Origin of the sequence: Caballeronia sp. INML1 (assembly GCF_023631085.1) — a bacterium.
GTDB lineage: Bacteria > Pseudomonadota > Gammaproteobacteria > Burkholderiales > Burkholderiaceae > Caballeronia > Caballeronia turbans.
The window spans coordinates 622019-679689 of record NZ_JALQDT010000051.1; the positions used below are offsets into that span (position 1 = coordinate 622019).

Below are 57671 nucleotides of genomic sequence, written 5' to 3' on the forward strand. Positions count from 1 at the left end.
CGTCGACTTGCCTGAGCCGCTGCCTCCGACTACGGCGAGCTTCTTGCCTGGATGCGCGCGAAAATCGACGTCGCGCAAAATCTGCCGCGCCGGATCGTAGCCGAACTCGACATGATCGAACTCGATTTCACCCGCCGTCACGACGAGCGGTTGCGCCCCTGCCTCGTCCACATCCTCGCGCACGCGGCCGCGCGACAGAAGAATGTTGAACATGCGCTCGACGTTCACGAACGCGTCGTTGGTCTCGCGAAACACGAAGCCGAGCGTGTTGAGCGGGTTGCAGACTTGCACGATATACGCGTTCACCAGCACGAGGTCGCCGACGCTCATCGTGCCCGCGACGACCTGTTGCGCGGCGCGCAGCATCACCGCCGCGATGCCGACGGCGATGATCGTGCTCTGCCCCACGTGCAGCAGCGTCAGCGCGCGTTGATTGGCGACACGCGCATGCACCCAATCGTCCAGCACGCTCGTGAGCCGGTTCGTTTCGATGCGCTCGCTCGCGAAGAACTTCACGGTTTCATAGTTGAGCAGGCTATCGACGAGCCGGCTGTCGGACTGGGCCTCGAGCTTGTTGACCGCGCGCTGGAAGCGCATGCGATAGCGCGTGAAGATGAGGGTCCATACGGAATACAGCACGAACGTCGCGGCGATGATCGAAATGAATTCGATAGCATAACTGCTCATCATCACGGCGACGACCGTGCCGATTTCGATCACCACCGGCACGATCGTGAAGAATGCGGTGCCGAGCAGAAATCCGACGCCGTCCGCGCCCTTTTGCACGTCCCGCACGACAGCGCCGGTTTCGCGCTGCGCATGAAAGCGCGCGCCCAGGGCATGAAGATGAGCGAACGTTCGCTCTGCAAAGGACGCCACGGTGCGCTGCGTGACGATGCTGAACACCACGTCGCGTGCCTCGTTCAGCACGTCGCCGAGATAGCGCAACAGAACGTAGGCGAGCACGAGAAAGACAGGAAAGACGACGGCCGATGCAGGATGACTGAACTCGTCGATGACGCGCTTGAGCATCAACGGCACGGCTACGACCGCGAGCCGCGCGCCGATCATCAGGACGATGGCGGCGGCGGTCTGATAACGCCACGCCCACACCGCGCGCCACAGGTCGGCAACGATGCGGCGGCGCACCTGGGTACGCGCTGCATCGGTCGATACGCCCGGCGTCACTCCTTCCAGTCCTTGCGCTTGCGGGTGTCGGAAGAAGCCGATGCGCCCTGCGCGTTCTTGTTCTGAACGCGCTGTTCTTCGGTGCGGCTCAACGTGGCGGGGTCCGTTCCCGACTGGCCCGCCGCACCCGCGCCGCCCTCCACGCCGGCGGACTTCCCGGACTCGCCGCGCGTTGACGCATTGCCCGGCGGCCCCCCGTTTTGCTGGGCCCATGCATTGGCGCCACCCCACATGCAGGCGCACGCGAGCGTGACAATCGTTACAAGGCGAAATTTGCGGTTCATCTGCACCTTCCGTTTGCGCGAACACTGCACATGCAGACGCGGTTCGCACGAGTGTTTCGATAGTCGTTCATAGCAATGCACGCGCCAGAATGCGCGACGCGTCGAACCGGAGCGGCTTCGTTGCATGTTAGACGGGTTTGCCCATCGCGCGGTCGATTTCTTCGTGCTATTGGGGGCTTCAGGATGACGCAGCGCCACTTCGCTTCAGATACCGCGCGATGAACGTGCGCGTCACATCGTGAGGAAAACGCACGGCCACGCTTTCGCCGCTGACCATTTCCACGACACCTTCGCCATAGCGCCGCACGAGGACGCGCTCGCCCCGCTCGAATGCGGGCACCGTCCGCTTCGGTCTTGCCCCGCCTTTCAACCGGGCCTGTTCGACAAGCTCGCGCGGGCTTTCGATGACCTCGGGCGGATGCAGGCAGTTGTCGCACTCCCCACAGGTCTTTCCCTCGAGTTCGTCGCCGGGCATGACGTAATGCGCGCCAGAGGCGGAGACCGTTTCGCACGCGCGTGCTTCATCCGTGTCGTGCGCGAAATAATCGAGCAGGATGCGCCATCGACACCGGGCGCTTTGCGCATAGCCGATCATGCTTTCCAGCACCGCGCGGTCGCGCTCCGCTCGCGCCACATAAGCATTCGATGCTTCGTCGAGTCTCGCGGCGGCCTTGCTGCCGTCCTCATCGATCAGCTTCATGCCGCCGTGACGCGTGCGTCGCGTCATGCCGATGTCGTTGAGCAACGTCGCCGCGACGCGGAGCTTGTTCGCGCCCACGTCGGGCAACGCTTCACGCAGGCGCGCAAGCGGCTTCTCGAGCGTCTTGCCGCTGTTCTCGTTGGCGAGCTCACGCACCGTGCGCGCGACGCGTTCGATCGTCTGCGCGCTCGGATAGCGGCCGCTCAGGAAGAACTGCTGCACCTGCTTGTCCTTCAGTTCGAACAGCAGCGTGCAGTTTGCCGGTTTGCCGTCGCGTCCCGCACGGCCTGCTTCCTGATAGTACGCATCGAGACTGCCCGGCATCTGCGCATGGATGACGAAGCGGATATCGGACTTGTCGATGCCCATGCCGAATGCGTTGGTGGCGACCATCACACGCGCCCGGTCTTCCATGAACGCGTCCTGTGACGCGGACCGCGCGTTCGCCGCGAGCTTGCCGTGATACCGCTGCGCCATCACGCCCGCTTCGACCAAAGCCGCATGAAGCGCGTCGCATTCCGCGACTGTCGCGCAATAGATGATGCCGCTGCCCTTCTCGCTGCACGCAAGTTCGACGACGCGCTTGCGCTTGTCCTCGGAGTTCGTCATCTGCTCGACGGCGAAGCGCAGGTTGTCGCGATAGACACCCGTATGAATGATATTGGCCTTGCGCATCGCGAGCTCGCGCACGATATCGACGATGACAGCGGGCGTCGCCGTCGCCGTGAGTGCGAGTACCGGCGGGCGGCCCAGCAGCGCGAGCGCCTGCGTGAGCTCGACATACGCGGGACGAAAGTCGTGTCCCCACTGCGAAATGCAGTGCGCCTCGTCGATCACGACGAGCGCGATCCCGGGGAAGCCCGGCGTCTTGAGTTCGTCGAGGAACTCCGTGCTGACCAGACGCTCCGGCGTGACGAACAGCATGCGCAACGCGTTTTTGGAGAGGGCATCCATTGCGTCGCGCGCTTCGCTCGCGGAGAGTGCGCTGTTCAGGACGGCGGTCGCAATGCCGGCTTGCGTCAACTTCGTCGCCTGATCGCGCATCAGCGAAATCAACGGCGAGACGATGAGCGTCATGCCTTCGAATTGCAGTGCGGGCAACTGGTAACACAGCGACTTCCCCGCGCCGGTGGGCATGACAGCAAGGGTATCGTGCCCGTCCATCACGCTGCGGATGACGTCTTCTTGTCCGGTCCGCAGATGCGGAAAGCCGAATACTCTACGCAGCGCATTTTCCAGTTGTCGGTCGAGCGGCTTGCGCGTGCGTTCTACGGTCGAAGGCATAAGATTCCATCGTTCGGAGCATGCGTTTGATCCGCTCGCGGTTCAACGCTTGCTCCGTTGTCTACAGGGACGTCGGCCGAAGCGGTCGCTTCGGCACTTTGTCAAACGCCCGCCGCGCCGCCTGACGGCACCTCGACGGGAAGCGAACGCTTATGCTCCGTTGCGGTATGGAAGCGCCGAATCGTGAGAAGCACCTCCTCGCTTACTTCCTTTCCCTCGAGAAAATCGTCGATGTCCTCGTAGGTAATGCCGTAGCTCTCCTCATCGGGTCGTTGCGGCGTGAGCGTCTCGAGATCGGCGGTCGGAACCTTCATGACGAGTGAGTCTGCCGCACCCATCGAACGCGCAAGCGCGCGCACGCGACGCTTCGTGAGTCCCGACAGGGGCAGCACGTCCGCGCCGCCATCGCCGTACTTCGTGAAGAAGCCCATGAGGGACTCCGCCGCGTGATCCGTGCCGATGACGACGCCGCGCCGCGCGCCCGCTATCGCGTATTGCGCGATCATCCGCTCGCGTGCCTTTATGTTTCCCAGCACGAAGTCTTCCTGGAAGTCATCGGTGTACTGTGCGCCGCCCTGCTTTAACGATGACAACATTTCGTCCGATGGCCCCTTCACGTTGACGGTCAGCGTCTCGTCGGGACGCACGAACTGAAGCGCGAGCTGCGCGTCTTTCTCGTCGCGCTGCGCGCCATAGGGCAGTCTGACAGCGACGAAGTGAGCCTCATAGCCGCGTGCACGAAGCCGCTCGACGCTCAGTTGCGCAAGACGTCCCGCCGTCGAAGAATCGACGCCGCCGCTGATACCGAGCACGTACGTCTTGAGTCCCTGTGAAAACAGGTAGTCGGCGAGAAAGGAGATGCGACGCTCGCGCTCTGCATCCACATCGAAATCGCCGGCGATGCCGAGTTCGCGGATGACCTGTTGCTGCCATTGTTGCCATTCACTCCTGCTTTCGTGCATGCTCGCCTCCCTGTTCGTTCGCTCAGCCTTGCCGCATCTCGTTGAAATGGTGTTCGATGCGCGATAACGCATACAGCGCGGCAGCTTTTCGGACTTCGTTGCGTTCACCCTCGAAGACCTTGGTCTCACTGAAAGTCTGGATGCGACCGTCGCGCAGCTTGTAAGACCAGGCAAAGCATTGCGTGCCGGCCGGCGGGCCGTCGTTTCCGGGAGGCGCATCGGCGACGCCCGTATTCGACACGGCAACATCCGCACAGCACGCCTCTTGAGCCAGCGCGCCCTCGGCCATTTCTCGCGCGACCGCCTCGCTTGTCAGTCCGTGCTGCTTCATCGTTTCTTCACGTACGCCGAGGAAGCCCGCCTTGCCAGTCGGCGAATAAGTCACGAAGCCAACATCGAGGCAAGCTCCGCTTCCCGGCACCGATGAGATCAGCGAAGCGATAAGGCCCGCAGTGCACGACTCGGCCGTCGCGAGCATCAGGCCGCGAGAGCTGAGAAACGACACGACCTGTCTCGGGATGTCCACTCTGTCTTCTCCGTTCTCGTTGGCGACTACCGGCCGACGCAACGGATCAGCAATCCGTAGACCAAAACGGAACACTGGACCGCCTTGTCGGCGCCGCGTTTTCGAAGCAGCGTGTGCCATAACAAGCGACGCCACGCCTTTTCTTCTGATGAATCAGGAGAGGCGTTTACCGTCCGGTCGCTCGGGCTTGTTCCCCGGCTTCCTGCGCAGCGTCACCGTTCGTGTTCTGGCCGCTCGTAGCGCCTTGCGCATCCTCGGCTTCGATGGATGCTATCGCCTGCTGCCAGAATTCCTCGGCGCGTCCGTCAGGCGAGCCCTCGCGCTCCCAAATCTCATAGGCGCGACGACGAATGCGGTCTTGCTCTTTCTGATCATCCATGACCTTTCTCCTGTTATGCGGCATCGCCGCCGCCGGATTGCGAAGCTTGCACGCTGCTGACGCAACCATCGTGCCGCGGTCATTCGATGCACTACGAGACCGGCAACTCATCGGGCCTCTGCCAATCGGCACGCCGTTGTCGGTAATTGCTTCCCGCTTCGATCGTGACGCTGAACATTTCGCGGCGATCAGCCCGCAAGATTTCCGGCGTTGTTGACGTTAACGCAGATACGTTGAACCGTGCGGTTCGCCCGATCGAACCGACGCACTATTACAGAGACCCCGTCCCACGAATGAACGACGCATTCCGCCCGATGCCGGATGAGAGCGGTGCGAGTGCCACGGACAGAGCCGCGGCGCCGAGCGCTGTCCCGCAGAATCAGCAATTCCTGTCTTTCGTCCTTGCGCGCCACGCCCGGGGCGTGTCGCCGCGCGTTCCCGGTCTCATGCTCATCGCGATGGCGGGCTGCGGCGTCGCGTCGATAATCTTTCAGATGCTCGGCGACCTGTCGCCTGGCGTGCGGCTGTTGCTTGCTGCGGGCGCCGGCGCCGGCGTCCTCGCGCTCGGCTGGCGATACCTGCGAGGTGAAGAGGCGCGTGCGGTCGCCGCGCACGCCCTCGCGAGCGCGCTGCTCGACGCCAATCGCGAGTGCATGAAGCTCCTCGATGTGAACGGCCACATGCTGCGCATTTCGGAGTTCGGCGCCGAGCTGATGCAGGCCCCGTCGCCCGAGGCGCTGGCGGGCGCAAACTGGCTCGGCTTCTGGTCCGGCGAAGACGCCAGCGCCGCCCGTGTTGCGTTCGACGGCGCATTGCGTGGCGCCCGGACCGCGTTCACAGGCGCGTGCGCGACGACGCAGGGACAGCCGAAATGGTGGCATTCGCGCCTCATCCCCATCATGGATGCGCGCAAGCACCGCGTGCTCGCGCTGCTCTGCGCCTCCACCGATGTCACGCTCGAACGGACGCTCAGCATCGACCTGCGCGCCAAGGAGCAGCTGATGTCGGAGATGGAAGCGCACGTCAGCATGGTGTTCTACTCCTATAGCGCGGACTTCACCTACTTTCATCATGTGAGTGCGGGCGCCCGGACCGTGTTCGGCATCGAGCCGGCGGTGCTTCACGCCCATCCCGCCGCCTGGCTCGATCTCGTCCTGCCGGAAGACCTTCCCGCGTTGCAGGCGGAGATGCACCGGATCGTCGCGGAGTCGGCTGAAGGCCGCATCCAGTACCGTATTCGACGCGCGAACGGGCAGGTTCGCTGGATACGCAGCACCGGCTTTCCCATGCGCAGCGAAACGGGTGCCGTGACGCATATCGTCGGCATCAGCGAGGACGTGACCGTCGAGCACGAGCATCTGGCCGAGCTCGACCGTCTCGCCTACTCCGACGCGCTCACGGGCCTCGCGAACCGCTGCGCGCTCGTGCGTCGCATCGAGGCGCTATGCGCTGCCGGGCTGCCGTTCGGGCTGATGTTCATCGACCTGGACCGCTTCAAGGTGCTCAACGATACCCTCGGCCACACCGCTGCAGACCGGCTGCTGCGGGAGGTCGGTCACACCATCAAGGCTGTGCTGCCGCCAGATGCCTATGTCGCCCGTCTGGGAGGCGACGAGTTCGCGGCGCTCGTCGCCGCCCCGGCCGACAAGGACGCTCTGTCGCGCGAGGTAGAGGCCGTGCTGCGGGGAATAGCCGAAAGCGGACAGGCGAGCCGCAGCGGCGCGTGTGTGACGGCATCGATCGGCGTTTCCGTGTTTCCGGACGACGGCGTGGATCACGAAGCGCTGCTGACGAGTGCCGACATCGCCATGTACGCCGCGAAAAAGGCCGGACGCAACGGCTTTTGCTTCGCCGCGAAAGACGCCATGAAGCGCATCGTCGAATTCGAACTCGAACGGGACCTGCCTGCGGCGCTCGCAGAAAACCAGTTCGTCCTTCACTATCAGCCGATTTACGACGCCCGCTCGCTCGGCGTTCATAGCGTCGAGGCGCTCATACGCTGGCGTCACCCGACGCGAGGCCTGATTCCTCCAGGCGCGTTCATCCCGATTCTGGAGGAGAGCGGCTTCATCGTTCCGGTCGGCGATTGGGTCATCGAACAGGCGCTGAGCCAGCTCGCCCGATGGCGGCAAAAGACGGCCACGCCGCTCGGTGTCTCGATCAACGTGTCTGCGCGGCAGTTCGGCGGCCGCCGCATCGTCGATGTCATCCACGACGCGTTGAGCCGTCATGACGTGTCGCCTTCCAGCCTGCACATCGAAATCACCGAAAGCGCGCTAATGGACGATCCCGCGCTCGCGCAGGAGACGCTCAGAGCGCTCAGGCGACTCGGCGTGGGCGTGGCGATCGACGATTTCGGCACCGGTTATTCGAGCCTGCGCTACCTTGCCGACTTCGCGCCCGACATGCTGAAGCTCGACCGGTCGTTTATCGGGCGCATGGCGACCGACGACTCCATCGAGATGATCGTGCGCGGGATGATCGACATATCGCACGGTCTGGGCGTGCGTGTCATCGCCGAGGGCGTCGAGCACGTCACGCAACTCGACGCGTTGCTCGAGGCGCGTTGCGACTTCGTGCAAGGCTATTTTCTGAGTCGGCCGCTCCCGGCAGAGGAGATCCTCGGCGTGAATGCGTTTCCGTCTGCCGTTCTCGAAAGCGAGTGACCGATTCAGGCTGTGCGCCTGCCCGCAGTCTTGTCTTGCGCCCTCGCGAGCCGCCGCGCGATTTCGGCGGCCGCCCCGTCGTCATCCGCGATGTTCAGAGGGCCTCCGTCGCCTTCCGATGCGAGTTTCAGATAGGCGGCGGCGAGCTTGCGCAACTCGTCCTCGGTCGCGTCTTCAATGCCGATCAACTGATTGCTCGCCAGGCGATGGGACGCCAGCAACTCGTTGAGCTTCAGATGAAGCGCGACGCTGTCCTTGTTTGCGCTCTGCTGAATGAGAAAGACCATCAGGAACGTGACGATCGTCGTGCCTGTATTGATGACCAATTGCCAGCCTTCGGAAAAGCGAAACATCGGTCCGGACACGAGCCATATCACGACCGAGATGACGGCGAGCCCGAATGCCACAGGCGAGCCCGCCCATCGCGTGACGGCACTCGCGAACGCGTCGAACGCCCGCGTGATCGGATTGGCTTTCGCGTAGCCCGGACTCGACGTCGTGGGCACGGTGTGCATCGGCTCTGCATCGGGCAGTGGGTTTTGTCGACTCATATTCGGGGCCGCAGAAGTAGTTCGAGCCAGAAATTTATCAACCGGACCTTTCGAAGGACATACGGGCGCCGTTTTTCTCGCTTCTGCCCGCGCCAATGCCGCTCACGGAGACCGGCTCATCGGGCGCTATATTAGGCCAACGCGCCAGCAGTTTCAGCGGGACATGCAACGCTCGCCATGAATCTTTCACCGGACTCGGCCTTTCAAGGCCGGCATCGAACCTGTTCCAGTCCGCGGAAATCCGTCGGGTACAGATCGGCACTCCCGTCCAGGTTTCCAGTCGCTGCGTAGAGCAACGGCTGCCCATCCGGATCGAGCACCGCGCCGTCGACGACCTGGCCCACCACCAGGCGATGATCGCCGGCCTCGATGTCGGTGACCGTCTGACAGTCGAAATAAGCAAGCGCGTCGGGCAATAGCGGCGCCCCCGTACGACCTGCACGCCACTGCACCGACGATAGTTTGTCGACCGCGCGGCCCGATTGCGTTCCGAAGTGCTCGGCCGATGCCTGCTGGTCCGCTCGCAGCACATTGATCGAGAAGACCCGCCCGCTCTTCAGAATCGCATAGGACGCGTGTTCCGGATTGATGCTGAGCGCGACGAGCAGCGGGCGATAGGAGACCATTGAGACCGAACTCGCAGTGAACGCATTTCGCAGATTGCCGTGCGCGACGCCGATTACATGGACGCCTGTGGTCAAGCGCCGGAAGAGGTCCGCCATGCCGTTGGCCATCACACCACCTTTGGTGTCGTTAGCCCTGCGATTCTGTTGATTCGATCATCGCGAAAGCTGTTCGCGCTTCATTCAAGGTTCGTTGCAATTCAGCGGGATGACAGTCCTGTTGCGGCGGGCGTGATAGCGGTATCGAAGTCGCCCAGTGCTTTTTCGAACCACACAGACCTGTCCGCCGAACGATTGCCGGGCTCGACCGACATGCGACGGTACCCACGAGCTTCGCAGGCCCGCGATGCACCCCGCTCGGCCGGCGTAACGCAGAGCCGCAGCACGTGATAGCCCAGCAAGCGTGCTTGTCCTTCGAGATGTGACAGCAAGGTCGCTTCGAGACCGCGATATTGCAGACGAACATATAAAAGCCTCACTTCGGCGACGTTGTAGCTTTGCCGTCGGATCGCTCCGCATCCCATCGCTTCGCCCATCGAGTTTCTCGCCAGCACGAAACGGGCGCGGATGCTCCGCAGGTCGCCATATGCAATGCTCTGCTGTGCGCTCTTCCCCGTCATCGCCGCGAGGTAGGCCGAGCGTTCATCGCATAACATGCGTGCGTCGAGCGAATCCGGCTCTTCGCTGCCGATATAGATGGTTTCGAAGTCGGTCATGCTTGCCTCTGCTTAAACGGAACCGGAAGGTAATGTCCGTTGTCTTGCCTAGCAATGTGCGTTCCGTCTGGTCGGGATTGCCATATCTGGCAGGAATGAGACGAATTAGACCGTGCGTGCCGAATATTTCCGTTGGACGGTTAATCGCCGCGTCGGGCGACGCGTAACGCTATTCCGATGCGGCGAATGTCGGTCCACGCCGCAAACGAATCGGACCACGAATAGTCAGTTCGGGGTTCAGCGTCGCCCGGCCTTGTGCGATGACGATTCTTCCGTCACAAGCCAGATGTGCAGCCACTTTCCGTACCGAGGGCATGAGTGCGCGCCATTCCTCTTCATCGCAAAGAAGCGTGCGCGCAACGTCCGATGGACAAATCGAGCTTGTTTCAGCGCGCCGGCCGAGCAGATCCAGCACGCAACGTTCGATGTCGAGATCCGTTATGGTCATTGCTGATTGCAAGCCTCACGCGTTTGCCGATCTTTCGAATTCTCATGCGAAGCAATATGCAGCGGCCGCCTCCGTCAGAGCGATGCCGCGTAGTTCCTCGGGCGATGCGAAATGCACATCGATGATCTCACGGTTATCGAGCCGTAGTTCGGGCATGGAATCGAGGTGCAGTTCGAAGAAATGCACGGTGTCTCTTCGTCCATCCCAGACACCGCAGGCGCTGCCCGCCGGAATCAGCGCGTGTGACGAGAAGCCGATCTCCTCGTCCAGTTCGCGCAATGCTGCCTCATAAGGCGTCTCACCAGCGCTCACACTGCCGCCGGGCAAATTCCATTCGGGCCTATACGATGACTTCACGAGCAAGAGCGTTCGTCCGACGTAGATCGCCACGAGCGCGCCTTCATGGTGAGGCCGTCGAAGGTGCCACCACACGCGAGCGAGCTGATATCCCGTGCGAAGCAGCATGCGCCATACAGAGTCGATAAGCGTGGCCGGTCGCGCTCGTTCAACGCTCGGCATCGGTGCTCTCCTTTTTCCTTTCAAATATCAGAAGGGGTGGCCAGAGTTCTGTGCGGCTTCGGCAAGACGCGCCCCGCGTATTGGTCGAAGTGATCGATATTGGCTGCGGTATCGCCGATCACACCGGAGCTGGGGTATTCGATTGTCGCACGTGCGCGAAGGTGCACCCGACGAAGACATGGAAGTTCGCCTGCAGCATCATCATGGTGCGTTGGCGCACGTCAAAAAAGCGCGTCGATGATTCGCCGGTTTCGATTCTCCTCGGGCTAGCCGGAGCATTTGGTCGAGAAGCGTTATGGGGAAGCGGTCAAGGCCGGTCCTGCCAAGCTTCTCGACGCTCGGACACGGAAGCCTGGCAACGCGAACCCGGGGCGCAGACAGAGGTTTTGCATCGGACCTTGGAGCCACGGGGCGGTGTTAGCCGACCTACAGACTGCTCTTGGACGCGCGGATCATCCGTGTCGGAAATACGCGTAAACCCCCATCAAGTCCCGTTGAGCGGATGCCGTTATCCCCAACAAGCTACAAGTGGTAACAGCACGCGGAGAAGCTAACGTTTGCGCAAGACTGGACTTTGAGGCCCGCCGTGAACGGCATGTCTGAACGTCACACTCCGCGACGTGTGATCGCAGAAGCAAGTCCGCATCGATGCGCGGGGTGCCCGGCAGAAGGAGATGAGTGTGAATCTTGAAAGCGACATTAAGCAGCTTGAACGGTCGATCAATACGTTGATTTGTCGACCGACGCTGATCCGCCGTGAATACTGGGCAGCCCAGACAGAAAAACTTCTCGTGCTTCCAGGACTATCGGCCCGCGATCGTCATCGCTTGACCGTCCTGCTTGATCTTCTTGGCACAACGACCCGCGAACAGGCGCCTCCGTCAGGCTCGCCAGCCACGATGCTCGGCCTTCCCAAGGGAAACGAATTGCAATGTGCCTAGCACGGATCGCATCCTCACCTTGACCTGCCCCGGGTTCTATTCCGAACTGCGGCTCGAGTCGCCTGTTCTACGCGACTCATAGTGGAGCAACGACCGCGAAGTCCCACCGGCTTGCGGACCGCTTCGGGCGTGCGTCACCCGCAGATGCTCCAGGCGCGAGGCGTACGCGTCGAGCGACCACGCATCCATTCGAAGGCACGACAGTCGTCGACGTGCCATCCTCCCCATCGCTCTTGCCCAGGCGTGACTTCCCGCTCATGCAGGAAGGTAATGCGCCTCATGAAATCTTTTCGATTGTCGTCGCGACGCAGCCGCGTCGAGAATGATTTCGCCCCCGCCGCCGGCGCCGATTCGCGGTCGCCGGACAACTCATCCGCATCGACATCGACGCACACCAGGTCATGCGCGACGTTCATCCGGACGTGGCTATCGTCGGCGACGCGCGCGAGGCGTTGAGCGCCCTGTCGACGCGACTGCATCATCGCGGGCGATTCGACGAGCCCGGTCCATGCGGGCAACTTCCTCTACGACGCGTTGCGCATCAACCGAAGGTCAAGCTCTTCAGCGACTGGATCGTGCGCGATCGGGATACCGTTTCGGCTGTCGGATAGTTCGAGATCGCGTCAGAACAAGAAGGCCGCGGACCATCGCGAGCCGTTATCCCGGCGCCGCCCATGCACACGTGAATGCCGAGGGTTGTATCGAGTTGCCGGGTCTGAACGATGGCCATTACACTCGGACATGCCCTGCCGCGCGAGTCGCCAGCGCGAGCCATCCGACCACGAACCGGACCTCCTGCAAAGCATATGGTCAACGACCTCTGGTACAAGAACGCGATCATCTACTGCTTGTCGGTCGGTACGTTCATGGACGCGAACGCGGATGGCGTCGGCGACTTCCAGGGCCTGCTGCGGCGGCTCGACTATCTGCAGGGGCTCGGCATCACCACCATCTGGCTGATGCCGTTCCAGCCATCGCCGGGTCGCGACAATGGCTATGACATCACCGACTACTACAACGTCGATCCGCGCTACGGCTCGCTTGGCGACTTCACAGAGTTCACACACGCATGCCGTCAACGCGGCCTGCGTGTAATGATCGATCTCGTCGTGAATCACACGTCGGACCAGCATCCGTGGTTCAGGGACGCACGGCGCGACCCGGAGTCGAAGTATCGCGACTGGTATGTCTGGTCGAAGAAGCGGCCGGCGCACGCGAAAGACGGCGTGGTCTTTCCCGGCGTGCAAAGGTCGACGTGGACCTATGACAAGGAAGCGGCCATGTGGTATTTCCATCGCTTCTACGAGTTCCAGCCCGATCTCAACACCGCCAACCCCTATGTGCAGGCGGAGTTGCTCAAGATCATGGGGTTCTGGATCCAGCTCGGCGTCTCGGGGTTTCGCATGGACGCCGTGCCATTCGTCATCGCCACGAAGGGAGCGCAGGTGAAGAGGCCCGTCGAACAGTACGACATGCTGCGTACGTTTCGCGAGTTTCTGCAATGGCGCCAAGGCGACGCGATCATTCTCGCGGAGGCGAACGTGCTGCCCGACACGGACATGCAGTACTTCGGCGACGCCGGCGAGCGGCTGCAAATGATGTTCAACTTCCAGGTGAATCAGAACACGTTCTATGCGCTCGCGACCGCGGATACCGGCCCTCTGAAGAATGCGCTCGAGTCGACGAAATCGCGCGCGGCAGCGGCTCAGTGGGGCGTGTTTCTGCGAAACCATGACGAGCTCGATCTCGGCCGGCTGTCACGTCAGGAGGGTGAAGCCGTTTTCGCTGCGTTCGGCCCCGATCCGGCCATGCAGCTCTACGAACGCGGCATTCGTCGGCGTCTCGCGCCCATGCTCGATGGCGACCGGCGCCGGCTAGAGCTCGCGTACAGCCTGATGTTGACGTTGCCGGGAACGCCCGTCGTGCGTTACGGCGATGAAATCGGCATGGGCGACGATCTGCGTCTTCCCGATCGCGAAAGCGTGCGCACGCCGATGCAATGGTCGAGCGAGCCGCACGCCGGCTTCACGAAGCATCCGCGCCCGGTCTGTCCGGTCATCTCGGACGGACCGTACGGGTATGAACGCGTGAATGTCGCGAGCCAACGTCGGGATCCGAACTCGCTGTTGAACTGGACCGAACGCATGCTTCGCATGCGCAAGGAAGTGCCTGAAATCAGTTGGGGCGATTTCGCGATTCTGCCGGCCTCGCGTGAAGATGTGCTCGCGCTGCGGTACGACTGGCGCAACAACTCAGTGGTCTGCTTGCACAACTTCAGCCCGGCCGCGTGCACGGTGAAGTTCCGGGTCGGCTCAGGAGCCGGCGAGAACGCCATGCTCGTCAACTTGCTCTCGGACGATCACAGCCAGGGCAATTCGAAAGGACATCACACCGTCGTGCTGGAACCGTACGGGTACCGATGGTACCGGGCTGGCGGTCTGGATTACCTCCTGAAGCGCAGTGAAGTGTGACGCGTGGCGTGGTCAACGCATGCGTCCGGACGGTAGCGCCCTGGGGACGCACGGCCTGCGTTATCGACGTGCTCGTGCGCCGGTTCCCTCATCGTCGTGCCGACGCCCATTCCGGGAAATCTCGTAGCGGATTGCCTTCGACAGAATCCAGTTGCAACTGATCCGGCTGCCAGGTCGGGGCAGCGCGTTTTAGATCGCATTTCCCGGGCGGAAACGCAAACGTTTGCCAAGAATTTTTTTCCGCCAAACGTTTTCGTCATTCAAACAGCGGCAATTTGTGCGTGGCACAACAGAGGCCCCACATTTGTACGTCGAATATTCGTCTGCGGCATGAGCAAACCGAAGACAGGGAAAGCGGTCGATGGTCATCGTTTAGATGGACCGAATACCTGAACAAGAAATCAAAAATCAAAAGACCACAATGACTAATACATTAATTAGTAAAACGAACGACCGGCCATTTGTAATGGTAACGGGGGGCGCGGGATTCCTGGGCAGTCACGTGTGCGACCGCCTCGTGCGGGAAGGAAAGCAGGTGGTCTGTGTCGATAATTTCATGACGGGCCGACGCGCCAATGTGGCGCACTTGCGAGCATCGCCCCACTTCACGTTGATCGAAGCCGATATCTCCGTGTCGTTGCCGCAGATCGACGTGTCGGAGATCTGGAACCTGGCCTGCCCCGCCTCGCCGCCGACCTATCAGGTCGATCCCGTCCACACGATGCTCACCAACGTGATGGGCATGAAGAACTGCCTCGATCTCGCCTACGATACCGGCGCACGCGTCTTTCAGGCATCGACGAGCGAAGTGTATGGCGACCCGGAAGTGCATCCGCAAGTGGAGTCGTATCGCGGGAAGGTGAATCCGGTCGGTCCGCGCGCATGCTATGACGAAGGCAAGCGCGCCGCCGAAACGCTGTGCTTCGACTATCGCCGCATGTACGGCACCGACGTGCGTGTCGCGCGCATCTTCAATACCTACGGTCCGCGCATGGACCCTCAGGACGGACGCGTCGTCTCGAACTTCGTCGTGCAGGCACTGCGCGGCGATCCGCTCGAGATCTATGGCGACGGTTCGCAAACGCGTTCGTTCTGTTTCGTCGACGACCTCGTCGAAGGATTCTTCCGCATCATGCGCGCACCCGAAGCGCCGCAAGGTCCGGTCAATCTCGGCAATCCCGGCGAATTCACGATGCGCGAACTGGCGGAGCTGGTGATCGGCATCACGGGCACTTCGTCGACGCTCACGAACAAACCGCTTCCTGTGGACGATCCGAAGCAACGCCGTCCCGATATCGGCATCGCGCAATCGCTGCTCGGCTGGAAGCCGCAGATTCCGCTGCGCGAAGGACTCTCGTCGACGATTGCCTACTTCAGCGCCGAGCTCTGGCTCACGCCGCTCGCGGAGGAATGCTGATCATGAAAGCACTCGTTACCGGCGGCGCCGGGTATATCGGCAGCCATACGTGCAAGATGCTGGCGCGTGCAGGTCATACGCCCATCGTTTTCGACAATCTCTCGACAGGTCACGCGGACGCGGTCAAGTGGGGCCCGCTGTGTATCGGCGATCTGCTCGATGCCGATGCGCTCGACGCCGCATTCGAGACGCATCACCCGGACATCGTGATTCACTTCGCCGCGCTCGCCTATGTGGGCGTGTCGATGCAGCACCCGGCGAGCTATTACCGCGTGAATGTCGGCGGCACGCAATCGCTGCTCGACGCGATGCGCCGTCACGATGTATCGCGCATCGTGCTGTCGTCGAGTTGCGCGACCTACGGCATTCCCGCCGTGTTGCCCATCACCGAGGACACGCCGCAACAACCGGTGAACCCGTATGGCTTCACGAAGCTCATCACGGAACGCATGGCCGCCGACTATGAACACGCATACGGCCTGCGCTGGATCGCACTGCGCTACTTCAACGCGGCGGGCGCCGATCCCGAAGGCGAGCTCGGCGAGCGTCACGATCCGGAAACGCACGCGATTCCGCTCGCGATCGGCGCCGCGCTCGGCACGGCTCCCGCCTTCAAGGTGATGGGCACCGACTACCCGACGCCCGATGGCTCCGCCGTGCGCGACTACGTGCACGTCAACGATCTCGCGGATGCCCATCTGCGCGCGATGGCTCACCTGCTCAAAGGCGGCGACAGCGGCGCATTCAACCTTGCGACGGGACGCGGCACATCGGTGCTCGAATTGCTCGACGCGGTGCACGCCGCAACCGGCAAGCCCGTGAACGCGATGCACGCGCCGCGCCGTGCGGGCGACCCGCCCGCGCTCTGGGCGCAGGCGGACAAAGCGCAGCGCGTGCTCGGATGGAAGCCGCAGTACACGGACATCGGACCGATGGTCGAAACAGCGGCGAAATGGTTCATCGAAACAGATAGCCCGGTCGCCGCCTGAACGCGCGACGCACAACGGGCAGAAGAAGACCAACACAGACCAGAAGCAATCGATCAATCGAATCGGGGAGCAACAAAATGAGCGTACGTATTGCAATCGTGGGGACCGGCTACGTCGGACTTGTGAGTGGCGCGTGCCTGGCCGAACTGGGACATGACGTGATCTGCATCGACAACGATCCGTCCAAGATCGATGCATTGAACAACGGCCGCATTCCGATCTACGAACCGGGCCTCGACGAACTCGTCGGCCGCAACGCCGAGCGCGGCAACCTTCGCTTCAGCCTCGACCTAGCGGCGAGCGTGAAGGGGCGCGAAGCGGTGTTCATCGCGGTCGGCACGCCCTCGCATCCGGGCACGGACCGCGCGGACCTGAGCTATGTGATGGCGGTGGCCGAGCAAGTCGCGCCGAACATCGACCAGTTCACGGTGCTCGTGACCAAGTCGACGGTGCCCGTCGGCACGAATCGCGAAGTGCAGCGCGTGGCCGAGCGCTGCCTCGCGCCGGGACAATCGTTCGCGGTCGCGTCCAACCCCGAGTTCCTGCGTGAAGGCTCGGCGATCGAGGACTTCATGCATCCGGATCGCGTCGTGTTCGGCACCGACAGCGAAGCCGCCGCCGCCATCATGCGCCGCATCTACGCGCCGCTCGCGCAGAACGGCTATGAAGTGCTCGCCACCGAAATCGAAACAGCCGAGGTCATCAAATACGCGGCCAACGCGTTCCTCGCCGTGAAGATCAGCTACATCAACGAGATCGCGGATCTGTGCGAGGTCGTCGGCGCGGACGTCGATCGCGTCGCGGCGGGCATCGGTCTGGACCGGCGTATCGGCGCGGCGTTTCTGAAGGCCGGTCCGGGCTGGGGCGGCTCGTGCTTCCCGAAGGACACGCGCGCGCTCAAGGCGACAGCGTCCGAACATATCGTGCCGATGCGCATCGTCGAGGCAGCGATCGAAGCGAACTCGCGCCGCAAGACGGTCATGTTCGACAAGATCGAAGCGGCGTGCGGCGGTTCGGTCGCGGGCAAGCGGCTCGCCGTGTTCGGCCTCACCTTCAAGGGCCAGACGGACGACATGCGCGAAAGCCCGAGCGTTGGCCTCATCCAGATGCTCGAAGAGCGCGGCGCGAAGGTTCGTGCGTACGATCCGTCCCGCCCGGTCGAAGCCGCGCGCATGCTGCCGAACATCGGCGTGGCGGCGACGCCGGTCGGCGCGGCGCGCAGCGCGGACGCGCTCGTGATCCTGACGGACTGGAAAGACTTCACCGAGTGCGATCTGGGCGAGCTGGCCGACTATATGGCCGACCCGGTGATGGTCGACCTGCGCAATCTGTTCGATGAAGACGCCGTGCGCGAGAGCGGCTTTCGTCAGTACGTGCGCATCGGGCGCAAGTCCGTGAGCAGGCGACGCGCGCCCGCCACCGAACGGCGCGCCCGGCGCACGCCTGCTCCGTTCGTCGTGCCGGCAAAACCTGCGCATCACGAAGCGCGCGGGGACGTTCTTGTCGCTGTCGAAGCAAGCGAGGCCGTATGAGCACGCCGGTCACCCGTCCCGAGCAACTGGAGGCGGAGCGTGGCCGCCCGGCGAGCGAGGCGGACACGCCGAATCTCGCCGCGCCCTACCTCGTGCCCTTGCTGTCCGGAAGGCAACGCATCTCTTTCACCGTGCTGGCGGCATGCTGGCTGCTGAGCCTCCTCGGGTTCTGGGCGTGGTGGCTGCAGCCGCAACACAACGTCGATGCATTTCGCTACCCGGTGAACTGCGCGGTGCTCTTCTGGACCACGGTCATCCCAGGCTACTTCGTGCTGGTGTTCTCGCGCGCCCGCGTGCCGAATCGCGCGCGGGCGGTTCCCGCAGGTCTTCGTGTGGCGATGGTGGTGACGAAGGCGCCGTCGGAACCCTTCGCGATCGTGCAGACGACGCTGCTCGCCATGCTTGCGCAGTCCTATCCGCACGACACCTGGCTCGCCGATGAAGATCCCTTCGACGAGACGATCGACTGGTGCGCGCGCCACGGCGTGCATCTCTCGACGCGCAAGGACGTGGCCGATTACCACAATGCGTCGTGGCCCCGGCGCACGCGCTGCAAGGAGGGCAATCTCGCCTACTTCTACGACCACTTCGGCTATGCGAACTATGATTTCGTCGCGCAGCTCGACGCGGACCACGTGCCGCAGCCGGGCTACCTCGAAGCGATGCTGCGTCCGTTCTCCGATCCGAACGTCGGTTATGTGTCGGCGCCGAGCATCTGCGACAGCAACGCGCCCGAAAGCTGGGCGGCGCGCGGCCGGCTGCACGCGGAAGCGGCGCTGCACGGCGCACTGCAGGCGGGGCATAACGGCGGGCTGGCGCCGCTTTGCATCGGCTCGCACTATGCCGTGCGCACGCGCGCGCTGCGGGATATCGGCGGTCTCGGCCCGGAACTCGCGGAGGACCACTCGACCACGCTGATGATGAACGCTCACGGCTGGAACGGCGTGCACGCACTCGACGCAATCGCGAGCGGCGACGGTCCCCGCACGTTCGCGGACATGGTCACGCAGGAGTTCCAGTGGTCGAAGAGCCTCGCGGTACTTCTGTTCCGCTATACGTCGAGGTACTTCGGCCGCCTGCCGCTGCGCTTGAAGGGGCAGTTTCTGTTCGCGCAGCTCTGGTATCCGCTCTTTTCGCTGACGATGGCGGCGAGTGTCGCGATGCCGGTCATCGCGCTCCTCACGCATCGCGTCTGGGCGGACGTGCCCTACACGGATTACCTGCTGCACGCGGTTCCGGTGACGGCGAGTATTCTGTTGCTGATGGCCTGGGTGAAAACCACGGGCTGTCTGCGCCCGCACAGCGCGAAGGTCGTGTCGTGGGAAGGGCTTGCGTTTCTATTCGCGCGCTGGCCCTGGTCGCTGCTCGGCGTCGTGTCGGCGGCGCTCGACTGCGTGCGAGGACGCGAGTTCGCGTTTCGCGTGACGCCGAAGACCGCGGCCGCCGATCCGGTCGCGCCCATGCGCGTCGTTGCGCCCTATCTCTGGCTCGTGCTGATCTGCGCGCTGCCGGTCCTGCTCGTCGATGATGCCGACAACGCTCGCGGCTTTTACGTGATGTCGATACTCAACGCCTTCGTGTACCTTGGCATCGCGATCGTGATCGTGGTGGCGCATGCGCGCGAAAGCGGGCATCGCAGATCGACGCTCGGACTGCTCTTCGCCGAAGGTCCGCTGGCGCGGCGCGGCCTGTTCATCACGGCAGCGCTCGTATTGCTCGCGGGCGGCTATCTGCGGCTCGGTCAGGGCGTCGAAGCGCTGATGTGGCGCAGCGAAGCGATCACGCCCGCGGTAGCCGCAAAGCCGCCGAAGATCGGCGCTTACGATCCGGACCACGCCTATGCACTCGCCGATACGCTCGACGTCGAGCATATCTTCGTGTCCTGGGCCGACCCCGGCGCGCCCGCTGCGATCCGCGAAGCCGGCAACTACGCGAGCCTGCGCAAGCGCAGCCTGATGGTGACGGTCGAACCGTGGACGGCCCCATCGCGCAATTCGCATACGCTTCTGCGCGACGTGACGCTCGGCGCCTACGACGCGGAGATCGACGGCGTGTGCAGCGCGCTGCGCTCGCTCGAATCGCACGTGCAGGTGCGCTGGGCACAGGAAATGGAAACCGCGACCGGCCGCTATCCGTGGGCCGCGAACGATCCAGCGGGTTATATCGCCGCTTACCGGCATTTCGTCGACCGCTGCCGCGCTGGCTCGAAGCTCCTGAGTTTCGTCTGGTCGCCGCGCGGCGATACGTCGTTGCCCGCGTATTTTCCGGGACGCGGCTATGCCGACGAAGTGGGCCTGTCGGTCTTCGATTGCCCGACGTGCGCGCTGGGTGCGAAGGAAGGCGCACCATCGGCGCGGGCGATCCTGCAAGAGAAGTACGCGCGCGTTCAGAAGTACGGCTTGCCGGTGATCGTCGCGGAACTGGGCGTGGAAGGCACGCCCGAGCGCCAGCATGCGGTACTGACGGCCTTGCGCGACGTGCTGCCGCACATGCCGGCGCTCACGGCCATCGTCTACTTCAACTCGCCGGATTCGCCGGGTGCATGGCCGCTCTTGCACACGCCGGACTGGCGACTGGAACCGACGATGCTCGGCTTGCTCGAGCCGGCGAATTAACGCGTCGTCGGAAAGAGGTGGTGCGAAGCTCGCGGATCATGCGGGCTTCGCAAGGCCCGCTGCCGCCATGCGGACTTGTAGGCAGCGTCCCGAGCGCAACAAGCATGACGCGACCTTGCGTTTCCGCAGTCTTGATGAGCGACGTCTGAGCCAGCTGAAATTCATTCGCGCTTGCGCCGCTGTCCAAACGTTTTTCGAAGCGGACCGCGGCTCTCCGTCATGTGCGACAGCGGCAGTCATTCAGGAAAGACCCGACACGCTGCCGGTCCTTTCCGCCAGCCGGTCTCAGCCTGCAGCTTCCCGTAAAGGCGCGGGAGGAACGACGGTCTCGACGAGGCCCGTTCTGACGTCGTAAACCAGTCCCGACACGATCAGGTCATCGGGAAGGTTGTTGTTCGCCCGGAGTGCTGCGACGTCGAGCGCCACTGCCTCGTATGGTTCGGTGATGGCGAGTTCATCAAGCGTGTCCGTGTCGACACCAAGATGCCTCGCGAGCAACGCGGGTGCATGCTTGTGGCAGCCGATGATCCCGCAATCCGTGTGCTGAAGCAGGACGAGATTGCGCGCACCATCGGGGCGTCCTGCTGCTTTCGCTACGACGCTCAGCACCGCCAGCGTTTCCAGCAACGGCTTGTTGATCCGGCCACCGACGTTGCGAATGACGGCCGCCTCACCCTGCTTCAGGCCGAGCACGCTAGCGGGATCGACGCGAGGATCGACGCAGCCGACGACGACCGTCCCCGTCGACGGCATCATCTTCAGTTCAGGGGCGAACGCGGTGTTTGCGAAGTCGGCATTGCGTTCCAGCATGACATCGTTGAAGTCCATTTTGCTTGCTCGTTCGGAATCGGCTCGAAGCAGCCTGGTTGAATTTCATGCGTTTGTCGCATCGCACTCGCGCGATGCGCACTCGACGACGGTATCGCTGATTACACACGCAGGCTCAGGCGAGCTCTTCGAGATCGCTCGCGGGCTCTTCAACCGGTGCGCGCACCGACCGCTCGATGACGTGCAGCTTCGGCGTGCGGTCGATCACAAGCCCGAGCACATCGGGACGGCTGTAATGACCACGCGAGTCCATCATGCGTTTGCGCTTGTCGATCTGCCAGAAATCCAGATCGGCGATGATCTCGCCCTCCCCTTCACGCAGCGGCGCGCCACCCATGTACTCGCCTTCCGGCGACACGATCGCGGTGAAACAGCCGCTGGAAATCGGGCCGAGCTGGGTTGTGTTGGTATCCCGCAGAATCTGCTGTTGCTGCTCGGGAGTCAGCCAGGCGGTCGCATTGACCACGAAGGCGCCCGCCTCCAGCGCGTGCTGGCGGATGTTCACGGAGATCTGCTCGGAGAAAAGATCACCGGCGAACGAACCCGGGTACATGGCCGAATGGATTTCTTCACCATCTGCCATCAGCGCGTACCGTGCGAGCGGGTTGTAGTGCTCCCAGCAGGCCAGTTGCCCGACCCGTCCCACGGCAGTATCGACCGCGCGCAAGCCGGAACCATCGCCCATTCCCCAGACCATTCGCTCGTGGTAAGTCGGCGAGAGCTTCCGGCGCCGCTGCACGAGCGTGCCATCGGCATCGAATAGCAGTTGCGTGTTGTAGATCGTCCCGCCGTCGCGTTCATTGACGCCGATCGACACCACCATTCCGGCCTGTCGTGCCGCTTCGCCGATTGCCCGAGTCGTGTCCGACGGTACTGTCACCGCCTGCTCGAGCAGTTTGTAGTGCTCGGCGCCCATCGCGAACGGCGATTCGATGAACGAGAAGTACGGATAGTAGGGAACGACGGTCTCGGGGAACGTCGCGAACTGGACGCCTTGCTTGCCGAGCGCCAGAATCTTTCTGACGACTTTATCGACAGTGCCTTCCCGGCTATAGAGAACAGGCGCGATCTGAACGGCTGCGGCCCGGATGATTTTCGACATGATGGTGTTCCTTTCGTTGCTGCGAAGCGGTGAGAGAAGTGCTTGTACCTTAACGTCGCGAGCCATTACGATCCATGTCGTTGTTGCCACCATTCATGACACTCCTCGCTCGAGCGCGGACTGCGCGCTGTCTCGGATCAAGAGGCTTCATTCCGGGACTGCAGCCCGGGCAGCGCACATTCACATCACGTTCCCTTTGCGAACGGCAGGATCAGATATGCACCGGATTGGCTTCATAGTGCCGAGAAGATTTCAGATGATGAGCCTCGCCGCCCTGACGGTGTTCGAGATTGCGAACCTGCCCGATGGACGCAAGAGCTACGACGTTCATGTGTTGTCTGAACACGGTGGTCCCGTCGAGTCTTCGGGCGGCATGAAGCTGGAGACCGAGGCATTTGGCGATCCCGCATTCGACACGGTCATCGTAGGCTCGATCACGGAAATGAAGATCCCGTCGCCCGACGCTGCCGTGGTGGCTTTCGTGAAAGAGGCAGCCAGGGTATCGAGACGGATTACGTCGATATGCAGCGGTGCATTCGTTCTGGCCGAGGCCGGGCTGCTGGAGGGAAGGCGCGCGACCATGCATTGGGCGCATGCGTCGGAATTCAGGGCGCGCTTCCCGAACGTCATCACGGAGGAAGACCGGATCTTCGTCAACGACGGCCCAATCTGGACTTCGGCCGGAATGACGGCCGGTATCGACCTTGCGCTGGCACTGCTCGACGACGACCTGGGCGCCGACGCCGCGAAAATGGTCGCGCGGCTCCTCGTCATGAATCAGCGTCGTCTCGGTGGGCAGATGCAACACTCCGCGCTGCTCGATATGACGCCCAAGTCCGACCGGATCGAATCGGTCCTCACGCACATTCGCCGCAACCTTCGCAATCCGCTCACCATCGAGGAGCTTGCTGAAGTGGCGAACCTCAGTCCTCGTCAGTTCAGCCGTGCCTTTCTGGCCGAAACCGGCCAGTCGCCCGCCAAGGCTGTGGAACAGCTTCGCCTGGAAGCAGCCAGATTCATGATTGAGCAAGGCCGCCACACGATCAACGTGGTGGCCCAGGAAACGGGTTTCGCGGACCGGGAACGTATGCGCCGCGCGTTCCTCCGAACATTCGGCGTGCCCGCCGATGTCCTGCGCAGAAGCGCCCGGCGGGAACCGGCCAGAGGCAACTGAGGCCGCTCTGTGGAACGGGCACGGGCAAAGCACGGCGTCTAAGTGATAGCGCCCATGCGAGGCAGAAGCGCTGATCCGCGCCATTGATGGAAAAACGACGAGGTTGGCGCGAGTGCGCTCGTGATAGGCGCGAAGCGAATCTAATGAGATGGTCACAACAAGCGCTCGTACGGAAGTCCGCCGATGGCAACATCGCTGTGGAACGTGGATTGCTACAGGTTTTATCCTGCGTGTTGGGGTTAGTCCACCCGTTGCAGGCGTTCCGCATGCCCCAACTTCCTAACCACCGCCCGAGGGTGGTCTTTTTTCCGGCGAGAAAGGCATTTCGTCCATCCTTGGCTTGCGCGAAGAGGAACTATGCCCGTAGACCTCTTACCGCCACACCATCAGGGGAGGATCTACGAAGATCTGTCGATGTCGTTCGGTGGATGAGGTGGTTCGAGGGTCCCGGAAGACTCTGCTTCCATTGGTGTCGAATTTCCCTTTTTTCAAAACATGCAGCGAGCACCTCTCCTCCTGGTATGCGGAGCGCGCGTGCTGGATCAGGTAAATTCAGACGACGCAAACGGCCGCGGACTCGAGCGTCCGAGTGTCGGCGCACACGAAGCAACAAAGCAAGGCAGTGACACACATGGAAAGTAGTGAAGAGCGCGTCGAACTATCGGAGTGGGTGCAACTTTGGACGCAGTCCACAATCGACCTTGCCCTGTTTGCGTTGACCCCGCAGGGGTTCGTCGCCTCGTGGAATCCTGGCGCCGCATCGATCTACGGCTACGACGCATCTGAGATCGTCGGGCGGCACTACTCCGTCCTGTTCGCCTCCGATGCGCGCTCGGCCGAGACTTACGAAGCCGAACTACGCGACGCCCGCGAGCACGGCAGCCACACGACCGAAGGGTGGCGAAGGCGAAAGGACGGTTCGGTGTTCTGGGCAAGCGTGGTCACCACTGCCCTCATAAAGCCGGATGGGCATGTTCGCGGGTTCGTGAAGGTCGTCCGCGACGAGAGCGAGAAACGTCGCGCCCATGACGCCGTCATCGAGAGCGAGCGGCGCTTCAGGCTGCTCGTGCAGGGTGTGACCGATTATGCGATTTTCATGCTCTCGCCCGACGGACACGTGACTAACTGGAATCAGGGCGCGCAACGTATCAAGGGGTATGCGACGGAAGAGATCGTTGGGTCGCACTTTTCCCGCTTCTACACATCTGAAGACATCGAGGCTGGCGTGCCCCACCGGGCGCTCACCACGGCCGCCAGAGAAGGGCGTTTCGAAGCCGAGGGATGGCGTGTCCGCCGCGACGGTACCCGTTTTCGGGCACACGTGGTCATAGACGCGATACGGGATGAGTCGGGCACCTTGATCGGCTTTGCAAAGATCACGCGTGACGTCACCGAGAAATACGAGGCCCAACAAACGCTCGAGCAGACTCAGGCGGCGCTTTTCCAGGCGCAGAAGATGGAAGCAATCGGCAAGCTCACCGGGGGCGTGGCCCACGACTTCAACAACGTATTGCAAGTGCTGCGCGGCAATCTCGACCTGCTACTGAGCCGCGCCTCGTGTGACGAATGGTCAATCGCGCGTCTCGCCAACGCGCTCGATGCGGTCGAGCGCGGTGCCAAGCTCGCCTCGCAGCTGTTGGCCTTTGGCCGCCGTCAGGCGCTTCGGCCGGTCTCGGTGAATCTCGCCACCATGATCCGCGGCATGGACGATTTGCTGCGCCGCGCGATCGGGGAAACCATCGAGGTGGAAACGGTCGTGGCCGGTGGCCTGTGGAACGCAATGGTGGACTGGCATCAACTGGAAAACGTCGTCCTGAACCTGGCGATCAATGCCCGTGACGCGATGCCGGACGGCGGGAAATTGACGCTCGAGCTTGCCAATGCCATGCTCGACGATAGATATGTTCGCTCGCTTTCCGATGTGCCAGCCGGTCACTACGTGATGTTGGCCGTCACCGATACTGGCAATGGGATGACGCAGGAAATCCTTGAACGCGCCTTCGATCCGTTCTTTACGACAAAGCCTGAAGGAGAAGGCAGCGGGCTGGGCTTGAGTATGGCCTATGGATTCGTCAAGCAGAGCGGCGGCCATATCCGCATTTACAGCGAACCGGGACACGGCACGACAATCCGCATCTATCTCCCCAGGTCGACGGCGCAGGCTTACGAGCCGGTGCGCCGTACGACCGGCCCGACACCCGGTGGAAACGAGATCGTCCTCGTCGTGGAAGACGACCACAAGGTTCAGGCGACGGTCATCGAGATGCTGAAGGAACTCGGTTATGGTGTGCTGAAAGCGGACAACGCAGAGCAGGCCCTCGCTGTCGTGAGCAGTGGCATGCATGTCGATCTTCTTTTCACTGATGTGGTTATGCCAGGAACGCTCAAGAGCCCCGAGATGGCTCGGCAGGCAAGGCGGCTACAGCCTGACTTACGCGTGCTCTTCACATCGGGCTACACGCAAAACGCCATCGTCCACGCGGGGCGTCTCGATGAAGGCGTAGAGCTTCTGAGCAAGCCCTATAGTCGCGAAGACTTGGCGTTCAAGATTCGACACGTGCTCGGTTCTCCCGGTGAGACGCTCGCGAAGGACAATGCCAGGGCGAGCGAACTGCAGGCCGCACAAACGCCGGCTCAGAACATCCTGGTGGTCGAGGACGACCCTTTGGCCTGCGAAGCCGTGTGCGAGCTGATCGAACTGCTGGGCCATCGGGTGTCTGCCACGGCGCACGCTTCGGGAGCGCTGACAGCGCTGGACCAGCGCCGGTTCGATGTGCTGCTCACCGATATCAACTTGCCCGACATGTCGGGCCTGGAGTTAGCGAAGCAAGCGAAAGCGATGTGTCCAGGCCTTGGAGTGATCTTTGCCTCAGGGAGCACCATCCCGCCGCAAATGCAACCCAGCTTCGCATGGTCCGAGCTTCCGAAGCCTTTCACTCTTGGTCAATTGGAGGCCGCGATACGAGCCGCGATCGCACCGCATCCGACATCTGTGCCAAAAGGCTCTATCTAGGTCCGACGGTAACAGATCCGGCCGGTCGTTCGAACATCTCTGTTCCGTGTTTGGCACTGTCAGAGAGCGGCTCAAGTGGATCGACACACCTCGTTCGTCGAAGCAGTAATTCGCAACGACGGCCAATCGAACATCTTGTTTCGATCCACAAGACACAGACCTGAATCGACCGGTTTAAGCGGTTAACGAGCGCAGATCAGCGGGTCACTTATCGACGTTCCGCGATTACCGTCGAGGGGACGGTCAGTCAAGAGGATGGCATAAGGATTGCGCGACTACGGTGGGCCGTGAATGCGTTTCGAAGCGCGAAGCGGCCCCGTTCGTCACGCGGCAGGTGCCGCAACACGCCCAGTGCACATTCGATGCGCTGAGACTTTGAGGCGAAGGACAACAGTGACGCTTAGTCGCTCCGCTCGGTCGCTCCAAGGTGACTTCTCATAATCATTGTGTACGCGGTGCCGGGACGGGCTGCGTATGTGCCCACTGAAAGGAGCCGTTGATATGTTCGTCCATAACAAACGCTTGCAATACACCGTCCGCGTTGCGACGCCGAACCCCGGTCTGGCTAATCTACTACTGGAGCAATTCGGCGGGCCGCAAGGCGAACTAGCCGCTGCGTGCCGCTACTTCACCTAGGCGGTCGGTGAAGACGATCCTGGCCGGAAGGATCTGTTGTTCGACATTGCTACTGAGGAACTCAGCCACCTCGAAGTCATCGGTTCGATTGTGGCAATGCTCAACAAAGGGGCGAAAGGTCAACTGGCCGAGGGCGTCGAGCAGGAGGCGGAGCTTTACAGGTCGCTCACCGGCGCCGGCAATGACTCGCATATCACCTCGATTCTGTACGGCGGCGGCCCGTCGCTGACCAACTCGGCAGGCGTACCTTGGACTGCAGCGTACATCGACACGATCGGTGAGCCCACTGCCGACTTGCGTTCGAATATCGCCGCCGAAGCCCGCGCGAAGATCATCTATGAACGGCTTATCAACGTCACTGAAGACCCTGGCATCAAGGACGCACTGGGCTTTCTGATGACGCGTGAGATCGCGCACCAGAAGTCGTTCGAAAAAGCGCTGCATTCCATTCAGCCGAACTTCCCGCAAGGCAAGTTGCCAGGTAACCCGGAATTCACAAGCGTGTACTTCAACATGTCCAAAGGGGGCGACGCTCGCGGTCCGTGGAACGAAGGCGGCGACTGGGAATTTGTGGAGGACCCACAGCCGGCTGTCGACGGTGGCGACGGAACGGCAACCGTTACGGTGTCTGAAGAAGACGTGCAGGTGCTTCAGTCGATGGCCTCGCGCACCGCATCCGATCCAACCACCGACCCGACCACCGGCGCGGACCTTGGCTCGGGTAAAGCTGTCTGAGTGCAGCAGAGAGCGTCTGACGCATGGACCGCGCTTGGGCGCGGTCCGACCCATAATCGACTTTATATGCCCACTGTTACATCAGAACGGACTTGCCAGTTCATCGGGAGCCGATTGATTAGATCGCAACGGCAGTAGTACCTTCGGCGCTCAGTTGGGGCCGCGTCGAACGACAGCGCAGACCTCGCCCTGTTGCACCCTCGGGCGGCGATGGCCGCGTTCGGTGCCGTTTGTCGTGCGTCGTCACAGTCTGCCGTCGAATCGCTGTGCACGAGGGACACGGAACGGCGTCAGGAGCACCGATGCGCGCATCATCTTGCCGCGTTTCGCCACCCTCAGCTACAACGTCGTCCGCGCTCTCCGGCAATTTCATTCCGCGGCGGGCGCAGCTATCGGGCGCGCCGCGGCCCATAGCTGCGCCGCGGCAGGTGTCGTTAATTCACGCTTCGCTTTCCAGCTTGCTTCACGGCCGGCGTTCCAGCCTCTTCTTCGGACACTTGTTGCTCGGCCAACAACGTCAGTTTTTCGTCCGTTGCCTTTTCTTCTTTTAGCGTTTCAAGCAGCAGATTCATCGCGTCGGTGTAGCCTAGCTTTTTTGCGAGCGCCGCTAACGTCCCATAGGTCGCGATTTCGTAGTGCTCGACTTTCTGCGCAGCTGCAATCAAGGCCGCGTCGAGAATGGGCCCCTGCTCGATTTCTTCAATCTGCTCCTGCCCCTCCTCAACGAGCCCCTCCATTGCAACGCACTTTACGCGCTTGAGCTTGATGTCCGTGTTTTCGACCACCTGGTCAATTCGCTCGATCTGCCCCTGTGTTTCTTCAAGATGGGTCTTGAAGGCGGCGGCAAGCTCAGGATTGGTCGCAGCTCGGGCGAGCTTGGGAAGCGCCTTAGTCAGCTGTTTCTCGGCACTATAGACGTCCGACAGCGCATGCACGAACAAGTCGTTTAAGGTTTTTGCAGCCATGAATTTCTCCGGTTGGTTTGTAGCGGCCCGCTTTTCAGCGGACGCACCCATGCATCAAAGGACCCTTTATTCCTCTCGCCGAAAGCACCGGACTACGTCTCCCGCGCCTAGACATGGTCCGGTGTAACCGCGGTATTGGAAGCAGTGCTTGTTCAGCAATGGATATGCCGCGTCCCAGAGCGCGCGATAGCGTAAGTCGGGTATACACCCATCACGCGGTCGTTACTTCACCCCCTTCTTTGCCGCCAGCGCTTGCGCCATCTCGAGATGATGCTGGATAGTCGGCAGCGCCTTTGCGGCAGCTTTTTTCAGATCTGCATTCTGTCCCTCTTGAGCTTCTTTCTGAAAGGCTGCGACCGCCTTTTGGTGTCCTTCGACACCAACGGTCTTGATATAGGCAGCGTCGAACGCCTTCCCTTTCAACGGTTTGAGCGCGTCGAGCACTGCGGGATCCGAATTATCTTTGGGAACTACGACGCCGTGCGGCGCCGCCATCTTGAGCTGAACCGTCAGCTTGGTGTGGTCAATCATCATCTGATGGGCGAAGTCTTTAACGTCCTTGTCCTGGGACTGCTTCGTGGCGAGCTTTGCCGTGTCGATCTCGGTCGAACTTGATTCGGATGCGGCCTGCACGAACGCTTTGTCGACTGGAGAGAGGTCGTTGGCTTGTGTCGTACTCGCAGCTTGTGTTTGAGCGAAGGCTGGCGAGAAAGCGCCAAGTAGCGCGACGATTGTCGTTGCGCGGATAGCCATATTTGTTTTCACGGGATGCTCCCTGGATTGAAATGTCGGGCTTAAGAATGAGCAACTGCTGTGCCGAGGACTCGGCCTTCTTGTCCGCCGAGTGCGTGCGTTGCCAGGTCGCGGCTGAGGCATGGTCGATGCTGAAGGTAGTTGCAGGAAATGCGAATGGGAAGTTTCCTTCTTATCGGCGACTAAAACCAGACAGGCCTGCTAATGAACAACGCCGAATCCAACCTCACTCAGTCGCAACCGAGGGATATTCAGGCGAAGACGCCTCCTGAGACGCCTGCGACCGAGACCGACCGGGCCGATCTAGAAGTCATGGTGAGAGGTTACGTCGGCGCGGACGCGCCACCGTTGTCGTACGACGGACCCAGCGGGACCAAAATCCGCTGCCATCGGTCGGTAGCGACGTATGGATCATAAATTCAGGTTCGCGGCAACGAATTGCAGGACCGACAGACCGGAGGCGACATGCGTGCGACCATAACACTCCTTGGATGCGGCGCCCCGCCGATCGACCCATCCCGTGTGCTCGCACTCATGGCTGACGAGGGGCTTGTTTGCAGTCACCAGCTGGGTCAGCGGCGTCTCGAATTTAACTGCTATGGCGAAGCCTCGGCGTTTCGCCGATTCGCGTCGCGGGCAATGATGCTGCCCGGCGTTACTTCCGTCACGTTGCAGCGTACCGACTGTGTCGAGCAACGCAGCCCGAGTGCATCGTATTAGTTTCCATCGGGCAGTATTGCCACCGGCAGCGAGCGTTTTTGCCACGTCGCCTCGTAAAAGCATTTGATGTTAGAGGTGATTTCGGCAGTGACTTCCTTGCCTTCGAGAAAGTCGTCGATATTTTTGTAGCTGATACCGTAGCTATCTTCGTCGGGACGCTGAAGGGTCAGCAATTCCAGATCCGCGGTGGGCACTTTCATGACCAAACGATCCTCGGCGCCCAGCGACCGGGCCAGCGCACGGACGCGACGCTTCGTCAGGCCAGAAAGCGGCAGTACGTCGTACGGGCGCTCGTCCAGCTTCACGATGGGCAATTGACGGCGGCAAGCGAAGGCCCAGGAAAAGCGTAGAAATTCACTGTATTGCCCCGCATATAGGCATGGATTGAGCGTGCCGTCGCAAGCGACCATCCCAGCCGGATAAGGTCGTTGGCGGGATTCCAGATGACCGCCCGGCCTGCTAACGGCTCCCGGATCATCCAAATTCTATGTCGGGCACAAGGCTGTCCAGGACAATCCCAAAAGGAGGTAAAACGGGCCAAGCGTCGCCACATTGAGTTGATTTGACGTAACGGAGCTCACCTTGCAATCTGGCCCGCCCTTTGCCGGCGCCTCGCCACGTTTGATGTTCGTCGCGCGATGAACTCAGCGGCTCAGCGGGCTGGGCGATGGGTTGTGTTCATTCTAAAGCTCCGGCCGCGCGAGATCCCCGTCGACAATCGCAATGCCGCGCTGCTGCGCCGCCGCTACGGCGCCCGTACTCGTACTAAACGGGCCGATGTCTGGGGCGCCATCAAACGGATAAAGCAGTCGGCCGTCAGTCTTGCGCACCACCTTCAAGGTTCCGTAGAACCCACTCGAAAGCGATCCGCGATAAGAGGCATATATTTGGAAGTCGCTTTGAGAGTGACCAGGCATCGCAGGCACAGATTTCGACTGGAAGAGAACGATTTTAGGGCGTCTACCGGTTGCACCCATCATGGCTCCTCGCGCTTCAGGCTGTTCAACCGTGTCCAGCAAATGCCGGTCCTTAACACCGCACGGGCTCATGTTCAGCCTGGAGCTGCCGGAAAGCGCCGCATCCGGCGATGCCTCGATAAGGCTTTGCGGCGATAGCGATCATTTCTTCCTCTCCGATAGAGTCTGCGCGGCGATAAATGCATTGAACTCGAGCTCATGCATCTTCATGCGTCTTTCTGGTTGTCTTTAGTTCGCGCTCCCATTGCGCCCATAGACTACTGCTCTCGCCGTTCTTGTCGTTGAGATAAACGGCGAGTGCCGCGCCAAGGAGCAACAGAACCACCGTCGTCGTTAACATTTCCGCCACCTTCCAGAACGGGTTCACCACATTGCGTCGCCACATGCGCGCCGATGAAACGCGCGCGGTGGAGGGCAGGAAGAGCCACTTCCGGGTCCTTCCCGCGGCCGCGATCATCGTTTCATAGTATGACGAAGGACTTGCTCGCGTCGACGTGAATTTCAATTAGGAATGGCGAATGTCTGTAGATCGGCACCCAAGCGTGCGTCCAGCGCCACCGACGACATTTGATGGGCACGACGCTTGCGCTGCTTGAAAGGCCGCGGCTGAAAGCGGGCTTTACGCGTTCACTTACTATTTGGATGATCCCATGAAACTTCTAACCACTCGAGATGGACTGCCCCGGCTGTCATGGGCCTCAATAATCGCTGGCGTCATCCTTTCGATGGTCGTCTACCTCATCATGAGCGTTCTCGGTACGGCCATTGGGGCATCGCTGCTGTCGCCAATGTCGAAGCCCGATCCGTTGCACGGGTTTGGCTTTGGGTCCGGGGTTTGGGTCATCGTCACCACGGTACTGGCAGTCTTTGTTGGCTCCTACTACGCAGGCCGCTGCGCACCGGTGCTGGGGTGGCTGCACGGCCTATTGTCCTGGGCGGTGATGACGCTGCTTATTGTGTACGGCATGACGTCGCTGATCACCGGCGCGGTCAGTACTGCCGGCAGTGTCGCCGCAACGACGGCGCCGCAGGCCGAGCAAACGGCGCGTGAGACGGCCGATACAGCTGCTCGGGGCGTGGCGCGTGCGAGCTGGTTCTCCTTTGCCGCGCTTGTCGTGGGCGCGATCATCGCAATCGTCTCTGGCGGCGCCGGCTTTCGCCACCAGCCGCCGTTTGAAGAAAGCGCCGGCACAGCAACTGGCGTTGATCCGTCACCGGGGCGCAACCGTGCAGTGCCAAGAGACGGTCGTGCATGAGGGAACGGTGCTGTGGCTTGCGACCCGGATCCGGGAGACGTGCTGATGAGAAGGAGTTATGCGTGAAGAAGAACCTTCCGCTGCGGTACCAGCGCCTGATCCTTCCGACGCAGTGCTAGCAGTGCGGTTGGGCAGAGACCACGTGCATAGACCTGTTGGTCCTTTGACATGTTCTGGATAACTTGAAATGGCACAAACGACAACCGGGGTATTAGTTCGTTTTCGGCGGCATTGATGAACCTAAGGAAGTCGGCCGCTAGCACGAAAGGGCCTCCAGGTTCGTAAGTGTCGGTCGCCTTTCATTGGATCTAGTTACTCATGACCGCTCCCATCCCATTAGGCCGGTGAACGTGGCATGTGCACGATGAATCGAGTCCCGCGTTCCGTCGATTCGACGCTTATCCTGCCCTGGTGCGCGAGGGCAATGCAGCGGCAGATGTAAAGGCCCAGGCCCACACCGGCTGCGGTCCCACTGTGGTTAGGAGAAACCGCCCTTGTCAGCGGATCGAAAAGCGTAGGAAGCGCGGCCTCCGGTATCGGATCGCCTGCGTTCGAAACGATCACGGTCACCTGTTCGTCTTGACCCTTAGCTTCGACGACAATCGGACCCGAGCCATATCGCACGGCATTGGTCAGCAAATTGACCATCAACTGTCCGAGCCGGCTCGCATCCCATCGGCCTTGCAGTGTGCCCCCAAGACGCAGGTCGATGTGCGCATTTGGGTATGACGCGCGCACTTCGTCCGCCGCGTCGGCACAGATACGCCCCATATCCTGCGACGTAAAGCTGACCGGCATTGCGTCACCCAGACGGGTGCGTGTGAAGATGAGCAAGTCGTCGATCATCTGTTTCATGCGCATTGCTCCGCGCTGTACGAATGCGACCGCTCTCACACTGGCTGAAGACAGGCTTTCGTCGTGCAGAAGCACTTCGCTCGAGTTAAGTATCGCGCCAAGCGGGGAGCGCAGGTCGTGTGCAAGCACGCCGGCAAACAGGTCCCGGATGCGCGCCGTCCGATACGCGTAGTGTCGTACCGATTCCGCGAGCACTTGATCGATTGCCTCATTGAAACGAATCATTTCCTGAAACGCTATAGCACCGTCTGGTGAGGTCTTCTGCCAGCGTCGCAACACCGTGGCCCGCAGCGCACGAAACTCTGCCACGACATCGTTGATACCGAAACCATGCGAGAGACGAGCCTCTGCGTGCTGCTGCGCGACGCGATCGAAGCTCGTTTCCCGTTCCTGCTGTTCGCCCCGCGACTTGCTCTGCTGCTGCGCTGGGCTCTGGGTGTCGCGCATGTCGGCGGCAATCGCGCTCAATATCTCGGCGGCCGAATCACGCAGTTGCGTTTCAGAGAGCTGGCTGCCCTCTTGGCTGAGTGCAAGGGCGTAGCCGGTCCAGTCGTCAATCAGCCCGGAAAGATCGGCTTCAATGAAGTTGGCGAGGCTCATTGATTCTCCAAATCAGAAGTGCGATGCCGTGTCGCGGTTGCCGTCATGCCGACGGAGCAAACTGGGCCGAGGGCGCCCGGGCCGCGGTCGGATTATTCCTCTCCGGTCCGGCCAAGTCGCCAACGTCGTTTGCGCTATCGTAGCCTATCGCAAGCCACCCAAATCCTGCCCGTCTGAATTCAGCCGACCGCGCCGCCCGCAGGCCCCCGCGCCGCGCCCAACACGAAAGAGCGCCCAAGTTCCAGAACTTCCAGGGTCCGGTGCCACCTCAAGGCAGCGCCAGATCGCGTCTTGCGTTTGCGGAGTTGTGTGCAGCGTCTCCAGGTCGGAAGCGAGTTACTGCTCGAGCGACTGCATCAGGCGCGCGAGATCCCGCGGCTCGACGTGGATGAGTCCGCCTTTCGGGCTGTCAATGTCCGCGATGAGCGCGAGCGACAGCGCGACCGTCACCGGAAGAATCGTAATGAGCAGCCCTTTGCGCAGGTTGCCCTTCGCGCCATAACCTTGCACCACGCAACCGAGCAGCGCGATGATGATCATCAGATACCACGCGCCCAGGGGAATGTGATTGATGCGCGCGGCCTCGGCGTAGTCCTGCGAGTTCAGGACGTCGTTCATGCCAGCAACGACAAGCGCGCCGATCGGTGTCGGCTGCTCTTTCGCAACTTGTGTCACGAGCTGCCACAGTTCCGTTTCGACATTTGCCGTATCGCGGACGTTTTTCGCGAGCTCCTCGGGCGAGCGCGTCCGGTAGTTTGCCAGTCTCAGCTTCGTGTAATGGAGCAGTGCCGACTTGATCTTCGCGCCGGCGGCCGCTCCGGCAAGATCCGCGCGCGAATATTCTGTGCCAATGGCATTGGCTTCGCTTTCCTCCAGCGTCTTGCGCAGGTCGTAGCGATTCACCGCCATTGAAAGGCTGAACCCGACCAGCAGCGCGAGCAGCGTCAAAGTGGATGTCTGGATGAGGTTTAAGTCTTCGCGATCTTCCGCTGGCAGCACGGCGATGCGCCGCAGCGCGTACGCACCGAAGGCCACCGCGCCGATGAACAGCACGAGAAGCACGACGAACAACACCTCCGGGTGATCGACGAACGCAGTCATTCGCTGCCCCTGTGACGCAGGTTAAGTGGAAGCGGCCTTATTCGAGCCGCGCGGGCAAGGGGCCAAGGAAAATTGCCTTGATTTTTCCGCGGCAGAATACTCGCGACAGCTCGGCGATGACGCATGAAGATCAACATCACTAGAAGGATCTGCACGGCCAGGAAGCGGCTAGTTGGCAACGGCCCGGTCTGCTGACTGGCTGCGTGCGGGCCGGGCGCCTCCTTCCAGACTTCATAGACCCGTTCGACATAACGGACGATAAGCGCGAGGAGTGCGTATATCAGCGCCTTCCATGCGAGCGGTTTGTCGGCAAAGCGATTGTTGAACGCAAGCATGTCTGCGACCCGAACGGACTTCCCAAGGATGAGCGATGCGATCAGCACCCGTGTCGACGTCGGCAGTGAGACGCCTGTGCCTCTGATCATCAACCCGCGCACGTTTCGACTGCGCCTTGCTTTCTCCTGGTCAGCGCTCCGGGCATCGACTCCGTGAGCGATGAAGCGTCATACGGCTACGAGTGCTTAATGCGAACGTGAAGCATCAAGTCCTTGAAGGGATAATGCTAAAACACTGATTCGATAGTTTTTTAAATCTATCAATGCGCTCTTTCAATCAGGGAAGTCTATTGGTCGAGCGTCTGACGCGCGTACCGCATGAGTCTTACCGTATTTGCGCCTTGTGCCTGGCTGTCTCTTTTGGCAATCGATACGGTGCATTGTCGATGGCAGGCCTTAGAACCGAATGCGCGCGCCTATAAATGGACCGGCAGTCCGTACGTTGTAGTAAAAGGAAGACGTGTTGTAATCCTGTGCGAGTATGCGGAAACCACCACTCGCGCTGACCGTTTTTGTTGCATCCCAGAGAATCGTTGCAATGAGTTGCCAGGAGTAGTTGCTGCCTCCCGCGCCGACGTCGGCGGAGCCCCATACAGACCATCTGTCCGATAACTGGTAGGCGGCCCGCACACCGAACAGCCCATCGACCCAATCGACATTCGTGCCTCGCGCGGCGCCCGCCGGCAACAGGCGACTCGTTGAAAAGGTCAGGTCCGCGTTGAGATTCGTGTATCGGAGGCCAGCGTATAGATCTACCGGCATCGTTTCGCTTTGCAAGATGCGGTATCCGCCGGCAAGCTGTACGACACTGTTTTCGAGTTTCAGCCTTGCCGTGCCCAGCGCGCCACCCAGAATCGGATCCGAATCCCTGCCCATGCTGATGTAGAACCCGTCGAAAATAATCGACCAGCGTTGCTTGCGTGCTTCGAAGGTGCCCATCACGCCAAAATCCAGATTGCTCAGGACGTTGGAGAAGTGAACATTCACGTTCTGCGCCGGGATGACATTCCCCACACGAATCGTGCCGCTTTGTCCCGCCATCCAAAGATAGGGCGTAACCGAAAACTGCCAACCGTCGTGTTCCTGAGGCGCGGATCGCTGCTGTGCGTTGCACGTTATTCCAAAGGAAAGCATTAACACGCCGGAGATCCACATCGCGTTCACGTTCGACGATTCGCAATGCATGTGACCACCTCATCGTGGAGTTGTGAGCATCGAGTGCAGATTGAACCGCGGGGCATGCGGGCGATATCGTTCTAGTAGTTCTTCAACCTCGTCGCAGTCGCTAGCCGCCCTCGTCAGGGCTTGCGCAACGGCCTCGGCACTCATGCCCCATAGCCGCTCGCATGCTCAACTGCTCGTTCGAACGTCTGCGGTGTTTGCGCCCGTCACCGGTACTTCGACGAAAGCCGCGGCTCTTCCCGCCTGCAGAAACTGGTCCGGCGTCGTAGTTTCGAACAGATGCATCGCCCGGCTGATGATGCCCGTCCAGCCCGTCTGGTGGCTGGCGCCGAGCCCGGCTCCGTTGTCACCGTGGAAGTACTCATAGAACAGCAGGCAATCACGCCAGTGCGGATCCTCCTGAAACTTCCGAGTGCCGCCATGAACCGGCCGGCGGCCGTCGCTGCCGCGCAGGAAGATGCTCGCCAGCCTTCGGGTGATCTCCTCGGCGACTTCGTAGAGCGTCATGTGACGCCCGGAGCCGGTCGGGCATTCCACTTTGAAATCGTTGCCGTAGTAGCTGAAATACTGCAGCAGCGCGCGGATAATGAGCCCGTTCACCGGCATCCAGATAGGACCGCGCCAGTTGGAATTGCCGCCGAACATGCCGGTGTCGGATTCTGCCGCCAAGTATGAAACCCGGTATTCCTGCTCACCCGTGCGGTAGACGTAGGGATGCTCCGCGTGGTATCGGGACAGCGATCGGATGCCGTACGGACTCAGAAATTCGTTCTCGTCCAGCATCTTCGACAGGACGCGTCGCAGGTTCGCTTCGTTGAGAATCGAAGCCATGCGGCGGTCGGCGACTCCCTTAGCCGTCAGGTCGTGGATCGAAGCCATGATCTCAGGACGCGCCGCGAGAAACCGCTTGAGATTCTCGAAAGCATGGGGATATTTCTCCACCAGCGCTCCATCGAACGAGGTGACGGCGCATAGCGGCAGCAGCCCCACCATGGAGCGCACTGTCAGCCGCTCGGAGCGGCCATCGGGCAACCGCAGCACATCGTAGAAGAACCCGTGTTCTTCATCCCACATGCCGCCGCTCTCTCCGGTGCGCAGCATCGACGATGCAATCCACAGGAAGTGAGATACGAACTTCACGCACATGTCGACGTAAGCAGGGTTGTTCAAGGCAAGCTGCACCGCGATCTCGAGCATGTTCTGGCAGAAGAGCGCCATCCATGCGGTGCCGTCCGCCTGTTCCAGATATCCGCCCGTAGGCAGCGGTGCGCTTCGGTCGAAGACACCGATGTTGTCGAGGCCGAGAAAGCCGCCTTCGAACACATTGTTGCCCGTACGATCCTTGCGGTTCACCCACCACGTGAAGTTCATCAGCAGTTTGTGGAACGACCGCTCGAGCCAAAGAAGATCTCCGCGCCCATAGCGGTATTGCTCGAGGCGATAGGCAAAGATCGTCGCCCAGGCGTGCACCGGTGGATTGACGTCGCCGAAGTTCCACTCGTACGCCGGAAGCTGCCCGCTCGGATGCAGATAACGCTCTCGCAGCATCAGGTCGAGTTGCTGCTTGCCGAAATCTTCGTCCACGAGAGTCAGCGCGAGAACGTGGAAAGCGAGATCCCACGCTGCATACCACGGGTATTCCCATTTGTCGGGCATCGAGACGATGTCCGCGTTGTACATGTGATGCCAGTGATCGTTGCGTGGCGCCCGCCGCTTGGGATCGAACGGGTCCGAGCCGCGTTCGGTCAGCCATTTGTCGACGTCGTAGTAATAGAACTGCTTTGACCACATCATGCCGGCAAGCGCCTGGCGCATCACATTCGTGGCGTCCGCATCCAGCGAGGCGGGAATGACCTTCGCGTAGAACTCGTCGGCTTCGCGGTGGCGCGCTTTCATCACTTCGTCGTAAGCGCTACCGAACGCCTTGCTGAAGCCGTCATCTGCCGAGGTCTGGTGCTCTGGCGTATCGCGGACAAGGCGCATACGGACGGCGAGCGACTCGCCCGAGCCGACCGTCATCGAATAGTGTGCGGCGGCCTTCGTCCCGCGCTTCTCCGGATTCACCGCCGCTTCTTGTCCGTGAACGACGTAGCGGTCGATGCCATCCTTGACGTACGGCGTCCGGTTTGCAGTGCCATAAAGGCGCTCGGTATTGGTTTCGTTTTCCGTGAAGAGAAGCGAAGCGGCGCCTTCGCAATAGAGCCGCCAGGCGCCGAGATCGGGGTGAGAGACAGCGATGACGCTATCCGTGTTGCTTGCCCACGCCTGGCGAAGCGATGGCCGAGCCACGTTTTCGGCCCATGACCAGATGTCTCGGAACCAGAGTGTCGGCAGGACATGTAGTGCGGCCGCGTCCGGACCCCGATTGATCGCGGTGATCCGAATCAGAATGTCTTCCGCTGAGGCCTTGGCGTACTCGACAAAGACATCGAAATAGCGGTCTTCGTCGAATACGCCCGTATCGATCAGTTCGTACTCGAGTTCCTGCCGGCTTCGCTGACGATTCGTCTTCACGAGGTCGTCATAGGGATACGCGGCCTGCGGATACTTGTACAGATACTTCATGTAGGAATGAGTCGGCGTCGAGTCGAGGTAAAAGTAATACTCCTTGACATCCTCTCCGCGGTTTCCTTCGCCATTTGTCAGGCCGAACATCCTTTCTTTCAATATCGGATCGTGACCGTTCCATAGGCTCACGGCGAAGCACAGAAGCTGCTCATCGTCGGAGATGCCGGCCAGTCCGTCTTCACCCCATCGGTACGCCCGCGAGCGCGCCTGATCGTGATTGAAATAGTTCCAGGCGTCGCCGGATTCGCTATAGTCCTCGCGCACCGTGCCCCACTGTCGTTCAGACAGATAGGGTCCCCATTTCTTCCACGGTGTGACGCCGCTTCGGGCTTCAACGAGCCGGTCATGCTCTGCAGTCACTTGACACCTCCTTCCACTGCGCAACGCCCGGCTGTTTCAGCCGGGGCCGGGATGGATGCCATCGGGCGACGCTTATGCCCGCTCAGTGATGAGCGCCCCCACCCGCATCGTCGAGTTGGCGCAGCACCGCGTCGAGGTTGAATGACGCAGGCTTCTGACGCGGAGGAAACGCCTTGAAGTTTTCGATCTGCGAGGCGACGACCGCCTGCATCGCATACACCAGATAGGCGTGGGAGATCATCCAGTCGTAGTACGTGTTCGAACTCTCATCCGCACGCTCGAATGGATCGCGCCGAAGATTGAACATCTTCGGAATCCGCAGCCGGACGAAAGGTTCCGCCCAGCATGCCAACTGTTTGGCGCGCTGCTCCAGCAGCACCATTTTCCAGTCACGCACGCGGATGGCCATTACGTCGCCGTCGTCGCTGATATAGAAGAACGAATCGCGCGGGCTTTCCTTCACTTCGCCCATCAGATAAGGAAGCATGTTGAAACCGTCCAGATGGACCTTGTACGTTTTCTCGCCGACGTTGTATCCCTGAAGCAGCTTTTCTTTTACCTCCGGCTCGCCAGCCGCCGCGAGCAAGGTCGTCATCCAGTCCTGGTGCGTGACTATGCCGTTGAGAACCGTGCCGGCAGGGATTTTCCCCGGCCATCGAACGAACGCCGGAACACGCCAGCCGCCTTCCCAGTTGGTATTCTTTTCGGACCGGAAGGGCGTGATGCCCGCGTCCGGCCAGCTATTGAAGTGAGGGCCATTATCGGTCGAGTACATCACGATGGTATCGTCGGCAATGCCCAACTCGTCGAGCTTCGCAAGCATCTTGCCGATGTTCTCGTCGTGCGCAACCATGACGTCGTTATAGTCGCCCTGTCCGCTCTTGCCCTTGTGCTTCTCCGCACAGTGAGTGCGGAAATGCATGGCCGTCGTGTTGTACCAGACGAAGAATGGTTTGCCTTCGTTGTGCGCCTTGTCGATGAATGCGCACGCGAGTGTCGTCGTTTCTTCGTCGATCGTCTCCATGCGCTTTTTGGTCAGCGCACCGGTGTCCTCGATTCTCTGACCGCCCTTTCCATCAGCGTGGCAGTGGAGCACACCTCTCGGACCGAAGCGTTTCCTGAACGCAGGATCCTTTGGATAATCCGGATCTTCGGGCTCCTCTTCCGCATTCAGGTGATAGAGATTGCCGAAGAACTCGTCGAATCCATGCATGGTGGGCAGAAATTCATCCTTGTCGCCCAGATGATTCTTGCCGAACTGCCCGGTGACGTAACCCAGCGGCTTGAGCATCTGCGCAATGGTCGGGTCCTCCGCTGACAAACCGACATCCGCACCCGGCATGCCGACCTTGGTCAGTCCCGTGCGGATCGGATTCTGTCCGGTAATGAATGCTGCGCGGCCAGCCGTGCAACTTTGCTGAGCGTAGTAGTCTGTAAATGCCACGCCCTCATTGGCAATGCGATCGATATTGGGCGTGCGATAACCCATCTGCCCGCGGCTGTTGAAGCTGATATTCCACCATCCGATATCATCGCCCCAAAGAATCAGAATATTCGGCTGCTTTGTCGCCATGATTACTTCCACTCCTTTTCAGATAGCGCCCGCTGAGCTTTGCGCAGCCGGGCGAAGGATGCATCAATCACCGAACCGAGCCAGAATGCCGCTCGCCGGCCCCTGCTCTGTGAGCTCGTAACGGCCACCGACGTCATTGGGCACCACCTGACCCATCATGAGGTGCGCCGCTCTTCACTGCTCCCTGAGTTGAACGAACGACGCGGCGCGTTGTCGCCGTGGCAGAATTTGAACTTCCTGCCACTGCCGCATGGACAAGGCGCATAAGGTCCGCGCCGTTTATCTTCGATGGCGGTTATCGCCATCACATCGGACGGCGGCCGGCCATCGTGCAGGAGTTTCGCCATCGTCTCCATTGCATGGCGCGACTGCGTAAAGAACAACTCGAGACCGGGGCACAAATAGTTATGCCCTGCTTCACCGTCCCGTGAAAGCGCGAAACGGTCCTTCGGACATCCGCCGTTGCACAACGTCCTCACCGCGCAGCTTCTGCACTGGGCCGTGAGCGAACTGCGTTTGTCCAATCCAAACCTGCGTTGTTCGGCCGACGCAATGAGTTCGAGCATATGCGTTTCGTGGATATTGCCCAACCGATATCCGGGCTCGACGAAGTGATCGCAGGAATACAGATCTCCGTTGTATTCGAGCGCAGGGCCGAGGCCGCAAGTCGGAGCGTGAATGCACAGCAAATGACGGCCGAAGAAGGCCTCGAGCGTCACATCGAACAATTGCACGAAGACGCGTCCGACGTCCCGGCGTACCCACTCTTCGAATACATCCATGAGGAAGAGCCCGTACTGTTTCGCGCCGACCGAACGATCGGTGACGAGATTGCCGGTCTGCGTGTACAGCACGCGCTTGTGGCCCGCCCGCTCGCTCCAGCCGCGGTTCGCGAGTTGAATCGTCTGTTCAGTTGCGCGCTCGATGATAGGGATGAATTGAATCCACTTTGCGCCGAGTTCATCGCGAAAGAAGCGATAAACCGAGCGGCCATGCCGTTCATTGGCGGAATGGACCGTGCACAGGATGTTGAACTCGACGCCGTGCCTGCGCAGTTGGTTCCAACCCTTCATGACCAGTTCGAAAGTGCCCTGCGCGCGGCGATCGACACGAAACGTGTCATGGATTTCACGCGGACCATCGACACTCAGGCCCACGAGAAAGTGATGCTCTTTGAAGAATTCGCACCATTCGTCATCAAGAAGAATGCCGTTGGTCTGAAAAGTATGATTAACCACCTGTCCAGGCTTGCGGTACTTTTCGACGTATTCGACCGCGTGCCGGAAGAACTCGACCCTCATGAGTGTCGGTTCGCCGCCTTGCCAGGCCACGGTGACCTCTGGCGTGCGATGCGATTCCAGCAATTGGCGAATATAGGTTTCGAGCGTCGCCTGAGACATCCGATGCTTTTCATTCGGATACAGCGCCTCTTTCGACAAGAAAAAGCAGTATTTGCAATCGATGTTGCAGGTCGAGCCGCTCGGCTTGGCCAGCAAATGAAAACGCGGCGGCGCATCCGGCGGCCGGCTCTCAGCCAGTTGGGGATTTGCAATGCTCGATGACGAAGCGCGTGACTGCAACGTGGCCTCCATTCGCCGTACACTCCTCAGCTGTCAAAGTGCCGATGATTGCCCGAGACCGCGGACCGGGCGCCTCAAGATTCGGCGGGGTTGGAATTGAAGCAGAAAGTCCTGGCAAAGACGTGATACGTATTTAAGACAGCTTGCAAGGCGAAAGCAAATTCAATTTCACGGTTTGCGAATAAAACGTATTGGCGAGAACGACCGTCTCGCGCGAGGGTCACTCGTACGTCACTCGAGGCACGCAATGCCCCGAGGAGTTGTTGGTGCCGTGCCGCAACCAGCGATATGGGAGTAGATACATGAGAAACCCCTGCCATTCGCCGCGTCTTTGAAGTGGACGCTTCTCGCAATCGCGCGTCCCATGAACTAGATTTACGTTGACGCTCGGGAGCGGCTTTAACGGTTCGTGACAGAAATGAATGCGTCGCCGCAACTCGGTCCTACAAATTCTTGCGGAGGCTGGTGTGGTTAACGTGCAAGCGCGCTCGGCGAATCAACTCGCCGAAGAACGAACCGACCTCGCAACGACGCGCACGCTGATGGCAGCCGATCGCACGTTGATGGCATGGACGCGTACTGCGCTCTCGATGATCAGCTTCGGCTTTACGATCTATAAGCTGCTCGAAGGATTCAGGGAAGCGGGCGTTCATCTGGCGCATCCGCACAGCCCGAGAACCATCGGCCTCTTTCTCACGGGAATGGGCACCGTGTCGATGGTGCTCGGAACGATTGAGTACTGGCGATTGATCGTCAGTTTGCGCGAATATCATGCCGTCAGTATTTGCCGGCCGACATTTTTTGTCGCGTTAGTCATGGCCTTTTCGGGTAGTTTCCTCTTTATGAGCATCATCATAAGGTTGCTCTAGGCGCACGCGAGGCGCGGCATGCGGCAGCCTTTTCGCCGACCTCGTTCGGGATCGAATGGTCGCTGTACCTATTCAAAGGTGGCAGTGTCGTGACTGAAACCCTGATAGTCGTGCTCAAGCTCTCTATCGGCGTGTTGATCGCCTGTGTCGGTGCTGGAACTTCGTTTTCCGAACTGACCTACGTATGGCGACGTCCCGGTCTATTGCTCCGCTCTCTTGCAGCGATGTACCTTCTCGTCCCTCTGGTCGCCTTCGGCCTTGTGCTGATTATGCCGATCGAGCGAGGGGTCAAGGCGGCGATGCTCGCGCTCGCTGTGTCTGCGGGCGCCCCGCTGCTTCCAAAAAGATTAAAGACACTGCATAGCGCGCAATACATCTTTAGCCTGCTGATCACATCCTCGCTCGTCGCAATTGCCGCCGTACCTGTGTGGACCGCGTTACTGAGCGCCTACTTCGACGTGGAAGTAACGCTGACCGTACGTACTGTCGTGACGGACATTGCCAAAACTATTCTTCTGCCGATCCTGGTCGGCATGGGGCTTCGCCTGATTTTTCCAGTCTTATCGGAACGGCTGTCGAACCGGGTCATGACGGTCGCCTGGGTTGTCCTCGCCGTCTCGGGCATTATTCTGCTGTTTGTCCATAGGGAACACCTGGCGGGTCTCACCTGGCAAGGCGTGTTCTCACTCGTAGGACTCATGGTTGGGGCACTGTTCATCGGCCAGATTCTTGGAGGGCCAGACGCCGATGAACGAACGGCGCTGGCGATCGCGTGCGCAATGCGGCACGTGGGTATAGCGTTGGTGGTCGCGTCGGAGTTCGTCGGGGTGAAAACATTGGTACTTGTCGTGGCGTACTTCGTCACCGCCTTCATTGTGTCGAGCATCTATTTGAGATGGCGACGACGGCGATTCCTGAGCGTTGATGGCGAGGGACTCTTTCGATAACCCGTGCTACCGCGGTCGAGTTATGCCGTGCGATTGACCTATACGCAGGTTCGCTGGCGGCCGTGGCTTAGTCACGGTCGTTGACTCATTCATTTCGCTAAAGCCACCCCGCCCATGCGAGAGGGCACCAAGACGTCCCACTCGAGCCTGCGCCCGCGACACACCGCCTAAAGCCCATAACCTCAGGAAACGAATGACGCACTTCCGATGCGTCTTGTGGATTGCAGATCCGCCGGATGGTTTGACTATCGATACGGGAAAACGCGCGGTGTAATGTCAGACCTTTAAATCTCCGAGCCGTCCGCTTTGCCATCAATGACGTCTTTAGCCAGCCGCGTGAGTCGGCTGAGAGCTTCCGCTTCCGAGAATACGGCGGTCCGCCAGGCAGGCGTGAACTGCCTGTCATCATCAGCGTCACCCACCTCACGCGTGATAACAAACGTGCCCGAGTACGCGCCGCTATCGTCAGGACCGGTCACATCCACACTGATATTGCATTCCTTGTATGTCGAGTTTTGGGCTGTCATTACCCCTCCTTCGCAATAGTCGAGGATTCCAACATGACAAACGAACTCACCAGTCAAGTGGGAGCTTCGTTGTTGTCGCGAAGCGCCGTACGCACCTCATCCGATAACACAGGATAGCCTCTCCGACTGTGGCGTGAAGCGACTCGTTCAACTCTTCCCTGAAGCCGTCTCTGTCTCGGCGAGCGCCTTCAGGAACGTCTCGGACCACCAGCGAACGTCCTGCTCTCGGACTCGGTTCGAAAGCGCCGCATGTCGATTGATGCGTTCATCGAGCGGCATGACCAATGCCCGTTGAATGGCGTCTGCCGTGCCCTGCGTATCATAGGGGTTGACGAGCAGCGCCTCGGTTAGCTGCTCGGCCGCACCGGCGAAACGCGAAAGCACCAACATGCCCGGGTCAGCCGGATCCTGAGCAGCGATGAACTCCTTCGCCACCAGGTTCATGCCGTCGCGCAACGGCGTCACCAGCGCAACACGACTCGCGCGATAGAGTCCCGGCAGTCGTTTGCGAGCCACATTGCGATGAATGTACCTGACCGGCATCCAGTCCAGTTCTCCAAAGTCACCGTTGATTGCGCCGCACAGGCTGTCCATTTCACGGCGAAGATCGTCGTACGCCCCGACATCTTCGCGGCTCGGCGACGCGATCTGGATCAACGTAGCGCTGTCACGATTTTCCGGATAGCGCTCCAGTAGTTGTCGGAAAGCGTGAATCCTTTGCGGTAGTCCCTTCGAGTAATCGAGTCTATCGACGCCGAGAAGCAAGCGCCGCCGCGAGTATTCCTCACGCATGCGTGCAAACATCTCGCGCCCTTCCCTGGCCCGGGCGAGGCGCGCAAAGTCCTCGACGTCTATGCCAATCGGGTAGGCCCCGACCTGTAGCGTGCGATCGAACGCACGGAGGTGGTTTGGACCCAGGCGAACGGCCCGAGCCTCTGATTCGACATAGTGCGAAAAGTGCGTGACATCGGACTGCGCCTGGAAGCCGACGAGATCGTACGCGAAGAGCGAACGCATGAGCCATTCGTGCTCGGGGATCGCCGCCATGATCAGTGGAGGCGGCATCGGAATGTGCAAGAAAAAGCCGATGCGATGTTTGCAGCCGGCCGAACGTAATTCGGCGGCCAGCGGGATCAGATGATAGTCATGCACCCATACGATGTCATCTGGCTTCAACAATGTCAGCAGCTTGCGGCCGAACAACTGATTCACGCGCCGATAACCTTGCGCGAAGCGCGTGTCGAACTTCGCGAGATCCAGACGGTAGTGACATACTGGCCAAAGCACACCGTTGGAGTATCCCAAGTAGTAGCTGTCGTGATCCGCACGGGTCAGGTCGAGCGTCGCCAGTGTCACATTGCCGCTCGTATGAACATCGAGCTCGTGCTGTTCGTTAGCGTCACCTTCCACAGTGTCGCTGAGTTTGCCGCTCCAGCCGAACCAGAGTCCCCCTGTTTGTTCGAGGCTTTCCCGCAGGGCGACCGCGAGGCCTCCTGCCGCAGCTTTGCGAGGATCGGCGGTACGGTTTGATACGACCACCAGACGGCTCATATCGGGCTCGGGTTGGCATTTGAATCGAATATCGCGGAAGACCTTTAAGCGCCGGGTTTCAGTCTATAGTTCCGTTTCCGCAGCGGCGCCCCGCATCCGCATCGGGCGCCGATGCCTCTAACGCGACTTCACGTCCGCCTCGCCGTTTATCCATGGGCGCAGAGCCTCGGGCGTGCGCATATCGGCCGGCACCTCGAAGTCGCGCGCCGCACCGCGCATCTCCTCGGCCGACCGCGGGAATCCGGTGCGCATACTGTATAGCGTCACATAGCGCTCGGTGTCCGCCTCTGCGGCATCAGCTGATCTGTCGGCGGACAGTGTGACGCCCGTATATACATCGAGCGCTGTCACGGCCAGGAGATTCGTGACCGCGCCGATGGCGCGCCCCCGGCCCTCCGACGCAACGCCATCGGACTGCGAGGCGACTGTGGCGAGATCAAGGACGTCGCCACCGACGCGCGCCCACACATACGGCGCAGGATTGCGCGACATCAAAATGCCGATTCCGCAAGCGATCTCACGAAGTCCATAGAGACGCACGAGCGCCCGGCTGCTGCCTTCGAGTCCCGCCGCGCGCGCAACCGTTCTCGGCGCAAGCAGTTCGGCGGCGCCTAACGCCAGGCTGTACCACCCGAGCCCGCGTGCGAGCGAGCGCGTCTCGGATGCGGAAAGAAGTGCACTTCGTGCGGGATCGCTACGAGGGTTCAAGGATTCACCTGACCTTGATTGTCAACACTGCATGACTTTCGGTTTGAGGACGACCCTGACACACCGTCCTTCTTGTCGCCCAACGTCTTGGACATGGCGGCACCGTCGGAAGAGGCAACGTATGCGTTATCACGCGTCGTTCCATCGGATGACGTAGGTCTGCCCATGCGCCATTTTCTTCGCGCGCAATCGCTATTCCCGCGACGCTGCCCGATGGTCGGACGCACCGAACGCAAGCAGAAACCCTCAGGCACCTCATATGCTCGCGTTAAACAAACATCACATACGCACGTCAAAGGGGCTCGACCAATCATAGCGGCGTCAAAGAATGAGAAATTTTGCCTTTTCAAACTGGACTTTTCTGCGCCGCCACCTGGTTTTTTTCAGGGAGGCCTTACTGCACCCTTGGTCAGCTGGCGCGATCTTTCCAAGTTCACGACGTCTCGCGGAAGCAATGGCACGGCCGGTGCCGCTTGCCGGCACCGGCCCTGTCGTGGAACTAGGCGCCGGCACGGGCGCAGTGACCCAGGCCTTGCTCGATCGCGGTGTCCGCCCAGAACGCCTGCTTGTCGTCGAGCGCGCGCCGGCCCTTGCCGCCCATTTACGGGCACGATTCCCGCAGCTTCGAATCATCGAAGGCGATGCACGAAACCTCTCGAGCTTTTTGACGGACCCTGGTCGGATCGACGCCGTCGTGTCCAGCGTGCCACTTCGTTCGTTGCCTTACGCCGAATCGCGTTCAATGGTCGCGCACTGGTGCAGCGTACTTCCGACCGGGACGCTGTTGATTCAGTTCACTTATGCGCTGTACGGTCCACCAAGACATCTCAGCCATGAATTCGTCGAGTTGTCGTCCGAGGTCACGTGGCTGAATCTCCCTCCGGCCAGGATACTCACACTCGCGCTTCGAACACCGCCTTCCACGCGCGCAAGTATTGCGCCGGCAGTACAGGGCTGAGAGCAATGGGCCGTCGCAAGGTCGGCCGCTTGCGTGCGCTGACGTTGAATCGCTCTTGCCTTTTTTAGCAGAACACTTGCGTCGGCACACATGGCGCGGAGGTTTGCCCAGCCTAGGTTGCATCACCGCCCGTAATTTCCGGCGCGATCGCTGCGTGGTTGATGAGCGCAACGAGCGATATGCCTCCAATTACATTACCGATCAAAGTCGGAATGAGGAAGACAAAGAAGTAGTCGCCGAGGCCGACAGCGCCGCTGAAGACGGCATAGAGGCCCTCCACCGATCCGGCAATTACATGGGACAAATTGCAGGCGGCAACCACATAGGTGATCAACAAGACGGTCAAAAGCCGCGCTGAGCGCGCGCTGGGTAATAGCCATACCATGAGCGCGATCAGCCAGCCCGCCAGCACTGCCCGCACGACGGTCACGCCGAAGCTGCCAGAGAACGGCGCTTCGGCGACGCGATCGAGTGATGCTTGAACGTCCGTGGAAAATACACCAGGCAACTGGAGCATCGCCGCGAAGCAGGCTGTTCCAATCAGGTTCCACGTTAGTACGATCCCCCAGAGGCGAAGCGCCTTCACGACTGTTTTCAGATCACGGCGCGTCAGCACTGGAAGCACAACGCTGAGCGTGCTCTCCGTAAACAGCTGTTGCCGACCGAGAATGACGATCACAAAACCGATGGTGTAACCGAAGCTCGAAACAAGCGGCCGCCACTCACTGTCGGGCAGTTCACCATCAAGGACCGCCTGCATCAGGAATGAAAAACCCATCGACAGACCCGCCGCGAGCGCCGACCATGTAAGCGCGGAAACCGTGCGTTCCATGGCTGCCTCGCCCTCTTCCCGCACTATTTCGTGGATGACGAGCGCGGCAGGCGTCGAGTGGTCGGCAGCCTGTTCTTGCTCACCTTTATTAAGGTGAGGCGAATTGGAACCCGCTTCTGTGTCAGACATGGAACCTCCAGTTTGAGTGGATCGATTTCGATAAGTAGCCATCCTTCATGGAGGGTCGAAAGACCTCCGCTCCAGTGTCGGCATTGCTGTGGAGAGAATCAGAAAGTCCGCCAGGTGCACGGGTATCGTCTGCGATTGAACTCAACACCGCAGTGTGGATGGCCGTGATACATCGGAGGGAGTGGGATTGGTGCAGGGCGTCAGTGCTGCCTTCCGAGCGGCGCAATATGTTCAGGGGCATCCACTCCTTATTTAGAGCCGTCGTCTACTGAGGATAACTTTTTAACTTAAGAACCGATGCATGGACTCGATCTGTCGGTGAAACGTTGATCACACACGCCATGTACGGTGTCGCGCAGCAAGCCGTACGCGGCCTCTTCGGCCACAACGAGGCTCTCGATTCGCGCGCTGATCGCTTCCTGCTCTGAAGCATCGTCGAGATTGACCAACTGCTGCTTCGCGAGCGTCAAGCGCTCCTGCAGGCCCCGAACGACAGACCACAGCGCATTCTCGGTCTGTTGCCGCTGGACCTCTTCGAGCGAGCGCCCTGAAAAGGCGTGGCCGGTGTGACACCTGTAGCGAAGCGGTGCGCTGTCACCAATGCGCCACACGACGCCACCGCATTCGGGGCAAGTCAACGGACTGCGGGAACCGATCGATTCGATGATGTCAACGCTCGACCTGCCCGTCGACGCGATTTGAGTTTCGATAGCGGCGATCCGCTGAATGTTCGATGCTTCGGGCTTCTCGACGACAGGTTGGTCCAGCAATGTCATGACGAACAAGGAGAGTTCCGCGACGGAAGCAACGACATCGGGTTTGACCGCGCGCAGTGCGTTTAACGGCATGCCTGGCGCCGGAGACTCTGCCGGGTCCTGTACTGCAACGAAGCCGCCGCACGCATCCACCGCCTTGAGGCCCGCCGCGCCGTCATCCAGATGAGCCGTGAGGATGATCCCGATGACGCGTGCACCATAGTTGACCGCAGCCGATCGAAACAACGGGTCGGCTGCTGGACGAGCGAAATTTTCCTTTGGACCGGCGATAAGAAGCGTTTTCCGTCCTGAACGATCAAGTGGCGGTCCGGCGGGGCGACGTACACGACGGAATCTTGGAACTCCTGTTCGTTCTCCGCGTGTTGAACGCGTAGAGCGCAGGATCTTTGCAGTATCTCCGGGAGGATGCTGGGCTGAGCGCCGACGTGCATCACCACGAATACGGACGCCGGAAGATCGGCTGGCCATGCCGATACAAGCGTGTTAAGCGCGGCACGCCCACCAGTCGAAGTCGCCACGACGATAATGTCACGCTTTTTCACGGGCCCTCCGCCAGTCATATACGTAGAGCAATAAAGGCGCCTGACGTCGGCACTGGGCGCGGCGGCCGTCGCGGTGTGTCGATACAGCCGGCAACGCTAATTAATCGCTTCGATTAGACTAACCTTGCAGTTGTAACGATAAGCGCTGCGGCGATGCGGTATCGACTTTGCTGAACCTTACGGACCGTGAAAACGTGGACCGCAGCGGCGATATGACCGAATCGACCACCGGGTGCTTACGCCGCGCCCATTGCTGCTAGCGCAAAACGTCGAGCGACTTGCCGACTGTCGGAATCGTTCGAGAGTGCCGGGCAAGATCGATGAACGGGGCGGAGCAGACCGCGGGACGGGTGCAGCGGCATGCGTCAGGCGCTATCGGTTAGCCGCAAGGACCCCTCCTTGAGGTGCGACTAGAAAGCGCGCATGTGGGGCCTACTGGTGCGTCGAGACGCAGGTGACCGACCGGCGGTTTTTTGCCATACGGGAGATGATGTGACCGACCCCGCAACGATGAGGACCGAGCCGGCATCGCCGGGTTTTCCAGTAGTCGGTATTGGCGCTTCTGCTGGCGGTCTCGAGGCAATTTCCGAGTTGATGTCGGAAATTCCGGCTGTGAGCGGCATGGCATTTCTCGTAGTGCAGCATCTCGATCCGTCCCGCCAGAGCCTGCTCGCGGAAATTCTTGCCAAGCGCATGGCCACGCGGGTGCAGGAAGCCGCCGACGACATGATTATCGAGGCAGACCATCTGTACACGATCCCCGCGAACAAACGAATGCTCGTGGTCGATCGCCGCATCCGGCTTCAACCCCGCGACGAGTCGCTCGGACCACCGATGCCGGTGGACGACCTGCTCGAATCGCTCGCCAAGGACCAGGGCGCCAACGCCATTGGCGTGATTCTCTCCGGGAGCGGCTCGGATGGTGCGCTGGGTCTTCAGGCGGTTCAAGTTCAGGGAGGTTTCACGTTCGCTCAGGACGCGTCGGCACTTTTTAACAGCATGCCGCATGCGGCAATCGGGCTCGGATGCGTCGATCGGGTGCTCGCACCGCATGAAATCGCAAAGGAAATAATCCGCATAGCGCGACATCCTCACCTGGGGTCAGTGGCAGGCGCGAAACCCGATGCGATTGAATCGGCTGAAACCAGTTTCCAAGCTATTTTCCGTCTGCTCCAGAACGCCTGCAATATCGACTTTACGCACTACAAACCCGGTACGATCCAGCGCCGGCTGTCGCGTCGCATGGCATTGCGGCAACTGACCTCCACAGCACAATACGTCAACGTGCTCGAATCGGAGCCTGCGGAAACCCTCGCATTGGGACGCGACCTGCTGGTCCAGGTTACCGAATTCTTCCGCGATCCCGAGACGTTCGAGGTGTTGACCCAGACTGTTTTCCCCCGCCTCATGGGTGATGACGCAGGCAAGACACTGCGGATCTGGGTGCCAGGGTGCGCGACCGGCGAGGAAGTCTATTCCATTGCCATTTGTCTACTTGAATACCTTAGTCAGCGCGCGCAGGTTCCGTCAGTCCAAATCTTCGGCACCGACATCAGCCCTGGACCGCTGGACACGGCGCGCGCCGGCCGGTACATCGAGAACATCGCGCGAAATGTGTCGCCCGAACGCCTGGAGCGGTTCTTTGTACGCGATGGCAAATACTACTGCGTTGACAAAGCTGTCAGAGATCTCTGCACGTTCGCACGCCACGACGTGGTGAGCGACCCGCCGTTTTCGCGGATGAACCTGATCAGCTGCCGAAATTTGTTGATCTACCTGAGTGCGCCCGCCCAACGCAGTGTAATGCCGCTCTTTCACTACGCGCTAAAACCGGATGGTGTACTGATGCTGGGCCCATCCGAGACGGTCGGCGCCTTCTCCGAACTCTTTGGCGTCGTCGAGAACAAGCGCAGCAAGGTGTATAGCAAGAAGCCCCGCATGAGTTCGCCTGCCGAGATGCGCCTTGCGCCGCGACTGGTTCCTTCGACCGCCGTCCGTTCTCCTAACGTCTCCAGCGATGAGTCGGAACCCGTCGACGCATCATTACTTCGCGCCGAAGTCGATCGTCTCTCGCTCGCCCGCTATGTCCCGCCGTCCGTACTATGTGACGATGATCTGAACGTCATCGAGTTTCGAGGGGACACCTCCGCCTATCTGACCAACCCGAGCGGTCCGCCGATCACCAATCTTCAGCGACTGGCGAAGCCCGAAATCTTTCCTGCTCTCAACGACGCGATCAGGCAGGCGCGGCAGGAGGGTGTTGTCGTTCGTAAGGCCGATCTGAAAACCGCGCGTACTAGCGGGTTGGTGACCGCCAGCCTCGAGGTTCATCCGGTCCAGACCGCCGAAGCGGCGGGCCGCTGGTTTTTGACGTTTTTTGAAGGCAGCCTGAAGAGTTCGGATACCCTGTCGACGCAAAAGGATGAGCCGTTGAAGTCCCTGATGTTGCAGACGTTGCGCCAACGTCTGGGGCGCAAGGTCGTCTCACAGGGCGCGGATCCGAAAGACGAAGAGATCGTCCGACTGAACGCCGAGGTCGGCGCCATGCGAACGCAGCTTCGAACCATGCTCGCGGAACACGAAAGCGCACGCGAAGAGCTCAAGTCAAGCGAAGAAGAACTGCTATCAAGTAACGAAGAATTCCAGAGCACCAATGAAGAGCTCGAAGCGGCGAAAGAGGAGTTGCAGTCACTGAACGAAGAACTCTCGACGACCAACGATGAGCTGCGCTATCGCAATCAGGAACTCAAGACGACTCACGACGATGTGGTGCGAGCACGTGACTATGCCGACGCGATCATCGACACGATGTCCGACCCGCTGCTGGTGCTGGAGCCAGACCTGCGCGTTACGCGGGCTAATCGCGCGTTCTACGAAACCTTCCGGACGACGTCCGATACCACGATCGGTGCGATGCTCTATTTGTTGGGAAATGGACAGTGGGATATCCCGGGCCTACGCGAGTTGCTCGAAAATATTCTCCCGCGAAAAGCCATCGTTCGCGACTTCGTGATTACGCATGTATTTGAGGAAATTGGGTCGCGCACGATGCGGCTCAATGCTGCCCGCGTGGTCGGACGAGTGCATGAACTGATCGTGCTCACCATTGAAGACATTACGCAACATCAGCGGTTGGTTGACCGACTGGAAGCGGCCGACCATCAGAAAGACGAATTCCTTGCGATGCTGGCGCACGAACTGCGCAACCCCCTCGCGGCGATCAGCAACGGGCTTGCGATATGGGAGCGGATGGACGTCGACGCCGACACTGAGCAACGCGCCCGCGATTCTGCAAAGCGGCAGTTGAAGCACGAAATCGGCTTGGTCGACGACCTTCTGGACGTATCGCGCATTACACGCGGCATCATCAAGCTCAAAGTCGAGCCCGTCGATCTGGTGCAGATCGTGCGCCACGGCGTGGCCACCATCCGCACAGAAAGCGACGCACGCCGGCACCGGCTGTCACTTGCCTTACCGGCTGAATCACTGATGGTCGAAGGGGACTCGATGCGGCTCGAACAGATTGTCGTCAACCTGCTTGGCAATGCGATCAAATACACCTTGCCTGGCGGAGAAATTGCTGTGTCCCTTACGCGCGACGACGGTCAGGCAACGCTGACAGTCCAAGACAACGGTATCGGCATGGCGGCGGACTTTTTGCCAACGATCTTCACTGTCTTTGTCCAGGCGGAACGCTCGCTTGACCGTAAGTCTGCCGGGCTGGGTCTCGGCCTTGCCCTCGTGCAGCGACTCGTTCATCTGCATCACGGAACCGTACGCGCCTCGAGCGAAGGGCTGGGACGCGGCAGCCAGTTCGTTGTTCGACTTCCAGCGCTTCCCGCAGAAGACATCGAGGTGGAGCATTCCCCTGCAGTCGCCCTGCCGATTCGCGCACAACCGACGCGCCCTCGACGGATCCTTATTGTGGATGACAATGCAGACGCAGCCGAAAGCACCGCCATGCTGCTCAAGCTGGACGGGCACGAAGTCCAGGTCGTGCAGGACGGCCCAACTGCCTTGCTGCGCGCGAAGGACTTTCGTCCTGACATCGTCCTACTCGATATCGGGTTGCCGGACATGGACGGCTACGAAGTGGCTCGCCGGCTGCGCGCGACGCCCGATTTTGCAGACACCATGCTGATCGCGCATAGTGGATACGCGGGGGAGGAGCATTTCGAGCGCGCGAGACAGGCGGGCTTCGATCATCACCTGGTCAAGCCCGCCAGCATCACTCAGTTAAACGAACTGATCGTCGAATCGGGCAATACACGAAACCGGCTAGGCAGCGTTTCGTAGGGGGACGCTCGATGCAGCGCGCGATCTCGGCGCGCCATTGCCCTGCGACACCGCTTCAGCGCATTTGTCGCGAGCCGCCCGCGCTTGCCTCGCAGGGGGCGCTACCGAGATCCTTCTGGACCGACATCGAGGTCGTCGGTCGATCTACAACCGTCTTCAGATGTTTTGCGGGCGCTTTGGACTGGAAGCTCCGATCACACCTGCACGTATGGCCGGCGCCGCTCCCATCCCCACGGCCGCTAAAAGAACCGCTCGACCGTCTTTTTTTCCGCGCACCTCGGTGCAAGCAGACTTTTCGGCCAAGCCTCACACTTACATGAGCAGTCCACGCGGACGGCCTCGATTAATTCAAAACACAGTGAGATGCAATGGACAAGCGAGCACTAATCATCGGCGGCACCGGCATCGTCGGACGCAATCTTGCCGAGCACCTTCAGTCGCGCGGTGACTGGGCGATTGCCGGGCTGTCACGCGGTCGCACGGCCCCGCCTGCCGGCGTGGAATCGATCACCGCCGACCTCACATCGACGACATCGGTCGCGGACGCTCTGAAGGGGCGGCAGTTCAGCCATGTCTTCTTCACTGCATGGTCGCGCCAGGCGACCGAAGCCGAAAACATCCGCGTCAACGGAGCAATGGTCGCGAATGTGCTCGCGGCGCTGGGCCCCACTGGCGCTCTGTCGCACGCAGCCCTCGTTACCGGCTTGAAGCACTATCTCGGTCCTTTCGAGGCCTATGCCCAAGGCAGCGTTCCGACAACCCCGTTTCGCGAGGAACAGGGCCGGCAACCGGTCGACAATTTTTACTACGAGCAGGAAGATCGGCTTTTCGATGCCGCGCGCCAGTACGGATTCAGCTGGAGCGTACACCGTCCGCACACCATCATCGGCTATGCAGTGGGCAACGCCATGAACATGGGCGTCACGCTGGCCGTCTATGCGACGCTATGCAAGGAGACTGGCGAACCCTTCCTGTTTCCGGGCTCGGCTGCGCAATGGAACGGCCTGACCGACATGACCGACGCCCGTCTGCTCGCGCGGCACCTCGAATGGGCTGCCACGTCTGCCTCGGCCCGCAATGAGGCGTTCAATGTCGTCAACGGGGACGTGTTCCGATGGAAATGGATGTGGGCGCGCATCGCGGAGTATTTCGGCGTGGAGCCGGCACCCTTCGACGGACACATTCGACCGCTTGAAAGCCGCATGCATCGCGCTCGCCAGACCTGGGCGGACATCGCGGCACGCTACGCGCTCGCCGAGCACGATATCGATAACCTCGTCTCGTGGTGGCATACGGACGCCGACCTCGGCCGCCCGATGGAAGTGCTGACGGACATGTCGAAGAGCCGCAAGCTCGGATTTCTCGATTACCAGAGCACGCCCGATGCGTTCTTCAATCTGTTCGACCGGCTGAAGCGCGAGCACATCATTCCTTCCTGAGCCGCCGATGCCATGGGCAACGCACGCCCTCGAACGTTGTCATGCAACGCCCTCTCTGAAAGCGCTGTGCGTGCGCAAGTTATAAAAGCATTCCTCCATCGTCGCAATGACGATCGACGCGACAGTGGCCGGACTCGCTTGCTGGAGCCAGGTGCTCGCGCGTCGACAGTCCTACCAAATTACACGCCGTTGGCCGCGAGTGACGCCGCTCGCGCTGCGCGTCAATAACGCTGAGCGTTGGCCGGGTTCGCCTACCGCGGCTCACGTGCGTGAGCATCGCGAGCTTGCGCCAACTTTTCCATGGAACGTCGGGAACCACCGCGCGTCCGTCTCGTCTTGTCGTGAAATACGGCATGGTCCGCCGGCAGCGGCCTATCGCTTGTCGAATTTCGTCGTGCATGCAGCAGCAGTCACATCCCGCCGATCAGACGCAACGAACGATACGGAGCAGCGCTCGACCTGTCAGGTGTAGAACGGCGCCGTGAATGCCAGATCCTCGACTATCTCGGACTTCTCTAAGTTTCGCTCGATTAGGTATCCTGTTGTTATCTCATTTCAACCTTGCAACTTCGGCAACGAGCGATAAGCGCAAACGCCTCCGATCATCGCGTAACGCTTGGCATCATCAGGCGCGATCATGTGAATGACCGTTATGGCGACACAGCCGTGCCGTTCTCTTGCATACGTAGACCACGTCGGCCGCCTGCTCCACGAGCGACACGGTCTCTCTGAGCGCTCGGCCTCTACCTTGGCATACACACTTCTGTGGGGATGTGGAAGCGATGTCGTCGTGGGATAACTGCACCCATGGAGCTGCGCATCGAATAAGCGTCGACGTTCGGCGATATAAGGCCTAGCGGTCGAAGTCTTGAATTACTCGCACCAAACAATATTGGTGAACAGTCACTTCCGGGAATACTTTCTGAATCCGAGGACCTGGTTTTATGTGGGCGCGCAACGCGCGTCCGTTTTC

45 protein-coding genes and 3 pseudogenes (1 of these 48 cut by a window edge) are annotated in these 57671 nt (G+C 60.7%); 17 read left to right on the forward strand and 31 right to left on the reverse strand.

The window, feature by feature from the left end:
* The 6 genes from NCR38_RS19025 to NCR38_RS19050 form a co-directional block, all read right to left on the reverse strand.
* Positions 1 to 1188 carry the 5' portion of an ATP-binding cassette domain-containing protein gene (locus NCR38_RS19025; RefSeq protein WP_061117980.1) on the reverse strand. It extends 1470 nt beyond the left edge of the window, so the window shows 1188 of its 2658 coding nt (coding positions 1-1188); the start codon lies at positions 1186 to 1188; its stop codon lies beyond the left edge, outside the window.
* Positions 1185 to 1472, reverse strand: a complete 288-nt coding sequence (locus tag NCR38_RS19030; protein WP_143756326.1) for a hypothetical protein — start codon at positions 1470 to 1472, stop codon at positions 1185 to 1187. Before NCR38_RS19030 ends, NCR38_RS19025 begins: the two co-directional genes overlap by 4 nt.
* Before the next feature lie 178 nt (positions 1473 to 1650).
* Positions 1651 to 3456, reverse strand: a complete 1806-nt coding sequence (locus NCR38_RS19035) for an ATP-dependent DNA helicase RecQ (protein ID WP_061117978.1) — start codon at positions 3454 to 3456, stop codon at positions 1651 to 1653.
* 101 nt (positions 3457 to 3557) lie between these two features.
* Positions 3558 to 4418 (reverse strand): ammonia-dependent NAD(+) synthetase, encoded by an 861-nt coding sequence (nadE, locus tag NCR38_RS19040; protein ID WP_061117977.1) that lies wholly within the window; start codon positions 4416 to 4418, stop codon positions 3558 to 3560.
* Between the two features lie 22 nt (positions 4419 to 4440).
* Entirely contained in the window at positions 4441 to 4944 is a 504-nt protein-coding gene (locus tag NCR38_RS19045; RefSeq protein WP_061117976.1) for a CinA family protein, read from the reverse strand.
* A gap of 166 nt (positions 4945 to 5110) precedes the next feature.
* Positions 5111 to 5323 (reverse strand): DUF2934 domain-containing protein, encoded by a 213-nt coding sequence (locus tag NCR38_RS19050; protein WP_086961023.1) that lies wholly within the window; start codon positions 5321 to 5323, stop codon positions 5111 to 5113.
* Here NCR38_RS19050 and NCR38_RS19055 point away from each other — a divergent pair.
* Both NCR38_RS19055 and NCR38_RS19060 read left to right on the forward strand, forming a co-directional pair.
* On the forward strand, positions 5322 to 5540 hold the full coding sequence (locus NCR38_RS19055) for a hypothetical protein (protein WP_143756325.1): 219 nt from the start codon (positions 5322 to 5324) through the stop codon (positions 5538 to 5540). The genes NCR38_RS19050 and NCR38_RS19055 overlap by 2 nt on opposite strands.
* A 76-nt stretch (positions 5541 to 5616) precedes the next feature.
* Positions 5617 to 7989 carry a bifunctional diguanylate cyclase/phosphodiesterase gene (locus tag NCR38_RS19060; RefSeq protein ID WP_250477468.1) on the forward strand — a complete coding sequence of 791 codons (2373 nt, stop codon included), beginning with the start codon at positions 5617 to 5619 and terminating at the stop codon, positions 7987 to 7989.
* A gap of 5 nt (positions 7990 to 7994) precedes the next feature.
* On the opposite strand, the gene NCR38_RS19065 is transcribed toward NCR38_RS19060, so the two are convergent.
* From NCR38_RS19065 to NCR38_RS19085, 5 genes are all read right to left on the reverse strand, one after another.
* Complete coding sequence (locus NCR38_RS19065) at positions 7995 to 8504, reverse strand: low affinity iron permease family protein (RefSeq protein ID WP_250477469.1); 510 nt, start codon at positions 8502 to 8504, stop codon at positions 7995 to 7997.
* A 239-nt stretch (positions 8505 to 8743) separates the two neighbouring features.
* Positions 8744 to 9274 (reverse strand): flavin reductase family protein, encoded by a 531-nt coding sequence (locus NCR38_RS19070; protein ID WP_061117973.1) that lies wholly within the window; start codon positions 9272 to 9274, stop codon positions 8744 to 8746.
* A gap of 89 nt (positions 9275 to 9363) precedes the next feature.
* Positions 9364 to 9879 (reverse strand): GNAT family N-acetyltransferase, encoded by a 516-nt coding sequence (locus NCR38_RS19075; protein WP_061117972.1) that lies wholly within the window; start codon positions 9877 to 9879, stop codon positions 9364 to 9366.
* Between the two features lie 169 nt (positions 9880 to 10048).
* Positions 10049 to 10339, reverse strand: a complete 291-nt coding sequence (locus NCR38_RS19080; RefSeq protein ID WP_250477470.1) for a DUF3253 domain-containing protein — start codon at positions 10337 to 10339, stop codon at positions 10049 to 10051.
* Positions 10340 to 10369: 30 nt separating this feature from the next.
* Entirely contained in the window at positions 10370 to 10846 is a 477-nt protein-coding gene (locus NCR38_RS19085) for an NUDIX domain-containing protein (RefSeq protein ID WP_061117970.1), read from the reverse strand.
* Positions 10847 to 11526: 680 nt separating this feature from the next.
* Between NCR38_RS19085 and NCR38_RS19090 the strand changes: the two genes are divergently transcribed.
* Entirely contained in the window at positions 11527 to 11787 is a 261-nt protein-coding gene (locus NCR38_RS19090) for a hypothetical protein (RefSeq protein WP_250477471.1), read from the forward strand.
* A gap of 134 nt (positions 11788 to 11921) precedes the next feature.
* On the opposite strand, the gene NCR38_RS19095 is transcribed toward NCR38_RS19090, so the two are convergent.
* Entirely contained in the window at positions 11922 to 12203 is a 282-nt protein-coding gene (locus NCR38_RS19095; RefSeq protein ID WP_086960990.1) for a hypothetical protein, read from the reverse strand.
* 390 nt (positions 12204 to 12593) lie between these two features.
* Between NCR38_RS19095 and NCR38_RS19100 the strand changes: the two genes are divergently transcribed.
* From NCR38_RS19100 to NCR38_RS19120, 5 genes are all read left to right on the forward strand, one after another.
* A complete protein-coding gene (locus tag NCR38_RS19100; RefSeq protein ID WP_061117968.1) occupies positions 12594 to 14258 on the forward strand; it encodes an alpha-amylase family protein in 1665 nt (554 codons plus the stop codon).
* Between the two features lie 421 nt (positions 14259 to 14679).
* A complete protein-coding gene (locus NCR38_RS19105) occupies positions 14680 to 15675 on the forward strand; it encodes a UDP-glucuronic acid decarboxylase family protein (RefSeq protein WP_061117967.1) in 996 nt (331 codons plus the stop codon).
* A 2-nt stretch (positions 15676 to 15677) separates the two neighbouring features.
* Positions 15678 to 16664 (forward strand): UDP-glucose 4-epimerase GalE, encoded by a 987-nt coding sequence (gene galE / locus NCR38_RS19110; RefSeq protein ID WP_061118132.1) that lies wholly within the window; start codon positions 15678 to 15680, stop codon positions 16662 to 16664.
* Between the two features lie 77 nt (positions 16665 to 16741).
* Positions 16742 to 18196 (forward strand): UDP-glucose/GDP-mannose dehydrogenase family protein, encoded by a 1455-nt coding sequence (locus NCR38_RS19115; protein WP_086960988.1) that lies wholly within the window; start codon positions 16742 to 16744, stop codon positions 18194 to 18196.
* Positions 18193 to 20811 (forward strand): glycosyltransferase family 2 protein, encoded by a 2619-nt coding sequence (locus tag NCR38_RS19120; protein WP_250477472.1) that lies wholly within the window; start codon positions 18193 to 18195, stop codon positions 20809 to 20811. Before NCR38_RS19115 ends, NCR38_RS19120 begins: the two co-directional genes overlap by 4 nt.
* 285 nt (positions 20812 to 21096) lie before the next feature.
* Here the strand turns inward: NCR38_RS19120 and NCR38_RS19125 are convergent, their stop codons facing one another.
* Entirely contained in the window at positions 21097 to 21639 is a 543-nt protein-coding gene (locus tag NCR38_RS19125; protein WP_061117965.1) for a carbonic anhydrase, read from the reverse strand.
* A 115-nt stretch (positions 21640 to 21754) separates the two neighbouring features.
* Positions 21755 to 22741, reverse strand: a complete 987-nt coding sequence (locus tag NCR38_RS19130; RefSeq protein ID WP_061117964.1) for a nitrilase-related carbon-nitrogen hydrolase — start codon at positions 22739 to 22741, stop codon at positions 21755 to 21757.
* Positions 22742 to 22958: 217 nt separating this feature from the next.
* Here NCR38_RS19130 and NCR38_RS19135 point away from each other — a divergent pair, with 217 nt between their 5' ends.
* From NCR38_RS19135 to NCR38_RS19145, 3 genes and pseudogenes are all read left to right on the forward strand, one after another.
* Complete coding sequence (locus NCR38_RS19135; protein WP_250477473.1) at positions 22959 to 23915, forward strand: GlxA family transcriptional regulator; 957 nt, start codon at positions 22959 to 22961, stop codon at positions 23913 to 23915.
* Between the two features lie 631 nt (positions 23916 to 24546).
* Positions 24547 to 26928, forward strand: a complete 2382-nt coding sequence (locus tag NCR38_RS19140) for a PAS domain S-box protein (protein WP_061118131.1) — start codon at positions 24547 to 24549, stop codon at positions 26926 to 26928.
* 501 nt (positions 26929 to 27429) lie between these two features.
* Positions 27430 to 28299, forward strand: a pseudogene (locus tag NCR38_RS19145) (manganese catalase family protein).
* Between the two features lie 434 nt (positions 28300 to 28733).
* On the opposite strand, the gene NCR38_RS19150 reads toward NCR38_RS19145, so the two are convergent.
* The 5 genes and pseudogenes from NCR38_RS19150 to NCR38_RS19170 all read right to left on the reverse strand — a co-directional run bounded on the left by NCR38_RS19150 (position 28734) and on the right by NCR38_RS19170 (position 32219).
* Entirely contained in the window at positions 28734 to 29264 is a 531-nt protein-coding gene (locus tag NCR38_RS19150; RefSeq protein ID WP_061118130.1) for a ferritin-like domain-containing protein, read from the reverse strand.
* 222 nt (positions 29265 to 29486) lie between these two features.
* Entirely contained in the window at positions 29487 to 30017 is a 531-nt protein-coding gene (locus tag NCR38_RS19155) for a DUF4142 domain-containing protein (RefSeq protein ID WP_061117962.1), read from the reverse strand.
* A gap of 716 nt (positions 30018 to 30733) precedes the next feature.
* A pseudogene (locus tag NCR38_RS19160) lies at positions 30734 to 31018 on the reverse strand (NAD(+) synthase); the annotation flags it as partial.
* A 402-nt stretch (positions 31019 to 31420) separates the two neighbouring features.
* Positions 31421 to 31786, reverse strand: coding sequence for a DUF6723 family protein (locus tag NCR38_RS19165; protein WP_311394673.1), 366 nt, complete (start codon positions 31784 to 31786; stop codon positions 31421 to 31423).
* Positions 31787 to 31910: 124 nt separating this feature from the next.
* Positions 31911 to 32219: a hypothetical protein gene (locus NCR38_RS19170; protein WP_250477474.1), complete on the reverse strand. Its 309-nt coding sequence runs from the start codon at positions 32217 to 32219 to the stop codon at positions 31911 to 31913.
* A gap of 145 nt (positions 32220 to 32364) precedes the next feature.
* Between NCR38_RS19170 and NCR38_RS19175 the strand changes: the two genes are divergently transcribed.
* The gene (locus NCR38_RS19175; protein WP_250477475.1) at positions 32365 to 32970 is read left to right on the forward strand and encodes a YrzE family protein; all 606 of its coding nucleotides are present in this window, start codon (positions 32365 to 32367) and stop codon (positions 32968 to 32970) included.
* Positions 32971 to 33306: 336 nt separating this feature from the next.
* Here NCR38_RS19175 and NCR38_RS19180 read toward each other — a convergent pair whose 3' ends face one another.
* From NCR38_RS19180 to NCR38_RS19210, 7 genes are all read right to left on the reverse strand, one after another.
* Positions 33307 to 34425 (reverse strand): sensor histidine kinase, encoded by a 1119-nt coding sequence (locus NCR38_RS19180; RefSeq protein WP_061117958.1) that lies wholly within the window; start codon positions 34423 to 34425, stop codon positions 33307 to 33309.
* 336 nt (positions 34426 to 34761) lie between these two features.
* Positions 34762 to 35526 carry a hypothetical protein gene (locus NCR38_RS19185; RefSeq protein ID WP_061117957.1) on the reverse strand — a complete coding sequence of 255 codons (765 nt, stop codon included), beginning with the start codon at positions 35524 to 35526 and terminating at the stop codon, positions 34762 to 34764.
* A complete protein-coding gene (locus NCR38_RS19190) occupies positions 35523 to 35951 on the reverse strand; it encodes a hypothetical protein (RefSeq protein ID WP_061117956.1) in 429 nt (142 codons plus the stop codon). The genes NCR38_RS19185 and NCR38_RS19190 overlap by 4 nt, the downstream gene beginning before the upstream one ends.
* Before the next feature lie 306 nt (positions 35952 to 36257).
* On the reverse strand, positions 36258 to 37046 hold the full coding sequence (locus tag NCR38_RS19195) for a hypothetical protein (protein ID WP_143756324.1): 789 nt from the start codon (positions 37044 to 37046) through the stop codon (positions 36258 to 36260).
* Between the two features lie 165 nt (positions 37047 to 37211).
* On the reverse strand, positions 37212 to 39971 hold the full coding sequence (locus NCR38_RS19200; protein WP_061117954.1) for an MGH1-like glycoside hydrolase domain-containing protein: 2760 nt from the start codon (positions 39969 to 39971) through the stop codon (positions 37212 to 37214).
* Between the two features lie 82 nt (positions 39972 to 40053).
* The gene (locus NCR38_RS19205) at positions 40054 to 41544 is read right to left on the reverse strand and encodes an arylsulfatase (protein WP_061117953.1); all 1491 of its coding nucleotides are present in this window, start codon (positions 41542 to 41544) and stop codon (positions 40054 to 40056) included.
* A gap of 155 nt (positions 41545 to 41699) precedes the next feature.
* Positions 41700 to 43040: an anaerobic sulfatase maturase gene (locus tag NCR38_RS19210; RefSeq protein WP_250477476.1), complete on the reverse strand. Its 1341-nt coding sequence runs from the start codon at positions 43038 to 43040 to the stop codon at positions 41700 to 41702.
* A gap of 506 nt (positions 43041 to 43546) precedes the next feature.
* Here NCR38_RS19210 and NCR38_RS19215 point away from each other — a divergent pair.
* Both NCR38_RS19215 and NCR38_RS19220 read left to right on the forward strand, forming a co-directional pair.
* Complete coding sequence (locus NCR38_RS19215) at positions 43547 to 43993, forward strand: YidH family protein (protein ID WP_086960984.1); 447 nt, start codon at positions 43547 to 43549, stop codon at positions 43991 to 43993.
* An 89-nt stretch (positions 43994 to 44082) separates the two neighbouring features.
* Complete coding sequence (locus NCR38_RS19220) at positions 44083 to 44940, forward strand: bile acid:sodium symporter family protein (protein WP_061117951.1); 858 nt, start codon at positions 44083 to 44085, stop codon at positions 44938 to 44940.
* 284 nt (positions 44941 to 45224) lie between these two features.
* Here NCR38_RS19220 and NCR38_RS19225 read toward each other — a convergent pair whose 3' ends face one another.
* The 3 genes from NCR38_RS19225 to NCR38_RS19235 all read right to left on the reverse strand — a co-directional run bounded on the left by NCR38_RS19225 (position 45225) and on the right by NCR38_RS19235 (position 47558).
* Positions 45225 to 45467 (reverse strand): hypothetical protein, encoded by a 243-nt coding sequence (locus NCR38_RS19225; RefSeq protein WP_061117950.1) that lies wholly within the window; start codon positions 45465 to 45467, stop codon positions 45225 to 45227.
* 147 nt (positions 45468 to 45614) lie between these two features.
* Positions 45615 to 47018 carry an alpha,alpha-trehalose-phosphate synthase (UDP-forming) gene (gene otsA, locus NCR38_RS19230; protein WP_061117949.1) on the reverse strand — a complete coding sequence of 468 codons (1404 nt, stop codon included), beginning with the start codon at positions 47016 to 47018 and terminating at the stop codon, positions 45615 to 45617.
* A gap of 117 nt (positions 47019 to 47135) precedes the next feature.
* On the reverse strand, positions 47136 to 47558 hold the full coding sequence (locus tag NCR38_RS19235; protein ID WP_250477477.1) for a hypothetical protein: 423 nt from the start codon (positions 47556 to 47558) through the stop codon (positions 47136 to 47138).
* A 496-nt stretch (positions 47559 to 48054) separates the two neighbouring features.
* Here NCR38_RS19235 and NCR38_RS19240 point away from each other — a divergent pair, with 496 nt between their 5' ends.
* Positions 48055 to 48684: a class I SAM-dependent methyltransferase gene (locus tag NCR38_RS19240; protein WP_086960980.1), complete on the forward strand. Its 630-nt coding sequence runs from the start codon at positions 48055 to 48057 to the stop codon at positions 48682 to 48684.
* Positions 48685 to 48796: 112 nt separating this feature from the next.
* Here NCR38_RS19240 and NCR38_RS19245 read toward each other — a convergent pair whose 3' ends face one another.
* Complete coding sequence (locus tag NCR38_RS19245) at positions 48797 to 49645, reverse strand: formate/nitrite transporter family protein (RefSeq protein WP_250477478.1); 849 nt, start codon at positions 49643 to 49645, stop codon at positions 48797 to 48799.
* Positions 49646 to 49932: 287 nt separating this feature from the next.
* Positions 49933 to 50981, reverse strand: a pseudogene (locus tag NCR38_RS19250) (chemotaxis protein CheB).
* Positions 50982 to 51455: 474 nt separating this feature from the next.
* Between NCR38_RS19250 and NCR38_RS19255 the strand changes: the two are divergent.
* Positions 51456 to 55259, forward strand: coding sequence for a chemotaxis protein CheB (locus tag NCR38_RS19255; protein WP_250477480.1), 3804 nt, complete (start codon positions 51456 to 51458; stop codon positions 55257 to 55259).
* Between the two features lie 368 nt (positions 55260 to 55627).
* Complete coding sequence (locus NCR38_RS19260) at positions 55628 to 56698, forward strand: SDR family oxidoreductase (RefSeq protein ID WP_061117943.1); 1071 nt, start codon at positions 55628 to 55630, stop codon at positions 56696 to 56698.
* Positions 56699 to 57671: the final 973 nt, after the last annotated feature.

What these genes read in the sequence shown, in the direction of transcription:
- NCR38_RS19030 (WP_143756326.1), bottom strand. Translation starts at nt 1,472, where the DNA reads ATGAACCGCAAATTTCGCCTTGTAACGATTGTCACGCTCGCGTGCGCC.
- NCR38_RS19035 (WP_061117978.1), bottom strand. Translation starts at nt 3,456, where the DNA reads ATGCCTTCGACCGTAGAACGCACGCGCAAGCCGCTCGACCGACAACTG.
- nadE (WP_061117977.1), bottom strand. Translation starts at nt 4,418, where the DNA reads ATGCACGAAAGCAGGAGTGAATGGCAACAATGGCAGCAACAGGTCATC.
- NCR38_RS19055 (WP_143756325.1), top strand. Translation starts at nt 5,322, where the DNA reads ATGACCTTTCTCCTGTTATGCGGCATCGCCGCCGCCGGATTGCGAAGC.
- NCR38_RS19050 (WP_086961023.1), bottom strand. Translation starts at nt 5,323, where the DNA reads ATGGATGATCAGAAAGAGCAAGACCGCATTCGTCGTCGCGCCTATGAG.
- NCR38_RS19060 (WP_250477468.1), top strand. Translation starts at nt 5,617, where the DNA reads ATGAACGACGCATTCCGCCCGATGCCGGATGAGAGCGGTGCGAGTGCC.
- NCR38_RS19065 (WP_250477469.1), bottom strand. Translation starts at nt 8,504, where the DNA reads ATGCACACCGTGCCCACGACGTCGAGTCCGGGCTACGCGAAAGCCAAT.
- NCR38_RS19070 (WP_061117973.1), bottom strand. Translation starts at nt 9,274, where the DNA reads ATGGCCAACGGCATGGCGGACCTCTTCCGGCGCTTGACCACAGGCGTC.
- NCR38_RS19075 (WP_061117972.1), bottom strand. Translation starts at nt 9,879, where the DNA reads ATGACCGACTTCGAAACCATCTATATCGGCAGCGAAGAGCCGGATTCG.
- NCR38_RS19085 (WP_061117970.1), bottom strand. Translation starts at nt 10,846, where the DNA reads ATGCCGAGCGTTGAACGAGCGCGACCGGCCACGCTTATCGACTCTGTA.
- NCR38_RS19095 (WP_086960990.1), bottom strand. Translation starts at nt 12,203, where the DNA reads ATGAACGTCGCGCATGACCTGGTGTGCGTCGATGTCGATGCGGATGAG.
- NCR38_RS19100 (WP_061117968.1), top strand. Translation starts at nt 12,594, where the DNA reads ATGGTCAACGACCTCTGGTACAAGAACGCGATCATCTACTGCTTGTCG.
- NCR38_RS19105 (WP_061117967.1), top strand. Translation starts at nt 14,680, where the DNA reads ATGACTAATACATTAATTAGTAAAACGAACGACCGGCCATTTGTAATG.
- galE (WP_061118132.1), top strand. Translation starts at nt 15,678, where the DNA reads ATGAAAGCACTCGTTACCGGCGGCGCCGGGTATATCGGCAGCCATACG.
- NCR38_RS19115 (WP_086960988.1), top strand. Translation starts at nt 16,742, where the DNA reads ATGAGCGTACGTATTGCAATCGTGGGGACCGGCTACGTCGGACTTGTG.
- NCR38_RS19120 (WP_250477472.1), top strand. Translation starts at nt 18,193, where the DNA reads ATGAGCACGCCGGTCACCCGTCCCGAGCAACTGGAGGCGGAGCGTGGC.
- NCR38_RS19125 (WP_061117965.1), bottom strand. Translation starts at nt 21,639, where the DNA reads ATGGACTTCAACGATGTCATGCTGGAACGCAATGCCGACTTCGCAAAC.
- NCR38_RS19130 (WP_061117964.1), bottom strand. Translation starts at nt 22,741, where the DNA reads ATGTCGAAAATCATCCGGGCCGCAGCCGTTCAGATCGCGCCTGTTCTC.
- NCR38_RS19135 (WP_250477473.1), top strand. Translation starts at nt 22,959, where the DNA reads ATGCACCGGATTGGCTTCATAGTGCCGAGAAGATTTCAGATGATGAGC.
- NCR38_RS19140 (WP_061118131.1), top strand. Translation starts at nt 24,547, where the DNA reads ATGGAAAGTAGTGAAGAGCGCGTCGAACTATCGGAGTGGGTGCAACTT.
- NCR38_RS19150 (WP_061118130.1), bottom strand. Translation starts at nt 29,264, where the DNA reads ATGGCTGCAAAAACCTTAAACGACTTGTTCGTGCATGCGCTGTCGGAC.
- NCR38_RS19155 (WP_061117962.1), bottom strand. Translation starts at nt 30,017, where the DNA reads ATGGCTATCCGCGCAACGACAATCGTCGCGCTACTTGGCGCTTTCTCG.
- NCR38_RS19165 (WP_311394673.1), bottom strand. Translation starts at nt 31,786, where the DNA reads ATGAGCCCGTGCGGTGTTAAGGACCGGCATTTGCTGGACACGGTTGAA.
- NCR38_RS19175 (WP_250477475.1), top strand. Translation starts at nt 32,365, where the DNA reads ATGAAACTTCTAACCACTCGAGATGGACTGCCCCGGCTGTCATGGGCC.
- NCR38_RS19180 (WP_061117958.1), bottom strand. Translation starts at nt 34,425, where the DNA reads ATGAGCCTCGCCAACTTCATTGAAGCCGATCTTTCCGGGCTGATTGAC.
- NCR38_RS19185 (WP_061117957.1), bottom strand. Translation starts at nt 35,526, where the DNA reads ATGACTGCGTTCGTCGATCACCCGGAGGTGTTGTTCGTCGTGCTTCTC.
- NCR38_RS19190 (WP_061117956.1), bottom strand. Translation starts at nt 35,951, where the DNA reads ATGATCAGAGGCACAGGCGTCTCACTGCCGACGTCGACACGGGTGCTG.
- NCR38_RS19195 (WP_143756324.1), bottom strand. Translation starts at nt 37,046, where the DNA reads ATGCATTGCGAATCGTCGAACGTGAACGCGATGTGGATCTCCGGCGTG.
- NCR38_RS19205 (WP_061117953.1), bottom strand. Translation starts at nt 41,544, where the DNA reads ATGGCGACAAAGCAGCCGAATATTCTGATTCTTTGGGGCGATGATATC.
- NCR38_RS19215 (WP_086960984.1), top strand. Translation starts at nt 43,547, where the DNA reads ATGCGTCGCCGCAACTCGGTCCTACAAATTCTTGCGGAGGCTGGTGTG.
- NCR38_RS19225 (WP_061117950.1), bottom strand. Translation starts at nt 45,467, where the DNA reads ATGACAGCCCAAAACTCGACATACAAGGAATGCAATATCAGTGTGGAT.
- otsA (WP_061117949.1), bottom strand. Translation starts at nt 47,018, where the DNA reads ATGAGCCGTCTGGTGGTCGTATCAAACCGTACCGCCGATCCTCGCAAA.
- NCR38_RS19240 (WP_086960980.1), top strand. Translation starts at nt 48,055, where the DNA reads ATGAGAAATTTTGCCTTTTCAAACTGGACTTTTCTGCGCCGCCACCTG.
- NCR38_RS19245 (WP_250477478.1), bottom strand. Translation starts at nt 49,645, where the DNA reads ATGTCTGACACAGAAGCGGGTTCCAATTCGCCTCACCTTAATAAAGGT.
- NCR38_RS19260 (WP_061117943.1), top strand. Translation starts at nt 55,628, where the DNA reads ATGGACAAGCGAGCACTAATCATCGGCGGCACCGGCATCGTCGGACGC.